The following is a 52,737-nucleotide window of genomic DNA, read 5'->3' on the forward strand; positions in this document are numbered from 1 at the left end:
TTCGACAGTCGCTATCGATTGGCCGGACAACGCCGCGGACAACTGCTGCCTCGGAACGGAACCGGCTGATCACGGCCACGCTGATTCAAGTCACGATCACGCAGATCACAACCATGCGCCGTATAGTCATGGTCACGAGGATCATAAACATTGAGCAAGGCAGCAATTCCATCGCAGCTCGATACGACGATCCTCGCAGAGACGTTTCGGCTGCTTGGCGATCCGACGCGGCTGCGCATCCTGTTCTTCTGCCTCGACGAGCCGAGATCAGTCGGTGATATAGCGACGAGCCTCGATCTGTCGCAATCGCTGGTAAGCCACCATTTGCGCCTGTTGCGCGGTGCACGGCTGGTACGCGGCAACCGGCAGGCCAAGCAGATTTTCTATGAGCTCGCCGACAAGCATGTCAGCGACATGCTTGTCGATATGGCGCATCACGTTTGTGAAGAGAGCGGCGAGGATTGACGCTGCTCTTTTGGGCGCTTCTACTCATATACCCAGCGTAGTTGCCGTGCTCAGAACCCGGACAGAACAATCTTGCCCTTGGCGCGGCCGCTTTCTATGAATGCATGTGCTCTCTTGAGATTGGTGGCGTTGATCTTGCCGAAGTCATCGGCGAGAGTTGTTTTGATCGTCCCTTCGTCAACGAGTTCCGACACCTTGTTCAAAATTCGATGCTGAGCATCCATATCAGGGGTCTTGAACAGCGCCCGTGTAAACATCAGCTCCCAATGCAGCGATATGCTCTTGCGCTTCAACAACATGACATCGAGTGTCTTCGGATCATCAATCAGTGCGAACCGGCCCTGCGGCGCGATCAGCGTGGCGACTTCGGCAAGATGCGCGTCGGAGTTGGTGGTTGAGAACACGAATCCCGGAGCGTCTATACCCAGCGCTTCTACTTGTGCTGCGATAGGCCTTGAATGATCAATGACGTGATGAGCACCAAGCTCCTTGACCCAGGTCTTCGTCTCGGGACGCGATGCAGTGGCGACAACAGTGAGATTCGTCAGCTTCCTTGCAAGCTGAATGGCGATTGAACCTACACCTCCTGCCCCGCCGATAATGACAATGGCATTGGCAGCGCCGAGCACCGGCTTCTCGACATCCAATCGGTCGAACAGGGTTTCCCACGCGGTAATCGATGTCAGCGGTAAGGCGGCCGCGGCGCTGAAGCTCAGCGATGATGGTTTTTTGCCGACGATACGCTCATCGACGAGGTGAAATTCTGAGTTCGTGCCGGGACGATCGATCACTCCAGCGTAGAACACTTCATCACCCGGCTTGAAGAATTGTGCCTCGGGACCCACTGCGGCTACAACGCCTGACGCATCCCAGCCAAGTACCTGGGGCGTTCCCCCTTCCGGTTTTACCCTGACCCGGACCTTGGTGTCGACGGGATTGACAGATATCGCCCTCACCTCAACCAACAGGTCTCTGCCACTTGCTTCGGGCTTCGGCAGGTTGATATCGACCAATGAAGTTTCAGCGGTGATGGGTTGTGATTCGAAATAGGCGACAGCGCGCATGGGCTTTCTCCAAATAAGTTGATCTGGGTCAGATGCGCCTTATGCTATGTAAGTGCAAGAATGCACATATATTGTATATAGTGTCAAAAAGGATACCGTGATGCCCCGCGTGCGCCACAAGACGTTTGATTGCTCCGCTGGCTGCCCGGTCGAAGGTGTTCTCAACTTGATCGATGGCAAGTGGAAAGGCGTGATCCTTTACCATCTCATGTCAGGTACGCTGCGGTTCAATGAAATTCGCCGCAAGCTAGTCAATGTCACGCAGCGCATGCTGACCAACCAGCTGCGCGAATTGGAAGCTGATGGGCTGATCATACGCAAGGTTTATGCCGAGGTGCCGCCCAAGGTCGAGTATTCGCTTTCGGAGCGCGGCCGTAGTCTGGAGCCGGTTATCAACGCCTTGAAGGCATGGGGTGATGCCAATCTCGCTGTCGACAAGGAAGCAGCCTGACTCTTCGTTTCATCAATACATCACATTTATATGGAATAAAGGCTTGGCTGCAGTACTTGCGCGTGCCTTGCGATTGCCGATTTTGAGTTCACCGCAGAAAAGATTCATCGCAGCTTTCCCTTGACTCTTCAGTGTCATCCCACTATCTCCGGCCGCAGTTAGCACTCACCTCTGTCGAGTGCTAATAACGCGGATGGCGCAGCTGTTCGCGACATCGTTTTGACACCAACATCAAGGGTTCTAACCATGGCCAAGACCAAGTTCCGCCCGCTTCACGACCGCGTCGTAGTACGCCGCGTCGAATCCGAAGCAAAGACTGCAGGCGGCATCATCATTCCGGATACTGCCAAGGAAAAGCCACAGGAAGGCGAAATCGTCTCCGTAGGCACTGGCGCTCGTGACGAAGCAGGCAAGCTCGTACCACTCGATGTCAAGGCAGGCGATCTTATCCTGTTCGGCAAGTGGTCCGGCACGGAAGTCAAGATTGGCGGCGAAGACCTGCTGATCATGAAGGAATCCGACATTCTGGGTATCCTCGGCTAATCACCGACCTTTCAACAAAACTTCGATCAAACCGGGTTCAATCCCAGGAGAGATAAAATGGCTTCCAAAGAAGTAAAATTCGGCCGCGACGCGCGTGAGCGCATGCTGCGCGGCGTCAACATCCTTGCAGACGCTGTCAAGGTAACACTTGGCCCGAAAGGCCGTAACGTTGTTATCGACAAGTCCTTTGGCGCTCCGCGCATCACCAAGGACGGCGTAACCGTTGCCAAGGAAATCGAACTCGAAGACAAGTTCGAAAACATGGGCGCACAGATGGTGCGTGAAGTCGCTTCGAAGACGAACGACATTGCTGGCGACGGCACCACGACCGCTACTGTTCTTGCCCAGGCTATCGTTCAGGAAGGTGGCAAGGCTGTTGCTGCCGGTATGAACCCGATGGATCTGAAGCGCGGCATCGATCTTGCTGTTGCTGAAGTTGTCAAGCAGCTCGGCAAGAGCGCCAAGAAGATCAAGACTTCGGAAGAAGTTGCGCAGGTCGGCACGATCTCTGCCAATGGCGAAACTGAAATCGGCGAAATGATCGCCAAGGCGATGCAGAAGGTCGGCAACGAGGGTGTTATCACCGTTGAAGAAGCCAAGACCGCTGACACCGAGCTCGAAGTCGTCGAAGGCATGCAGTTCGACCGCGGCTACCTGTCGCCATACTTCGTCACCAACCCTGAAAAGATGGTTGCTGATCTCGAAGACGCCTACATTCTTCTCCACGAGAAGAAGCTCTCGAACCTCCAGGCTCTTCTGCCGGTTCTTGAAGCTGTTGTTCAGACCTCCAAGCCACTCGTCATCATCTCTGAAGACGTCGAAGGCGAAGCTCTTGCTACGCTCGTCGTCAACAAGCTGCGTGGCGGCCTGAAGATTGCTGCCGTCAAGGCTCCTGGCTTCGGCGATCGCCGCAAGGCAATGCTGGAAGACATCGCGATCCTCACCGGTGGTCAGGTTATTTCCGAAGATCTCGGCATCAAGCTCGAAAGCGTTACGCTCGACATGCTCGGCCGCGCCAAGAAGGTGTCGATCACCAAGGAAAACACCACGATCGTTGACGGTCATGGCAAGAAGGGCGAAATCAACGCTCGCGTCGGCCAGATCAAGCAGCAGATCGACGAAACCACTTCCGACTACGACCGTGAGAAGCTGCAGGAACGCCTTGCCAAGCTCGCTGGCGGTGTTGCCGTTATCCGCGTTGGCGGTGCAACGGAAGTAGAAGTGAAGGAAAAGAAGGACCGCGTTGACGACGCTCTCAACGCAACCCGTGCGGCTGTTGAAGAAGGCATCGTTGCTGGCGGTGGCGTTGCTCTCCTTCGCGCTTCGGCTGGTCTTACCCTCAAGGGTGCAAATGCCGATCAGGATGCTGGCATCAACATCGTTCGTCGCGCTTTGCAGGCTCCGGCTCGCCAGATCGCAACGAACGCGGGCGATGAAGCTTCGATCGTTGTTGGCAAGATCCTTGAGAACAAGAAGGACACCTACGGCTACAACGCGGCTAATGGCGAGTACGGCGATCTGATCGCTCTCGGCATCGTCGATCCGGTCAAGGTTGTCCGTACTGCTCTGCAGGATGCGGCGTCGGTTGCTGGCCTTCTCGTCACCACCGAAGCCATGATCGCCGAAGCTCCGAAGAAGGACAACGGCGGCGCTCCCCAGATGCCAGGCGGCGGAATGGGCGGCATGGGCGGTATGGACTTCTAAGAAGTCCTCATCCAGGCAAATACGGAAAAGGCGGGTTTCGACCCGCCTTTTTTGTTATCACAGCCGTTTAACGTACTCTTGCACAGGCTTGGCAAGATTCCCTATTCTGCCGCGTCAGCAAATCCCGGCTGTACCTCGGCATTCCCGTGGGCTGCGTCGAAACGGGCACGGGCCTCGCTGACACGTTGCTCGTTCTTGATCGCCCAGTCGCCAAGGCCCCGCACGGGCACCAGCAGATCACGCCCGAGATCAGTCAGCTCGTAGTCCACACGTGGCGGAATGGTCGGATAGACCGTTCGCGTGACGAAACCGTCGCGCTCAAGGCTACGTAATGTGCTCGTCAGCATCTTTTGCGAGATACCATTGATCGCCCGTTTCAACTCGTTGAATCGCATTGAGCGATTGCCGAGGTAACTGACGACCAGCACCGTCCATTTATCGCCGACCCGCGCCAGAATGTGATGAACCGCGCTACACGCGGAGGTTACTTCAAAGTGATCCGGTTTCAAAAAAGTGCCTCCTTGCGGTCGTTTCGAACAGGCACTTATATAGCGCCGGTCACAAATAGTTACCATCCCAAGACAAAGGATTTCTCAATATGGCTAAAGCAAAAATCGGCATCATCGTTGGCAGCACGCGGATCGGCCGTTTCGCCGAATTTCCGGCCAAGTGGATCGCCGAAATAGCCGGCAAACGTGACGATATCGAAGTCGAAATCCTCGATTTGCTCGACTATCCTATGCACTTCTTCGGTGAAGAGCGCACGTCGACCGCCCAAACCGAGACGGCAGAGCGCTGGAAAAAGAAACTGCGTGAGTTCGACGGTTTTGTTGTCACCGTTGCGGAATACAACCACGGCCCGACCGCAGTTCTGAAGAATGCTATCGATCTTGGTGAGTTCATTCACAAGCCGGTTGGATTTGTCGGCTATGGCGGCGTTGGCGGCGCCCGCGCAATCGAGCATCTTCGACTGGTTTTCGTGGAAATGAGTGCCGCGTCAGTCAAAACCGGTATCCACATCTCCTTCCCCGAATATCTCACTGTGGTCAAGGGCGAGAAGAAGCTTGCCGACTATGAACACCTCAATGAAGCGGCCAACAACCAGCTCGACCAGCTTGTCCTGTGGGCAAACGCCCTTAAAACAGCCCGCGCAGCTTGACCATTGAAGAGCGGCCGCGCAAGTGGCCGCTCATTTGTCGGACCAGACCGCCAATTCGTAACCCTCCGGATCGGTGAAGTGAAAGCGGCGCCCGCCGGGGAAATTGAAGATCGGCTTGACGATCTTGCCGCCCCCCTTTTCAACCCGCTTCAATGTATCCGCAAGATCGTCGGCGAAGAAGATGACCAAGGGACCGCCACCCGGTTTGACGTCGCCGGCATTGGCAAATCCGCCTTTGAGATTACCATCGGAAAACTCGCAGTAATCGGCACCGTAGTCGGTGAACGTCCAGCCGAATATACTGCCATAGAAACTGCGAGCCCGCGCAATGTCCTTCACGTTGAATTCGATATAGTCGATACGCTTGTCCCTGCCTGAATTCGCCATTTTTCACCTCACGCCACAAGTTGTGCTTCGAGCACGTCCTTGAGTTTCTGCAGGTCACGCATCACCCAGGCCGCGTCTGCAGTGAATTTTTCGTCGTCCATTCCCGGCAGCCGGAATAAAGTGAATGTCACCTCCGAATTTTCTCCGTTGGCGACAACCCGCAATGGAATATAAACCTCCTCGCCAGTTTCGGTGATGACCCAGTGATCGAGAACGCCGAGCTGGTTTGGCGGTGCAAAACGTAGCCTGAGCTTACCGGCAGGACTGTCCGCCAGCCATTCCTCGCCCGACTTTTGCAAAGCAGAAGTTAGCCCGGAGGCCCATTCCGGCAGGTTTTCCGGGATGCTTGCGTAGTCATAGACGTCGCGCCAAGATCGCTGAATGGAAATTTGAAGGGTTCGCGCTTCATGCGTCGCCATGCCCTGTCCTCCCTGCATGCTCTAATCGATTTTAACTTAGCATGGCATAGTTTTCCGGCCAACATTTGCCGCTCGAACCTTGCCTACCGTCGAGCTTCGCAGTAGTGATCTGCCAACTCCCATCAGGAAAAGTGCATGATGAGCTCTACGCGTACCGAAACAGATACTTTTGGCCCGATCGAAGTTGCCTCGGACAAATATTGGGGCGCACAAACCGAACGCTCACTGCACAATTTCAAAATCGGCGGCGAAAGAATGCCGATCCCGCTTGTACGTGCTCTCGGTATAGCGAAGCGCGCCGCCGCGGAAACCAACATGGCACTTGGCAAGCTCGACGAAGTAATTGGCCGCGCCATCACCGTCGCTGCCGAAGAAGTCATCGAGGGCAAGCTGGATGAACATTTCCCGCTCGTCGTCTGGCAGACGGGATCGGGCACGCAGTCGAACATGAATGCCAATGAGGTGATCTCCAATCGCGCCATCGAGATGCTGGGTGGAACAAAGGGCTCGAAAAAGCCGGTTCATCCCAATGATCACGTCAATATGAGCCAATCGTCGAACGATACGTTTCCGACTGCAATCCACATTGCCACAGCTGTGGAAGCGACAGAGCGTCTCTTTCCAGCACTGAACCATTTGACGGCGGCGCTGGCCAAAAAAGAAGAGGCCTTTGCAGACATAATCAAGATCGGCCGCACACATACGCAAGATGCAACCCCAGTCACGCTTGGTCAGGAATTCTCGGGCTACCGGGCTGCGCTGGAATACGCGCACAAGCGCATCGAACAAAGCTTGGCCGACGTGTTCCTGTTGGCACAGGGCGGCACCGCCGTCGGTACCGGCCTCAATGCGCCAATTGGCTTCGACACCGGATTTGCCGAGGCCGTATCCGATATTACCGGCCTGCCCTTCAAAACGGCCCCGAACAAGTTCGAGGCACTGGCCAGCCACGGTGCACTCACAAACTTCCACGGCAGCCTCAATGCGCTTGCCACCGATCTGTTCAAGATTGCCAATGACATCCGTTTTCTCGGCTCCGGTCCTCGCTCCGGTCTCGGTGAGTTGAAGCTGCCCGAAAACGAACCGGGCTCATCAATCATGCCTGGCAAGGTCAATCCGACCCAAGCCGAAGCACTGACCATGGTGGCCACACAGGTGTTCGGCAACAACGCTACCGTGACCGTCGCAGCCAGCCAGGGCCATTTCGAGCTCAATGTATTCAAGCCTGTGGTTGCATTGAACGTGCTTCAGTCAGTCCGCATTCTCTCCGATGCGATGATCTCCTTTGCCGATAATTGTGTCGAAGGTATTGAGGCGGATGAAGTCCGTATCAAGGACCTGCTTGAGCGTTCATTGATGCTTGTCACGGCCTTGGCTCCGGCTATCGGCTATGACAATGCTGCCAAGATAGCCAAGACAGCCCACAAAAATGGTACGACACTGAGGGAAGAAGCCCTAGCAAGTGGTCACGTCTCAGCCGAAGACTATGATCGCCTCGTTCGCCCGGAACGTATGATTGCGCCAGAGTGAGATTGGAAAACCGTTCTCTTGTGAACAATGTGTAGAGAAAATAATGGCTTTGTTTGACAATCGGATTTAGCTATTGGGGGGTCAACGCCAAACCCGGAGAGATTTCTTATGTCTAACAATGCCCTAGTTACACTAATCAGTCGTATTCTACTTTCGATTCTGTTCATTCCTGCTGGCTTCGGCAAGCTGTCTAATATCGGGGGTACGGCAGGATTTTTTGCAGGATTGGGCCTGCCAGTGCCAACTGTTACAGCTGTGGTTGTAGGTTTGATCGAACTGCTGGGCGGACTAGCTATACTTATTGGTTTCAAAACTCGATATGCGGCTATTTTGCTCGGTATTTTCGCGATTGCTAGCGCATTAGTCGCGCATCTGGTGCCATGGGACCAAGCGAACCAGATCAACTTCTTCAAGAACCTTGCCATAGCCGGTGGCTTCTTCGTTCTCGCCCAGTACGGGGCAGGCGCTCTTTCAGTAGACGCCAAGCGCGGCTGATCCCATTTGACCGAATGTAAAAAAGGCCGCTCATTGCGGCCTTTTTTCTATCGAACCAGCGGGATTCAGTTCGAAGCTTTCACTTCGCTGACCAATACGGGCTTGTCGCGGTAGTCCTGCGGGAACAGTTTGCTCAGGTTTTCGATTTTTGGCAAATCGTAATAGGCGATATAGGGCTGTGTCGGATTGATCGTGGCGTAGTCCTGATGATAGGCCTCGGCCGGATAAAACTTTTCAAGCGACGAGACTTTGGTAACGATCGGGTCAGAATAGACCTTCGCCTTATCAAGCTGGGCGATGTAAGCCTTGGCTACCTTTTCCTGATCGGCACTGGTTGTGAAAATCGCCGAGCGATACTGCGTCCCCGAATCCGGCCCCTGACGATTGAGTTCCGTCGGATTGTGAACCACCGAGAAATAAACCTGCAGGATTTTGCCAAGGCTGACAGCCTTGGGGTCAAAAGTCACCTCGACCGATTCAGCATGCCCGGTGTCGCCGCCGCTGACAATCTCATAGCTCGCCGTTTCCTTCTTGCCGCCGGAGTAGCCAGAAACGGCGCTGGATACACCCTTCATGTGCTGGTAAACGCCTTGGACGCCCCAGAAGCAGCCGCCGGCGAGGACGATGGTCTCGTTTTTGGCGGGCATAGTTTGGTCGAGCGCGGGCGGTGGCACCATGGTGACATCCTCCCCGGCAAGAGCAAATCCGGGAGCCAATAGAACCGCCGTGGCGAGCAGAATTTGACGAAGTTTCATAGGTTTTGTCCTTCTAGCGCTTACGCAGCGACAGGTTTGAATTTCAACGCAACGCCATTCATGCAATAGCGCAGGCCCGTCGGTTTTGGGCCATCATCGAAAACATGCCCAAGGTGACCGCCGCAGCGATGGCACGAGACCGCGGTGCGCGCCATGCCAAACGACCGATCCGTCTCCTCATTGACGGCGCCCTTCATCGGCATCCAAAAACTTGGCCAGCCAGTGCCGCTATCGAACTTCGTATCTGAATCGAAGAGCGGTAAATCGCAACCGGCACATGCAAACGTGCCTTTGCGTTTCTCATGATCCAACGGGCTCGAAAAGGGACGCTCTGTGCCCTCCTGCCGCAACACATCGTACTGCTCCGGCGTCAGCAGCTTTTTCCATTCCGCATCGGAATGCTCAACTTCGAAAGAGCCGGCTGCATGGGCGGCGGGTCCGCTCGCAAAGCGCGTGGCCACGAACGCACCAAGCCCTGCTATAGCACCGCCAAAAAGCGTTCGACGTGTCATCATGGCTGAACTCCCTGTGCCAATGTACCGATAATAACCGGTTTCTGCAGGGAGATACGTAAGGACGGCCGGAAAGGTTACACAACCAGCCTGGAATCACGGAAAGTTGATGAAAATCAGCCTTTGTTCAAAGCGGCCTCGATGCGCCGCGACAGTTTTTCGACTGCGCTAGCCTCGGCTGTACCACGTGACGAAACCAGACAGGCTTCCGATTGGAGGATTATTCCGTCGTCAAGAACCTTGAGATGATTGGCTTGCAGCGTCGATCCTGTCGATGTGATGTCGACGATAATATCAGCCGAGCCCGAAGCCGGGGCGCCCTCGGTGGCGCCAAGACTCTCGACGATGCGATAGACCTGAATGCCATGCATCTGCGAAAAGAACTGCTGTGTGAGACGCCAATATTTAGTGGCAATGCGCAGACGCCGGCCATGGCGCTGGCGGAAATCAGCGGCAACGTCATCAAGATCGGCCATGCTCGATACGTCGTACCAGACCTCTGGCACCGCGACCACAACGTCCGCTTGGCCGAAACCGAGCCGGGCTTCGATCTGAACACGCTCATCGGCGGACGACAAAGTCTCGCGGATCAGATCTTCACCTGTTATGCCCAGATCTACACTGCCATAGCCAAGCTCGCGTGCAATTTCGGATGCGGAGAGAAACAGTATATCGATCTGGCTTTCGCCTTTGACCTGCGCCCGGTAGTTGCGTTGGTCCTTGGGGAGGATCACGCTGAGACCGGCGCTTTCAAGCACACCAAGCGCCTGATCCTTGAGACGGCCTTTGGATGGAAGGGCCAAGGTAACCGTCATTTTTCTTCTCCCGCGATCTGTTCAAGCCTGTCGAGCCAGATCGAGAATCCGACACCTGGAATGGAGCCAACGGCTCCCAGCATTGTCAGCAACCGGTCATAACGGCCGCCACCCACGATCGCGCCGAGGTCAATATGCTTCAGCGCGCGCGTTTCATAGACCAGACCGGTATAGTAATCGAGCGGGCGTCCGAACGCGGCGTCATAGATAATCGTCTCATCTCCGATGCCCGCTTCGACGACCGAGGCCGCCCGCGCTTCGAATTGTTCCAGTGCAGGCCCAAGATCAAACTCGTTGGCGCGCGCGAAACTGAGCAATTCACCGGCGGCCGATCGCAGTGGCACGCGGATCGCAAGAAAGCTCTCCAAAGCAGAGAAGGCCTTGGCGGGCAGCCGTACCGAAGCAAGCGCTGCCTTTTCGATCAAGCGGCGCGCGATTTCGACAGGTGCGCGACCGGCGGCCGGCGAAATACCAGCAACCCGCATATCCTTTTCGAGTGCAGCAGCAAGTACAGCTTCATCGCCTTTTTCGACCAGTGCCGCGAGATGATCTGGTAGCGCATCGCTTTGCCGGTCCGACGATAGGTCCTTGAGCAAACCCTTCAATTGACCGGGATTACCAAAGGCGCGCGCGAGCTTTTTTTGCCAGCCTCGCGGCAGGCCGAGCGCCGCCAGCACCGACTCGAAAATCGCCTGGTCGCCGAGCAGGGTTTCGAGTTGTGCATCGGGAGCAATAACGCGGATCGCGGCAATAGCATCGGCTAGCGAACGTGCATCAGCACGAGCCCGGTTGGCATCACCGAGATCCTCTATGCCGGCCTGGAAAAACTCGTTACCGCCCTCGCGGCGCTGGCGGAACACCTCGCCCAGATAGGCATAGCGTTTTGGCGTCGCGGCGTTACGTTCGATATGATTGCGGCAAACGGGAATCGTGAATTCCGGTCGGAGACACAGGCTCTCGCCGTTTTCGTTTTCCGTCAAAAAGATGCGGCGGCGCAAGTCTTCGCCCGCCATGTCGAGGAACTGGTCGGCAGGCTGAATAACGGGAATATCAACGAGCTCAGCATCCCGCCCCGAAATCAACGCGGCGAGTTCATCGGAAAAAGCTGGGGCTCTGGAGGCGACCATCCGAATTCAAACGGCCTTCGCCGCATTGGCGCGATCTTCCGCCTGCGCCTCAAGGATCTTGCGCACCTCGGTGACCAGATCGCTTTCCTTGGCTGTGATCTGTGCGGGACGGCCCTCACGCCACGTGACATTGTCCTCGATTTCCGCCGAAAGACGCGCGCCCTCGATCAGGTCCTTGATCTGCACCTCGCCATTGTCGCGCTCCTGCGACCCCTGAATGATCACGCAAGGTGCACCGCGGCGATCGGCATATTTCATCTGCGGCTTCATGCCGGACCCGCCAAGATACATTTCAGCGCGAATGCCGGCCTGGCGAAGGTCCGACACCATCTTCTGATAGCGGCCAAGGCTAGCCGTATCCCTGTCCATGACGAGCACGACGATCGGGCCAATATTATCCGACGTATCGAGCTTGCCGAGATTTCTTAAAGCAGTCATGAGGCGCGAAACGCCGATGGAGATGCCGGTTGCGGGAACCGGCTCGCTGCGGAAGCGGGAGACAAGCCCGTCATAACGGCCACCGCCGCCGACGGAGCCGAAAACCACCTTTTCGCCTTTTTCGTTGGTGACGTCGAAGGTCAGTTCTGCCTCGAATACGGGACCGGTGTAATATTCCAGACCGCGCACGACGGAGGGATCAATCTTGACACGGCCTTCATAGCCCGCTGCCGAGCAAAGCGCTTCAATTGTTGTAAGTTCTACAACCCCCTCTACGCCCTTATCATTGCCGGTAACAACACGTTCAAGGTTGGCAATCGTCTCGCCGCCCGTTGCGCCACCTGCGGAGGTGAAATCGATTACCTTGGCAATAGCCGCCTCGTCTAGACCTGCGCCCTTGGTGTAATCACCGCTTTCATCGAGACGGCCTTTGCCCAGCAATTCGCGCACACCATCGGGACCGAATTTGTCCAGTTTGTCGATTGCGCGCAATACGACCAAACGCTTGCCGCTGTTCTCGTCACCATCCAGGCCGATCGCGTCGAGCACGCCGTCCAAAACTTTGCGGTTGTTGACCCGGATGACATAGTCACCGCGCTTGATGCCCAGCGCTTCCATGACATCGGCCATCATCATGCACATTTCCGCATCCGCCGAGACGGATGGTGCGCCGACCGTATCGGCATCGAACTGCATGAACTGGCGGAAGCGGCCCGGACCCGGCTTCTCGTTGCGGAATACCCAGCCGGCGCGATAGCTGCGATAGGGTTTGGGAATGCTCTCGAAATTTTCGGCGACGTAACGCGCCAGCGGCGCAGTCAGATCGTAGCGCAGCGACAGCCATTGCTCATCGTCGTCCTGAAACGAAAACACGCCTTCGTTGGGACGATCCTGATCCGGCAAGAACTTGCCCAGCGCATCGGTGTATTCGATGAGCGGCGTTTCAACGGGCTCGAAGCCGTAGAGTTCGTAGACCTTGCGAATTTCCGCCATCATCTTTTCGGCAGCGCGCAGATCCTCCGGCACACGATCCACGAATCCTCGTGGCAGCCGTGCCTTAACTCTATCTGCTTTCGTTGCCATGATGGAACCTTGAAATTTCTTGATTGCTGAAGCGGGTTTGCTCTAGCCGATCAGTGCATCAAGGGCAAGGATTGATGAAGCCGCAGCGATTTGAGAGCTACGAGGACGGGACGGGTCGCTTGAAATCTTTACGCAGCTTTTCTATTTCCTGACGGCATTTGCAGCCTTCTATATGATCGTTGACGAGGCCCATGGCCTGCATATGCGCATACATCGTCGTCGGGCCGACGAAACTCCAGCCAAGCTTCTTCAAATCCTTGGACAAGCGGATCGAAGTCGGCGAGGTGGGGTTTGCAACAAGCGTCGGATAGTCGACCACCTTGGGACGCTCGTCTGCCGGAGGCTCGAAGGTCCAGAAATAGGCAGCAAGCGATCCCGTCTCTTTAACGAGTTCAATCGCGCGATTGGCATTGTTGATTGCGGAATTGATCTTGCCGCGATGGCGAATAATACCTGCATTGGCGAGCAGCCGGTCGACATCCTTCTCGCCATAGCGGGCGATGCGGCGATAGTCGAAACCGTCGAACGCCTCGCGAAAATTCTCTCGTTTGCGTAATATGGTCAGCCAGGAAAGACCCGACTGGAAGCCTTCGAGACATATTTTCTCGAACAAGCGCGTATCATCCGTAACCGGCCTGCCCCACTCGTGATCGTGATAGTGAACATATTCCGGAAGAGTGCCCGGCCAGAAGCAACGGGTGACGCCATCCTCGCCTGTCATCAGACCAGTCTTGACCGGGACATCATCTTGCATATTGCCTACCCTTCGAATGTTTCACTGGACGTTAACCAGTTCTGAAAACCAGCTGGTAACCACACCAAATAGTTTCGACAAAAAATCGCATTTTATCGATAGCGATTCACTTTTTTCTACCCCGGCGCGGGCAAACTCAACCCGAAAGCTGACAAATCCTGTCAGCAGAGTTTTTGAGAACAATCAAAATGAAAACTGCCTTGCTGCTTCTGACATCCTGCCTGGTCGTGGCCAATGTGCCCGGTGCGATAGCCAGCGAGCGTTACGCAACAAGGCCGCCTGTGGTCATGAGCCCCGACCTTACGGCGCCCTGGGTGATGCAACTGCGCCAAAGGCCAGTCGGCGCGCCGGTCAATCCTCGCGGCTATGTGGTCTTCAGTGATCCACCGGTACGCGCAGTAAAGCAACGGGACCGCCGCGCGGTTCGCCGAGACGTCGGCGCAAATCCGGCCGTTCGTGAAGTTTCGTTTCAACGGCCTGAACAGCCGGCTGCCGACACCCCGCCGAAACAGCGGGGCATGGATCCGAAATTCCTGCCGCAAACGGTTGCCTATGACGGGCCGGAAAAGCCTGGCACCATCGTGATCGATACATCGCAACGGTTTCTGTATCTGGTCGAGGCGGGTGGAACCGCGCAGCGTTATGGCGTCGGCGTCGGCAAGGAAGGTTTTGGCTGGTCGGGCACCAATGCGATCAGCCGCAAGGCTGAATGGCCCGACTGGTATCCGCCTGCGCAGATGATCGAACGCGAGCGACTAAAGGGACGCATCATCCCGGCGCACATGGAGGGCGGCGTTGCCAATCCGCTCGGAGCACGCGCGCTCTATCTCGGCTCGACGCTTTACCGCATTCATGGCACCAATGCGCCCTGGACAATCGGTCATTCCGTTTCTAGCGGTTGCATCCGCATGCGCAACGAAGACGTCACCGATCTCTATGAACGGGTGAACGTCGGTACCAAGGTCATTGTGAGATAAACAGTTATGGGGGCCGGCACCGGGGGCGGTGCCGGGAATTGGGCAGGGGTTCGCTTGAATCCCTGCCCTCTTTATTTATTCTGCTGCTTGCAGGAAAGATTTTGGCGCCGGCACACCTTCAGGTCGGGGTCCGCCGTAGGCCCAGTCCAGCAACTCAACAGTGTGGACGATAGGCAATTTCGAACCGCTGGCAATCTGGGTGATGCACCCGATGTTTCCGGTTGCGATGAGGCTGGCGCCGGTCGCTTCAATGTTCTTCACCTTGCGGTCTCGCAGGGTGCGAGCGATCTCCGGCTGCATGATATTGTAGGTCCCGGCCGAGCCACAGCAAAGATGCCCTTCGGCCGGATCCTTGACAATGAAGCCAGCTGTCTTCAGCAAGTCCTTGGGTTGGCGCGTGATCTTTTGCCCGTGCTGCATGGAACAAGCGGAATGATACGCAACGTTAAGACCAGTAGGCTCTTTCGGTGCAGGCAGGGTCAAGACCGCCAGATATTCGGTGATGTCCTTTGCCAAGGCGGAGACACGGGCAGCCTTGTCCTTGTAGTCGGGATCTAGGCGCAGCATGTAGCCATAGTCCTTGATCGTCGTGCCGCAACCGGACGCGGTAATCACGATGGCATCAAGGCCACCCGTATCAAGCTCGCGGATCCAGACATCAACATTACGACGTGCATCCTCAAGTGCCTCCTCTTCGCGGCCCATGTGGTGCACGAGCGAGCCGCAGCACCTTTCGCCTTTTGGCACCACGACTTCGATACCAAGCCGGGTCAAAAGCCGGATTGTCGCCTCGTTTATACCGGGCCTCAGCACTGGCTGAGCGCAGCCAGTAAGTATAGCAACCCTGCCCTTTTTCGATGTCTCAGGTATATGCGAACCGGGCTCGGCAAAGCGCGATTTCGCTGGGACAGATTTGGGGGCGAGTTCGAGCATCGCGGCCATTGGCTTCAACGCGGCGACCGATCTGAAGAGCGGCGCAAGTGGACGGCCCAGCTTAGCTGCGGTGAGAGCAAGGCGAAAGCGTCCCGGATAAGGCAAGACTAACGCCAGGAGAGCACGCGTCAGCCTGTTCATCATCGGGCGTTTATAGGTCTTCTCGATATGCGCGCGGGCGTTATCGACCAGATGCATGTAATTCACGCCGGAGGGGCAGGTTGTCATGCAGGAAAGGCATGACAGGCAGCGATCGATGTGCTTCACAACCTGCTCATCAGCCGCACGGCCGTTTTCCAGCATGTCCTTGATCAAGTAGATGCGCCCGCGCGGGCTGTCGAGTTCGTTGCCGAGGGTCACATAAGTCGGGCAAGTCGCGGTGCAGAAGCCACAATGCACACATTTGCGCAGGATCTTCTCGGATTCTTTGACACCGGGATCCAGCAACTGCTCGGGAGTGAAATTTGTCTGCACGTTTATACTCCTGCGACCATGCGGCCCGGGTTTAGTATTCCGCTCGGATCGAATTGCTGCTTGAGCCGCTTCGACAACGCTGCCAAGGGCACGGGTTGCGGTTCGAACACCGGCAATGCCGCGCGCACGCTCGTCGATGCGCGAACAAGCGTTGCATGACCTCCGCCATATTTCTTGATGAGAGCACGCACGGCCTCCGCTTCCGGTTCGCCTTCCATGCGCAACCACACAAGCCCGCCCTGCCAGTCATAGAAGGCATCGACAGCGGCGCCCATGCGCAAGGATGCGACGAGTTTGTAAGCCTCCATCGGCACCATCGACACGCGCCATACAGGTTGCTCCGTGCCGTCCGCAAAGGGGATGACATCACGGACCTCCTGCCAGAGTTTACGCGAAGTATCGCCTGAAATGTCCACAATCGTGCCGGCCGACACCAATAGACCTTTGAGCATAGCTGCGCGATCGTTGACCGAGGGCGCAAAACCTTCAAGCCGCAGCAACGTCGATGCGTCACCCTTGAGATCACCGTCTATAACGCGTCCGGATACATTGAGAGGAAGATGTGCTGCTGAAGCCACCTCGCCGCTCGATCCCATGGCAATCGCCATGGCGCGCGCCGCTTCATCATCGGCAAGACCACGCACCACCAGCGTGGTTTCGGTTTCCGGAGCGGGCAGGACCTTGAAGGTTATTTCAGTGGCGATGCCGAGCGTACCCCACGAATTGGCCATGCCTTTCGACAAATCATAACCGGTCACGTTCTTGACAACCCGGCCGCCAGATTTGAACAGTTCGCCGCGCCCCGAAACGACGCGCACGCCCAAAACATGATCGCGTGCCGAGCCCGATTTCAGACGGCGCGGCCCGCATAGATTGGTGGCAAGCAGGCCTCCAAAGGTGCCCTGTCCCGCGGCTTGCCCAAGAAGCGGCCCATAGTCCATTGGTTCGAACTGAAACGCCTGGCCGTTCTCCTCAAGCAGCGTCTCAAGTTCGGCGACGGACGTACCTGCTTTTGCACTCAGCACAAGTTCGTCCGGCTCATAGAGCGTCACGCCGGAATACTCCGATAGCGCGATGGTGTGCTCCGTCTGCAACGGACGGCCAAGATTGCGTTTGGAGCCATGGCCGACGATTTCCACCGGCGCGTTCTCAGAAAGCGCCCATTGGACAGCCTCGACGATTTCGTCCTCGGTCTTGGGAGTAAATATGGTCACTCAGAATCTCGGAATTTCGGGGAATGGCACCTGCCCGCGATGCACATGCATGCGGCCAAGTTCGGCACAGCGATGCAACTGCGGAAACACTTTGCCGGGATTGAGCAGGTGCTTGTCATCAAAAGCACATTTGACCCTGATCTGCTGGTTGAGATCGATTTCGTTGAACATTTCCGGCATCAGTTCACGCTTTTCTACACCGACGCCATGTTCGCCCGTCAGCACGCCGCCAACTTTGACACAGAGCCGCAGGATATCGGCGCCGAAGTCTTCTGCCTTATGCAATTCTTCCGGAATATTCGCATCGTAAAGAATGAGCGGATGCAGATTGCCGTCTCCAGCATGAAAGACGTTGGCAACGCGAAGGCCGTATTTTTCCGAAAGTTCGCGCATACCGGCCAGCACTTTCGGCAGCTCCTTACGCGGGATCGTGCCGTCCATGCAGAGATAATCCGGCGAAATGCGCCCAACCGCAGGGAACGCCGCCTTGCGGCCGGCCCAGAACGCCATGCGTTCCTCTTCGCTTTGCGAAATCACGCACGTCGACGCACCGTTTTTGTAAGCAATGGCCTCTACCATGCTGATCAGGTGATCGACCTCTACCACCGGGCCATCGAGTTCGATAATCAGCAGCGCCTCCACATCAAGCGGATAACCGGCATGGACGAAGTCTTCGGCCGCGTGAATCGCCGGACGGTCCATCATTTCCATACCACCCGGAATGATCCCACCAGCGATGATGTCAGCGACGCATTTGCCAGCTTGCTCGCTTGTAGGAAAGCCTACCATCAACGCGCGCGCTGTCGCTGGCTTCTGCAATATACGCACGGTGACTTCAGTGACGACGCCAAGCAATCCCTCCGAGCCGGTCATCAGACCAAGAAGATCATAACCCTCCGAATCGAGATGCTTGCCGCCAAGCCGGACGACTTCGCCGGTGATCAGCACCATTTCGAGGCCAAGGACGTTGTTCGCGGTTAGCCCGTATTTCAGGCAGTGCACTCCACCTGAGTTTTCGGCAACATTGCCGCCGATCGAGCAGGCTATTTGCGACGAAGGGTCTGGCGCATAGTAGAAGCCCTCGTGTTCGACCGCCTTGGTGATGCCGAGATTGGTTACACCGGGCTGTACGACAGCGACGCGATTGGGATAGTCGATTTCCAATATCTGATTGAAGCGCGACATGACCAGCAGTACCGCGTCTTCGAGCGGCAGAGCGCCCCCAGACAGTGACGTTCCGGAGCCGCGTGGCACGACCTTTACATTGTTCTCATGGCAATATTTGAGGACGCGCGAAACCTGTGCCACGGTTTGCGGCAGGACCACCACCAGCGGTAGTTGGCGATAGGCGGTCAGAGCATCCGACTCAAATACGCGCATCGCATTGGTGGCGTCGACGACACCCTCGCCCGGAACTATTGCCCGCAGCGCCGTCACGATGTCCGAACGGCGCGACATGGTTGCGTCGTCGGCTTTCGGCATCAGTAGTCCGGACATGAACTTTCCCTTGTTACAGCTATTCCAGCATGTCTCGCTATGACATTATCCGCTTGGACGAGATATCGCACAACTACGACGCGAAAGACAATTGCACAATGAAAACAGTTGATTTCAAACACGCACGGGGACCCGATAGGCTGCGTGTCTATGCCATTGGCGATGTACATGGCCGGCTCGATCTTCTGCAGGAAATGCATCGGCGCATTCAGCAGGAGAACGAGAAATCACCGCCTTTCGATTGGGTGATTGTTCATCTTGGCGACTACGTCGATCGCGGTCCCGATTCAAAAGGGGTGCTTGATCTTTTGGTCAGTGCACAGAAGAAGACGCACCGAATGCTGGCTATCGCAGGAAATCACGATATCGGCTTTTTGGAGTTTCTGGCGACTGGCGCTCCCAATGGAATGTTCGCGCATAATGGCGGTCGCCAGACTGCGCTTTCCTATGGCGTTTCCATCGATTTCAACGATCTTGGGTCTGTAGCGGCCGGACGGAACGCGCTGCTAGACGCCGTTCCCTCGGGGCACATAGAATTTCTTCGCGGCCTGAAGCGCTCGATGATTTTTGGCGATTTTTTCCTTTGCCATGCTGGCATACGTCCGGGAATTGAGCTCGAAAGTCAGGATCCGGAAGATCTTGTCTGGATCAGGGAGCAATTCCTTGGCGAGCCACGGCTCTATCCAAAAGTCATCATCCATGGCCATACGCCAGTCACAGACGTGGAAATCAGACCAAACCGCATCAACCTCGATACCGGGGCGGTGTTCAGCGGTCGTCTCAGCGCGATCGCAATCGACGCCGAGAACAAGTTTTTACTGGAGGCCGTGTGAAAGACTCTGGCTATCAGCGGGAAGAGGTGCTCACGCCGTAACCGTCGCTGGAAACGGTATGACTACCGGCATCCACCGAGAACAGACCTGCGCCCATGAAGAGGATGGCTGAGAGCATCACGGCAGTTAAAAGTGCAGCACTCTTGGTGGTCATTTCGGGCGTTTCCATCGGTTTCTATCGGTCTGGCTTCATGCCAGTTAACCAGTGTGGCCAATAAAGGACGCAATTATTACCAACTAGTGAATTGGAGACACGCTTCACCTGAATCCCGACATCCAATCGGATTCGGAATTAGGCTGTTGCCAAGTTGCAACGAAATCGCGATGTAGGCCTAAATCAGTGCCACCCAAGCGCGAGCGAGCGCCAGGCCGGCCGCATCTGCTTCAGCCCCGTCACGCTCCAGATAGGTGCGGTAATTGACGAGCCAATCAGGATCCATATTTTTGATCTGGTCATGGAAAACACGTCTCCATTCGTCAACGAGCTTGGTATCGGCCTCGAAATGAAACTGGATGCCATAGACAGCACGACCGATACGAAATGCCTGGTTCCGGGTCATATGACTTGAGGCAAGATGCAAGGCGCCCTCGGGAAGCGCAAAGGTATCGCTGTGCCAGTGAAAGATCGGAAACTTTTGCGGAACAGCAGAAAGAACGGGATCAGACTTCGCTTCAACAGTTCGGGTCACCTCGTGCCAACCGAATTCGGCCGGACGTCCCAGGAGGTTCTCTCCACCATAGCCACGCGCAACGAGCTGACTGCCTAAGCAAATTCCAAGAACCGCCTTGTCGGCATCACCGAAACGTTTAATGAGCCGTGCCAGTTCGGGAAGATAAGGATAAGCGTCATCATCGAGCGCGCTCTGGTCACCACCGAGTACGACCAGCGCATCGTGATCCAAATCGTCGTCTGGCAAGATTTGATCAAGATAGGGCTGACGCAGATCGATTTCGGCGCCTGCTTCCTCCAATGCGCGTCCGACTTGGCCAAGGCCTGTATTCTGATAATTCTGAACGACGAGAACGCGCATACAGGTCTGCCTAATGGTCGAAATAACGGGAGTTCTCGGATAGCATGCACTCTCGAGAGTCGAAAGCCGTCAAATGACCCTGCAAAACCGCGTCACACCTTTTGGCGATATTGTCGCTGCGCCATATCGTGGCGCGCTGATGGGAAACCGCGGCATCATCCACGATCCCGCGACGCGCACTTTGCTCAAGCGTCGATGGACGACACGGGCCTGGATCATCTGCGTCTGCGAATTCAAAGGTGTGCGGCGCAAGGTCATGGCGCGGCGAAGCTGGACTGAATTGTTCTTTTTAGACGAAGCGACTGCGCTCGCAGCGGGACACAGGCCATGTTTCTATTGCCAGCGGCAACGGGCGAAAGCCTTTCAGGCGGCGTGGGCTGATGGGAATAAAACATCGATTCAGCCTGCGCCTGCAATGGACGCGGCCCTGCACAAGGAGCGCCTCAATCCGCAGGGGAGTAAACGGCTACATCCCATCGAAGGTCAAATAAAGGATTTACCGAATGGGACGGTGATTGCCAGTGACGAAGATGCATATGTTGTCAAAGAAGGAGTGACGTACCTCTGGTCCTGGCAGGGGTACAAACCATCTGATCCGCCCAGCCGCGATGTTATGCTCCTCACACCGCCTTCAACCGTCCTGGCACTAAGAGCGGGCTATGACCCGCTCATTCGCTTGGGCATCATACCTTGACGCTCACCGGAACCGACCTGCGGAATGTCCAGCCGAGGCTTGTGCCCGCGGCAGCGATCAAAATAGCAGCGGACCCGACCAATTGGCTTGGCTGCAAGGCGTGTCCGAAGGCAATATAGTCCACCAAGATCGCAGCAATCGGATAGATGAAGGAAAGCGAGCCCGTAATGTGCGTCGGCAGCTTCTGAATGGCGCTATAGAGGAGGATGTACATCAGCCCGGTGTGAACCACGCCAATCGTTACGAGACTGCTCCATTCGCCCGTGCTTTGCGGCAAGTGATCAAAATCGGCGAATGGTGCAAGCATCAGGACGCCAACGCAGACCTGAATGAGGGCGATGAGGTGTGACGGAATGCCTTTCAGGCGTTTGGCCACTATGGCGGCGATTGCATAGAGAAAGGCTGCACCGAGCGACAGGGCAATGCCTTCCATATAGTCGGAGCCGTTATAAGCGCCTCCAGGTTTCGCCTGGACGATCAACAGCATTCCCGCAAAGGCGAAACCCAGCCAGAAAAGCTTGGTAGCGGTGAGTTTTTCCTTGAAAATCAACGCGCCCAGACCAACCAGCATGAACGGTTGGACGTTATACACCGTGGTGGCGATGGCAATGGATGCTCGTGAGTAAGCGGCAAAGAGCAGAACCCAGTTCAACACGATAGCTACTCCGCCAATAACGGCGAGCCCGAAGAGTTTCAGCGAAATGGCATCTCGTCGCAGCAGCCCGAGTGCCCCGCAGACAGCGAGCAACGTCACAGCACCAATGGCGCAACGCCAGAACACCACCGACAGAACCGGTTGGCCTGACATCAATACAAACCAGCCGATTGTCCCTGAAATGAGCATGGCGGCAGTCATTTCAGCGCTGCCCCTCAACACATCTTTTTCCATGTCGAACACCTTTTGTTGATTTGCCAAGGGTATGCGTCAAGTGACGAATTTGATATATGTCACAAAAGGCAAAACTTGCGCTTTACCTTCTTATTTGAGGCAAAACAAACGAGTGGCCTTAGGAGGAAATTATGCTTGATGATCTTGACCGAACTATCATCGAGATTCTTGTTCATGATGCGCGTATATCGCTAAAGGAGCTTAGCAATCAGGTGGGCCTGTCTTCGCCCAGCGTTTCCGAGCGATTGCGCCGCCTTGAAGAGAAAAAAGTGATCCGCTCTTTTACGATCGACATCGATCCCGTCGCTCTCGGCTACAGCCTCTCAGCCATTGTACGCGTCAGGCCATTGCCCGGCATGCTGCACATCGTCGAAAAGTTGATACAGGAAACGCCGGAAATAACTGAATGCGACAAAGTCACAGGTGACGATTGCTTCGTTGGTAAATTACAATTCCGGACGATGGAACAACTCGACATGATACTCGACCGTTTATCGGAAAGGGCCGAGACAAACACTTCCATTGTCAAGTCGTCGCCGGTCAAGCGCCGCCTGCCTCCGCTCAGCTAAATCCAACCTTCGGTTATTCAATGCGCGCAAATTACAAAATGCAGCGGCTCTACGTCACCGACAGTCTTGCCGCCGGGAACCGCGCAGAGATGGGTCCGGAGGCCGTCAACTATCTGTCCAATGTGTTGCGGATGAAGGACGGGGATGAAATCCTCGTCTTCAACGGGCGTGATGGCGAATGGCGTGCGACATTGCGATATGAAAGCAGGAAAAAGCTGTTCCTTGAGCCGCTGGAACAGGTTCGCCAACAGCCAGCCGCGCCCGATCTCCTCTATTGCTTCGCACTGTTGAAACAGGGCCGGCTCGACTATCTGGTCCAGAAGGCGGTGGAGATGGGCGCAGGCGTTCTGCAGCCGGTGATCACCCAGCATACGCAAGTTTCCCGCATCGGGACCGAGCGAATCGAGGCCAACGTGATCGAAGCAGCGGAACAATGCGGCGTGCTGGCCATCCCGCAAACGCGTGAGCCTGCAAAGCTTGAAAAGCTGCTTGAGGGCTGGGATAATCAGCGTCGTCTCATCTTCTGCGATGAGGGACATGACACACACAATCCCCTGCCGCTGCTGCAATCGCTCCCGCGCGGCCCGCTTGGCGTTCTCATCGGCCCGGAAGGAGGCTTTTCCGACCAGGAACGCGAAACCTTGCGAAAGCTGCCTTTTGTCACCGCTATTCCACTGGGTCCGCGCATCCTGCGCGCAGATACAGCCGCCGTTGCGGCCCTCGCCTTGATTCAGGCGACGATAGGCGATTGGTGAGTTACAAATACTCTTGATGAGACCATAAGCGAAATTTGCTTGCGCTCCTGCACGAAAACGGTCAATCACGCGCGACAATCTCATCATCTCGGAAAGCACCATCCATGGCGCGCGATACGACAGACGAAACACCGATCACCGGCACCGAAGAACTGGCTACCTATCTTGCTCAGGGATCGAGGCCGGAGTCCGACTGGCGCATCGGCACGGAGCATGAGAAGTTCCCATTTTACACGGAAGACAACAGCCCGGTTCCCTATGAAGGACCCCGCGGAATTCGTGCCATCCTGGAAGGCATGAAGTCCAAGCTCGGCTGGGAGCCGATCATCGACGAAGGCAATATCATTGGCCTCGTCGAGCCAACTGGTCAAGGCGCGATCTCGCTGGAGCCGGGCGGGCAATTCGAGCTTTCCGGTGCGCCGCTTCTCACCATTCATCAGACCTGCCGCGAATCCAACGCGCATCTGGCGCAGGTGCGCGAAATCGCAGAGCCGCTTGGCATTCGTTTCCTTGGTCTTGGCGGTAGCCCCAAATGGACGCTCGCCGAAACGCCGCGCATGCCGAAATCGCGCTACAACATCATGTCCAACTATATGCCGAAAGTCGGCAAGGACGGCCTGAACATGATGTATCGCACCTGCACGATCCAGGTGAACCTCGACTTCTCGTCCGAAACGGATATGCGCCGCAAGATGCAGGTTTCGGTGAAGTTGCAATCCATCGCGACGGCCCTGTTCGCCATGTCGCCTTTCACCGAGGGCAGGCCGAACGGTCTTCTGTCTTGGCGCTCCAACATCTGGCGCGACACGGACAACAATCGCTCTGGCGTTCTGCCATTCATCTTCAATGAGAATTTCGGCTTTGCCGACTACGTCGAATGGGCACTCGATGTGCCCATGTATTTTGTCATGCGCCATGGCCGCTACCATGATTGTACCCACGTGACATTCCGTCAATTCATGAACGGCGCTCTGAAGGATTCCATCCCGGAAGGCATACCGAACATGGGCGACTGGACAAATCATTTGTCGACCCTGTTTCCGGAAGTGCGACTGAAGCGCTTCCTCGAAATGCGTGGCGCCGATGGCGGACCTTGGCGGCGCATTTGCGCGCTCCCGGCCTTCTGGGTTGGGCTGCTCTACGATGCCGAGGCGTTGGATGCAGCAGAGGCCATGACCTATGACTGGACCTACCCGGAAGTACAGGCGCTGCGCGACGAGGTTCCGGCGAAAGGCCTGCGCGCCACGCTGCGCAATCGGTCGGTGCATGAAATATCACGTGACGTGCTGGCGATTTCGCGTCTCGGCCTGAAGAACCGGGCAAAGCTCAACAGCGAAGGCTTCGACGAAACACACTATCTCTCATCGCTGGAGGAAGTTGTCGCGCGTGGAACAACATCGGCCGAACAGATGCTGTCGCAGTATAATACTGCTTGGGGCAGTTCCGTTGAGCCGGCATTTCTGGAATATGCTTATTAGTCAACGCGAGGATCGGCCATGACCAAAACCATTCTGATTACCGGCGCCAGCCGCGGCATCGGCCGCTCATCGGCAATTCTTGCAGGTCAGAGGGGCTGGTCGGTGGGCGTCAATTATGTGGGCAATAAAGCAGCTGCCGACGAAGTGGTTGAGGCCATCATAGCAGCGGGCGGCAAGGCAAAAGCCATTCAAGGCGATGTTGCTGTCGAATCCGATGTCATCTCCATGTTCGAACAGGCGGCCGAACTCGGCCCGCTTGACGGTGTCGTGGTTAATGCGGGCATTGTTGCTCCTGGCTCGCGACTGATGGATATGGACATTGAACGTATGCGCCGCATCTTCGACGTGAACGTGCTTGGCGCCTATGTCTGCGCACGTGAGGGCGTACGCCACCTCGCCCGCTCACGTGGTGGCAATGGCGGTTCGATCGTTCTTTTGTCCTCTGCTGCCGCACGGCTCGGCGGGCCAGGCGAATATGTTGATTATGCCGGATCGAAAGGTGCCATGGATACGCTGACGATCGGCCTGTCCAAGGAAGTCGGAGCGGAGGGTATCCGCGTCAACGCTATCCGGCCGGGACTGATCGAGACCGATATTCACGCCAGCGGCGGCCAACCGGACCGGGCGCAGCGTCTTGGGGCTACCGCTCCACTCGGTCGTGCTGGTACTGCCAATGAAGTCGGCCAATCCATTGTGTGGCTCTTGAGTGACGAGTCATCCTATGTGACTGGGGCCATCCTTGACGTAACTGGCGGACGTTGAGCCAAGCATTACAATTGTGACTCCCGCTGCCCATTATCTGTGTTATGCGGGAGCTACATCATTCATGCGGATTTCTAAACCATGCCAAAATACAAAGCGCTGTCCGAAGCCTATATTCCAGAATTGCCGAACTACTACAAAGGCAAGGTTCGAGAGAATTACGATCTGCCGGATGGAAGGCGCATTATCATCGCCACAGACCGTATCAGCGCGTTTGACCGCATTCTTGCGTCCATACCACTGAAGGGTCAGGTGCTGACGCAAACGGCGCGTTTCCAGTTTGAACAGACGCAGGATATTTGCCCCAATCACGTCATCGAGTATCCAGATCCCAACGTATTGGTTTGCCGCAAGCTGACCATCCTGCCGGTCGAAATCGTCGTGCGCAGTTATCTTGCCGGAACAACCGGAACGTCGATACTGACGCTCTATAAGGCAGGTAAGCGTGAAATGTACGGCTTCACCCTTCCCGATGGGATGCAGGACAATGAAAAGCTGCCAGCGCCGATCATCACACCGACCTCAAAGGCCTTCGATGGCGGCCACGATGAACCGCTGACCGCTGGGGATATCCTGAAACAACAGCTTCTCACCGAGGAGCAGTGGGAAACGATTACTGGCTACGCGCTGAAGCTTTTCGCGCGGGGTCAGGAGATCGCCGCAAGCCGCGGTTTGATCCTTGCTGACACGAAATATGAATTCGGCACTGACGATGAAGGTAAAATAGTGCTGGCCGATGAAATCCATACACCGGATTCCAGCCGCTATTGGTTTGCCGACAGCCACGCACCCGGTAAGCGGCCGGTCAGTTTCGACAAGGATTTCGTGCGTAACTGGGTGGTAGAACGTTGCGATCCCTACAAGGACGATATCCCGGAGATACCGGAAGACGTGATCGACGCGACGACGCAGGTCTATATTCAGGCCTATGAAAAGATCACCGACCGGAAATTTGCGGCTGGTGATCCGGCAGTCGATCCGCTGCAGCGTATTCGCAACAATCTGGCGAAATATTTCTAACGAGAGAAAAGTATTGAAGTCCTCATTACTACGGCGCTAATCTTCCTTCGCGCATCAGCCCGGAGGAGGATCGGCGCCATGAATCTCGTAGACATGTTTTTGAAGGCACAGGGCGGACAAACAGTCGATGCCCTTTCAAACCAGTTCAATCTCTCCCAGCAGCAAACCGTTGCCGCCCTCGAGGCATTGATGCCCGCATTTTCCCAGGGATTGCAGAGAAATGCTGCCGATCCAATGGGCTTTGGCGGCTTCGTCCAATCGCTGTCTTCGGGTCGCCAGGTCAATTATTTTGATAATCCGCAAGCAGCTTTCGACCCCATGGGCATTGCCAACGGCAAGAATGTTCTCGATCAGCTCTTCGGGTCGAAAGACCTGTCGCGAGCCGTTGCCGATCATGCTTCGGCAGTCTCCGGGGTTGGCGCGGATACACTAAAACAGATGCTGCCGGTGGTCGCCTCCATGATGATGGGTGGTCTGTACAAGAAATCGACCGGCCAGTTTGCTGCGGCCGGGCTTGGCGGTGGCAATGTTATCGGCGACCTCATCGAGCAGATGATGCGCCAGAGCGGCGGTCAACCGTCCGCCCCTCAGCAGAGTGCACCTGGCGCAGGCGGCAACCCATGGGGACAGATATTGGAAAGCATGCTCGGCGGAGGTGCTGGAGGACAGGCGCAGCCGCAAGGCCAGGGCAATCCAATGGGAAACAATCCGCTCGGCAAAATATTCGAAGAGATGATGAAGGGTGCTGGCGGCGCGGCGCAGCAAGCTCCGGCACCGCGTGGCAGAGTTCCCCAAGACGCAGCACCTCAGGATACGGCCCAGGGACAAAACCCGTTCGGTGATAATCCGCTGGGGAAAATATTCGAGGAAATGATGAAAGGCGCTGGTGGGTCCGCAGCGCCGCAAACACCCACGCCGCGTGGCATGCCCCAGGGCAATGCACCTCAAGAGACAGCGCAAGGGCAAAATCCGTTTGGCGACAACCCCTTGGGCCAGATTTTCGGAGAGATATTCGGTGGCGGTGCGCAGCAGCGTCCAGCACCTCAATCACCTCAGCCACAGCCGCAGGCGCAGCAAAGAACGGCGCCCTCAACCCCGTCGGACAATCCTCTGAAAGACATCCTCGGCCAGATGTTCGATACGGGCAAACAGACGAACGATCAGTATCAGAAAGGTCTGGAATCCATCTTCGACCAATATAAACGCGGTATGGATCGCTACCGCTGAAGAACCGGCAAGAAAAAGCCCGGCCACTTGCATATGCAATGTGGGCCGGGCAGGAGGCAGGCGAGACGCCGGGAGGGGATTCCGGCGTGAATGGGCGCCTGCTAAACAGTCAAATCGTCAGCCTTAGATGATCGAGCGGGCAGCGCGAACACGCGACCTTACATCGGCCAAGGCGCCCAATCGTTCACTCGGATCGTCAAGAAGCGAGGTGCCAATAGCAGAATGAAGATCGGCACGGGTAACGCCGATATCATGCAGCATTTCGTCATTCCACTCGCCGAGGCTCATAATCGTTTTGCGATTACGACGTGCGACGATTACTTGCCTGACAAAGTTGGCAGCCTGCGACGCAAAGGTTGCGATCGTGCGGGTGAAACCGTTTACTTCAGTCATTCTCGTTGTCGTCGTCATCGCCGTTACTCCTTTTGAAGGGCGATCAAGAAAGTTAAACCGCGCGAAAACCATTTTCCGCGCACCACGCCGCGTTATCCCTTGAACCACTCGTAGGACACCGACGCTTCCTGAACATTTGCAGAATGATGCATAATAATTGATTATTCAAACGAATGTTTTTAATGTAAACCTTCAATAATAATGATGGATCAACCATTCCGGGAACATTGCCATGAACGCACCGCTTGATCTCGACCAGTTGCAGACATTCACGGCTATTGCCGACCTAGGTAGTTTTACGAGAGCTGCCGACAAGGTGAACAAGACCCAATCCGCCGTTTCCATGCAGATGCGCCGGCTGGAAGAGCGCGTGTCCAAATCGCTTTTCGAGCGCGATGGCCGCACCAATCGATTGACGGAAGATGGCGAGCGCCTGCTGGCCTATGCACGGCGGATGCTGCAACTCAACAACGAAACCATCGCCGCTTTTGATGATACGCAGCTGCAGGGACACATACGCATCGGCACACCAGACGATTATGCCGACCGTTTTCTGCCGGAAATCATGGCGCGATTTTCCCGTTCCAATCCCCGCGTCGAGCTATCGGTTGTCTGCGAGCCCACCGTCAATCTCGACGAGATGATCCGCAAGGGGCAACTGGATATTGCACTCGTAACCCAGTGCGACGAGCAACGGCGCTCAGAAGTTGTGCGTAGCGAACAGCTGCTTTGGGTTACCTCAGCCCACCATAATGTGCATGAAGAACAAGTACTTCCGCTGGCAGTCGGTCGCCCGACCTGTATCTGGCGCGCTGCCGCAGTGGATGTTCTGGACAGCATGCACCATGACTATCGCATTCTCTTCACAAGCTGGTCGGCTACCGTCTTGGCGGCGGCAGTGCTGGCGGGCCTTGCTGTCTCAATCCTGCCGGAGTGCGCCTTGCGTCCGGGAATGCGTGTTTTGACGGAGGCCGATGGTTTTGGCCGCTTGCCGGAATTCGGTATCGGCATCATGCGCGGTCACACCAAGCCCTCCGCGATCGTCGATGCGCTGGCACAGCACATTGTCGAAAGTCTCGACAATCTGTCGATGCCCTCTCCCGTCAGCGTGAGCCAGGCTTCGGCGCCGCTCATGGCAAATCAGCGTTTGCGCCAAGTCCGTGCAGCGGAGCTCGTTCCTGGCTGGTGATCACATTCCCCCCTGCCATGCCTTCACTGCGTCCAGGGGATAGAGCAACATGACGATGTTCAGGGTTAGGTTGTCGCGTATGACCCAGCCAGCCAGCAGCTCGAAGAAGATCGCCAGCACGATCGTCAGCCAGAGCGGGGCTCTGGCTGCGAAGAAGAAGCCTAGTACCATGAACAATATATCGCTGACGGAATTCAGAACACTATCGCCGGTATAGCCGAGCGCGATCGTGGCTTCGCGGTAACGATTGATGACCATGTCGGTGTTTTCAAAAATCTCCCATGCGGCCTCGACGACGATAGCCATCAGCAGACGCTGACCGATGGGCAATCTACGGGCGACAAGCCAGAAAATACCGTAAAACAGGAAGCCATGGATAATATGCGAGAGCGTGTACCAATCGGCGATATGCTGTGAATTATCTGATGAATTCGTCTCACCAACCCACAACTTTATTGTGCCGCAAGTACATATCGGGTTGCGGCCCATCCAGAGCAAGATCGCTGCAGCGGCAGCAATCATAAGAGCCCCTATCAGCAGATAATGACGTAATTTCAAACCTTTAGAAGTAGCGGCGACATCTGCTGGCATGTGGATTTCCCCTTTTTCCAACTCTTGCGGATAGGCGATATTCCTGAGGCTTGCAATGGTGCAATCAAGGATTGCCGAGGCTTGACCCTGACGGCAGGGGGACTAGGAATAACGCATGAGCGAAAAGCCCGAATCTGCGTCGAATGTTGCCGAATATACCGTCTCTGAAATATCCGGCGCGTTGAAGCGCACGGTCGAGGATACCTTTGGGCACGTAAGGGTCCGCGGCGAGATTTCCGGGTATCGCGGCCCGCATTCGTCTGGCCATGCCTATTTCTCGCTGAAAGACGATAAGGCACGCATCGAGGCGGTAATCTGGCGCGGTTCCATGAGCCGTTTGCGCTTCCAGCCGGAAGAGGGCATGGAAGTCATCGCCACGGGCAAATTGACGACTTATCCGGGCTCTTCCAAATACCAGATCGTCATCGAGCAGATGGAACCGGCCGGCGCCGGAGCGCTGATGGCACTGTTGGAGGAACGCAAGCGCAAGCTTGGTGGAGAGGGGTTGTTCGATCCCGCGGCCAAGCGGCGGCTGCCCTTCATGCCGCGCATTATCGGCGTTGTCACATCGCCGACCGGCGCTGTCATCCGCGACATCATCCACCGCATCACCGACCGTTTCCCGCTGCATGTTCTGGTCTGGCCGGTACGTGTACAGGGCGAGACTTGCGGCGCTGAAGTCGCCAATGCGATCAATGGTTTCAATGGGTTAGAACGAGGTGGCGTTCTTCTTCGCCCCGATGTTCTGATCGTGGCGCGTGGCGGTGGCAGCCTTGAAGACCTTTGGGGATTCAACGATGAAGCCGTCGTGCGCGCTGTCGCCGCATCGCAAATTCCCATCATTTCTGCGGTCGGTCACGAGACCGACTGGACGCTGATCGACCTTGCCGCCGACGTTCGCGCACCAACGCCAACCGGTGCTGCAGAGATGGCTGTGCCGGTCAAGGCAGACCTTAAGGCACAGATCGCGACGCTTGGCGCCCGGCTTGCCTCGGGCATGTCGCGCTATCTCGATCGCCGTCGTCAGGCGCAGCGGGCGCTTGCCCGCGCCCTGCCCTCAGCTGACCAGCTGCTTGCACTTCCGCGCCGACACTTCGACGAAACCGCAGGCCGTTTGGGCCGTGCCTTACAGGCGAATACGCAGAAGAAACGCGGCGAGTTCGACGGCTGCGCCAGGCAATTATCGCCGCGCCTTCTTGAACAGAAGATCCGCGAAAAGCGAATTGAAATCAAGCGCTTGGACAGCCAACTGCCGCGTTGTCTTGCAGCTTTTCTGCACCAGCGGCGCGCAGTTTTCGACCGGCAAGCCGCACGGCTTTCGATTGAACCTGCCGCACGGCTGGCACAGAAAGACCGCCAGGATCTGCAACAGCTGGACCGGCGTCAGGTCCAAGCCGTCAATCTGCTGATCGACGGCGCGAAACGGCGCAGTGGCGAACTCGAGCGCCTGCTCAAAACCCTGTCATATCAAGGGGTTCTGGAACGCGGCTTCGCCGTTGTCCTCGACCCCTCAGGCATGCCGATCAAGCGAGCGGGCGCTGTTACAAGCGGCGATGACCTTACTCTCAAGTTCCAGGACGGTGACGTACACGCTGTCGCAAAAGATGGCGACGAACGTCGATCGCAGCCGAAAACAGAGCGTCCCGCTCCTGCCAAAAAGCCCCCTGTTCCGGCTGGTTCGCAAGGCTCGCTCTTTTAATTGTTCGCGTCGCCACAACCATTTTTCTCGCCGGAGTTGAAAATTTCGTTCCAGATTCGATGATTCATGCGTCAGAATCGGGGCTTCTTATGTGAGAATTGAATATTCTTGCAGAGAAATTGTCCCGGTATTGCGATCCGCCGTCCAAGATCGGGTTTGCTATTCTCGCGTCCAGGCGGGACTGTTCAATTCAATCAGAGATTGCGACCAATCCTCGATGAAACGTTGGCGTTGTGCCCTGTCCTGCACCGCGAGCAGAGCCGGGCCGATGCGGATCGGCTGGGCAACTCCGGACTCTTTCAAATTTTGCGGACCGTCGACGCCGGGCGGCAGTTCACCACTTTCCGTGAAATAGAACGCATTGGTTCGCGCCACGGATTGGCCGCGCTCCGACAGGAGGTAATCGAGGAACCGTGCGCCGAGATCTGCTCGCTGTGCACCTTTCGGGATAAGCGCACCACGGCTCAAGACGAGCGTATAATCGCGCGGCACCACCACGCCCAATTCCGGATGGCGCTGCGCCGCGTCATAAGCATAGGAACCGAGCATATTGTAACCGATGTAGAGATTGCCCTTGGCGACCTCCTCGAGGATTTCGCCCGTGCAGCAACGGGCGACAGCGGAGGCGCGCGCCATGCTTTCCAGCAGGCGGCCGAAGACAGTCGTGGTTTGCCGCGCATCATTGAAGGCGAGAAGATAACCTATCCCGGACAGGCGAATATCATAGGTGCCGACACGGCCGCGATAATAGTCGAGCCGCTCACGCAAGAGGTCTGCGAGTTCGACATGGGTACGGGGGACTTCGGCGGGCGGAACCTTGCTCCTGTTATAGACGAAAACCGCCGGCTCATAGGTGAAGCCGAAGACCTCGTCGCGCCAATTGGCCCAGTCTGCAACGCGAAGGGTTTCGGGCGACGTATGCGCCGCGGCGCAGCCATCATTGGCGAGCTTGAGCAATTGGTCGACCGATGACGACAAGAGCAGATCGCCGAGCGGTTCCTGCTTGCGGCAGGCTTCGCTGGCCAGGGCATTCAGTTCGTTGGTCAGATATTCATTATAGTCGATCGACACATCCGGCGACGATTTCTGAAAATCCTCAATCAGCGGCTTTATCGCGGCCAGGTCTGTCGTCGAGTAGATCGTCAGCGTGCCTGCGTCCGGCTGGACGGCTGGAAACAGCGTTTTGTTGCTTTCAGCAGCCAACGCTTGTGCCGCGGTCAAACCAACCATCAAGAGCGCGAAACTCACCCGGATCATTTCGCCACTCCTTTGTACAGCGGCAGGGTCAGAACCACGGTAAAACCCTTTTCGTCGCGCGCGCGAAAGCTCAAGGTGCCGCCATGAGCATTTGCCACTTCCTGGGCAATGGCGAAGCCAAGACCGGAGCTGCCTTCATGCGATTTCGACGTGGCAAAGCGCTGCGTCGCCTTCTCCCAGCTTTCAGGCGGGATGCCGGGACCATCATCCTCGACCTCGACAAAGGCTTGCGTGCCGGTGGCGCGTACCCGCACCTCCAGCCGTTGATCCGTACCATGCCGCAAAGCGTTGTCGATGACGTTGACAATGGCTTCGCGCAGGCTGACTGCGTCGCCGAGAACGAAAGGCCGGTCATCCGGCGCTTCGAAAGAAATGACGATATCCGGATCGACCGTGACCGGAATAGCGACCCGATAGGCGCGCCTCGCCACATCGACAAGGCTGATCGGCTCCTGCTGAACGGAATCGGCGCGATGAATCACCATCGCATGGCTGAGCAACTGGTTGGTCAGCCGGGAGAGTTCGCTTGTCCTTTCCTTGACCCGATTAAAATGCTGGCGGCCCGCCTTGTCGAGTTTGCCGGTCCCCAGAAGATCGATCTGCGCCGTCAGCGCAGTCAATGGCGTGCGTATCTGATGTGCGGCATCGGCAATGAAACGCTGCAACAGATCGACGCGTTCATTAAGCCTTCCCATGAAATGGTTGATCGAGCTGACAAAGGGATCAAGCTCACGCGGCACGTCGACTGTAACCGGCGTCAGATCATGCGGATCACGGCCACGGACTTCCGTCCCCAACTGTTCCACCGGCTGCAGCGCATAGCGGATCGCCAGCATGGCACCAGCGAAAGCCAACAGACTCATGATGAAGACGAGGATCGTCGCGCGCAGCGTGAGCTCGCGGGTCAAAGCCAACCGCGCCTCATTCGTCTGGGCTACGATGACATAGGCACGACCAGAGACTGCAGGATCGGCGAGGATCCGGGTCGCATGGGCGATGCGCACAGGCTCATCCTTGTAGACGCCCTCTTCCACGCTCAGAGGATCTTGCGCACGCTCCAGTGGCGTCGGTGTCTTGAGATCGTCATACCCGGTCAAGGTCTGGCCATGCGTATCGATGACGCGGTAGAAAATCCGGTCGCGATCCGCCAGGCCGAGCAGTTCGAACGCAGAGGTCGGCAGACGCGCAGTCAATATTCCATCCTCGACCGAAAGACTTTCCGCCATCTGCAACGCCGCGCCAACGAGCAGGCGATCATAGGCCTTGTTCGCCGCAGTTTCGGCATAGTACCAGGCGGCGGTGACGAGCAGCGCAGCTCCAATGAAAAGGACAAACGAAATGCGCCGGGCAAGACGCCCGAACAAAGACGGGCCGTGTTGGAGCGGTTCAGGGCGCATCGCCAGGTACCAGCTGATAACCGAGCCCGCGCACGGTGACGATGTGCGCTTTGGCACCCTCCAGCTTCTTGCGCAAACGGCCTATATAAAGTTCGATCGCATTGGCGTTCGCCGCTTCGTCGAAACCGAAAATCTGATCGAGCAGTTCATCCTTGCTGAAGACGCGACCCGGCCGTGCAACGAGAACTTCGAGCAGGGTCAGTTCACGCCGCTTGAGCTGTACTTCGCGCTTGCCGATGTGCACGGATCGCGTTCCGCGATCGACGGCGATATCACCGCATTTGATCAGATTGGTGGCCTCGCCTCCGGTGTGGCGGCGCATCAGAACGCGCGCCCTCGCCTCCAATTCACGGAAGTCAAACGGCTTTACCAGATAGTCGTCTGCTCCAAGATCAAGCGCTCCAACCCGGTCGTCAATCTCAGAACGCGCGGTCAGGATAAGGACGGGAACCGCATTGCCCGATTTGCGGATGCGTTTGAGGATTTCAAAGCCATCCATGCCTGGCAACATGACATCGAGAATGATCAGTGCATATTCGGTGAAATCGATGATTTCGGCTGCAGCCCGCCCATTGGTTTCCCAGTCCACGGCATGCCCTGTCGCCTCGAAACGCCTGGCGATTGCCTCCCCCACATCATGCGTGTCTTCTACGAGCAATATGCGCATGGCGTTTCATTCGCATGAAACATCAAGGGCCGCAAACAGTAAAAGCGGAACATCGCCAGCCGCTGTGCAACCGCGCAACCGATTGTTTGCGAAACGTTTCAACCGGACGTTCGTGGCGCCGATGCCTCAACCAAGCGATGAAGTGAGAGCATTTCAGTTTGGAGGCAGAAGCAGTCTGCACCGAGCCAGCCGGTGCATCGAAGGCGATTGGCCACTTCGACCGCGGCAACGGCCTTGCTTCCAACTTGGAGGTAAAGCGATGTGGTTCACACCATGTAGCGTTACCCTCATCATAAAAAGAACCCGGACAGGCTGGTCAATGTCTTTCCGGGTTCACTTTATGAAATGAGGAATGGGGGCGAACGAAAGTTCGTCCCCGCTCCAAGCTCGAACATAGCAGTTCTGCGGATTTTTCCAAGTTTCAAATGCCCTGTGTTTCTGGCTCTTTCGTTGAACGCAGAAGGACAACCGTGCAACCGATTGTTTGCAAAGCGTTTCAACCCGGCGTTCGTTGCCTTGGCTCATGAAGCAAGCGATGAATCGACGTGAATTCAGTTTGGGAGCAGACGCAGTCTGCACCGAGCCAGCCGGTGCATCGAAGGCGATTGGCCACTTCGACCGCGGCAACGGCCTTGCTTCCAACTTGGAGGTAAAGCGATGTGGTTCACACCATGTAGCGTTACCCTCATCATAAAAAGAACCCGGACAGGCTGGCAAGTCTCGTTCCGGGTTCATTTTATGAAATGAGGAATGGGGGCGGACGAAAGTTCGTCCCCGCTCCAAGACGAACATAGCAGTTTTGCGGATTTTTCCAAGGATCAAATACGCTAAACAGGGGTGGACGGCGCGCAACAGAAGATTATCCTGCGGCCAACTTTGTTGAGGCTGGCGGGACATTGGGGCGATGATAGTTAGTGATGCTTTTCCAAATGGCTTCCACAAAGGCGAAAAGCTCCGCTCATGTATGCCGCTTCGGCAACGTCGTCTCAATACGCAGCGCCTCTCCCGGCTCTCCAACGGTTCCCAATGAATGTTCCTGAATGGATCGGCCGCATCCTTGGCGGCGGATTGAGCAGTCGCGGCATTGGGTTGCAGTGGGCGATTTTGCTCGGATTGTCGATCCTGTTCTTCTTGCTTCTCCACGCGACTCATCTGCCGGCGGCGCTGCTGCTTGGGCCGATGGCTGCAGCCATTGCCGTGGCTGCAGCGGGCGGTTCGATCCGACTGCCGATGCGTCCTTTCATTGTCGCTCAAGGCGTGATCGGCTGCCTGATCGCGCTCAGTATTCGGCCCGCAGCGCTTGCCGAGATGCTGCACGACTGGCCCCTCTTCCTGGTGGTCATCGGGTCGGTTCTTATGGCAAGCAACGCGCTCGGCTGGTTGCTGACACGCTGGCAGGTCTTGCCCGGTACGACCGCCATCTGGGGCTCATCTCCCGGCGCAGCTTCGGCGATGACGCTGATGGCCGAGGCTTTTGGTGCAGACATCCGCCTGGTAGCATTCATGCAATATCTACGCGTGGTCTTTGTGGCAATCGTCGCCTCGGCCGTGTCGAGTATATGGGTCACAGCTCCAGCGGCTCGGGTGCCGGAAATCGTCTGGTTCCCGTCCGTTCCCTGGCTTGGTCTTGCACAAACCTTGATACTCATAGTGCTTGGAAGTTTACTTGCCGTGCGACTGCGCATCCCTGCTGGGCCGCTTCTGGTGCCGCTTGTCGTGGGTGTGGTTCTGCAAAACACAGGTATGATGGAGATCGTATTGCCGCCCTGGCTGCTTGCTGCGAGCTACGCGCTCGTCGGCTGGAATATTGGCTCGCGCTTCACACGACCCATTCTTGTTCATGCAGCGCGTGCCCTGCCACGCGTCGTCGCCTCTATCCTGACCTTGATTGCGATTTGCGGAGGAATTGCCGCCATTCTCGTATGGGTGGCCGACGTGGACCCGCTGACGGCTTATCTGGCGACCAGTCCCGGCGGTGCTGATTCCGTTGCGATCATTGCGGCGTCCAGCGATGTCGACGTGGCATTCGTCATGGCGATGCAAACATCGCGTTTCATCGTCGTACTTTTGACAGGCCCTGCGATTGCGCGTTTCATCGCGAAACGAACAGGCCATGGAAGCTAGAGCAAATTGGACGGGAATTACTACTGAAAAATGGTACGGACGGGTGGGCTCGAACCACCGACCTCAGGAGCCACAATCCTGCGCTCTAACCAACTGAGCTACGACCGCATACCGTCATATTTTTGACAGGCGTCACATACGAAGGATTGACGCTTTTTGCAAGTGTTCGATGCAACAAAGACAGGAACAAACCAAAAAAAGAAAAAGGCCGGGGGAGGATCCGGCCTTTTTCCATCAGTGCAAGACCAGGCGGGAGGAGCCATGAAGTCTTGCTTCCCCTACGGCCGGGAGGAGGAGTGCCGTCGGGGTATTTCTTGCGTCAAGTCGCTGACTAAGCGACCTTGACGTCCTTGATTGCCTTCTCGACAGCCGACTTGACCGGTGCGGAGATTTCTTCAACGGCCTTCGAAGCAACAGCCTGGAATTCCTTGGCCTGACCGGAGATGGCTTCAGCCTGCTTGCGAACGAATGCGCTCTGCAGTTCGATCACTTCGCCAAAGGACTTCACGCCGATCAGCGCTTCGATGTGAGCGAAGCCGGCTTCGGTGTTGGCGCGGAATGCAGCCAATGCCTTGAGCGAAAGAGCGGCACCATTCGACTGGGCAGTTTCAAAAGTGGTTTCAAGCGTCTTCTGAGCAGCTTCGGCCTGATCCTTGATCTTGGCATAAGCTTCCTTGGACTGAGCAACGCCCTTTTCGGTGAATTCGCGAACCTGGTCGGTTACAGCGGTTGCATCGAAAGTAGGGATCGAGAACGCATCGGCAGTCTGTTTGGTGGTCTTGCTCATAACAGGTTCCTTCCTTGGTGCAGATGGTCATTCGTCTCTGCAGCTGATTTCATGACCCCTATATAATTCAAAATATGGTGCGTTGCAACATTTATTTTGCAGTGCACAATCGAGCGCCTGTTTCTAAATCGAAATTATTATGTGGACGGTTGTATTGGCGTGACGGAAGTTAACTAAACCAAGAGAAAGACATGTAAGATAGAGGGCTGCGAGTGGACGAGTGACGGCTGGATCATTATTAACAAAGTCTTAAGAACATCGCGAGGATGCGACTGTTCGATCGGAGCATGCTGGTCAACATATGGCGTCTGGAACTTATCCATTCATCGACATCGCCGTCCTCGACGAGATCCGCGAGCATTTTGCCAATGGCGATGCGCTCGTCGTGATATCGCAGGATCTGCAGAACGTCATCTGGGCCAATGGCCAAGGTGCGTCGATGCTTGGCTATGCGTCGATCGACGAGATACTGGGTGGCGGAGCAGTGCTCGGCATACAGGCACGGCGACAACTCATGGCGCTGGATGGTTTTCCGGCCATCGGTCATGGACGCACGGTTTCGTTGCGCGTTGCCTTTGGGCTTTCCAGCAGCATCCTGACATTCCAGGCGAGCGATCTGAAACTGCCGCGCGGCGAACAGGCCATCCTTCTCTCCATCGCCAATGCTGATCGGGCAAGCTCCGGAAAGCAGATCGCAGCATTGGCAATCAAGGGCTTTGGCGACCGGACAACGCATGCGGCGATGATCGACGCCAATGGCGGCGTGATCGCCGCATCGCAGCAGTTTGCCAGGCTCGGATTCAATGACAAGATCCTCGGCGATCTCGTACGGGAGGTGCGGCTCGAGCGCGACCGCCTGGTCAAGCGCCCGGTACAAACAGTGAGCGGCGCTGTACCCACCGGGATTGCGAGACTGACGGACAGTCCCGCAATGCATCTGCTGTTTGCGATCGAGCCGGAGATTGTGGACGTGCAGACAAGCGAGATTGACCACCCGCAGCCTGAACTTGACGTTGTGCCCGAGGCGCCCATTGCCGATGCGCAGATAGATCATGCAGCGGCAGAGCCTCAGACCTCCCTTGCACTCGAGCCATCATTTAATGACACGGCAACACCCTCGGGCGTATTCCAGTACGCACCATCCGAGGCGCCTGTACGCTTTGTCTGGAAGGTCGACGCGCAGGCGAATTTCAGCGAGATATCACCAGAATTCTCGGCCGCTGTCGGACCGCAATCGGCGTCGATCATCGGCAGATCTTTCCGGGCGGTGGCGGCGAGCCATGGGTTCGACGACAACGAGGAAATCGCCGCGCTTCTTGAGCGTCGCGACACTTGGTCGGGACGGACGGTGCTATGGCCTATCCAAGGCACCGACCTGCGCGTGCCGATCGAGCTTGCTGCGCTGCCGATCTATTCGCGTGAGCGGGCGTTCCTGGGTTTCCGGGGGTTTGGCGTGGCCCGCATGGGCGATGTCACAGCCGATCCGAAAGCAGCAGGCAAGATATTGAACGACGTACAGTCCGCCGTAGATGTGTTCAACGGGGAAAAACCCGCGCTGGAAATCACACCGGATGCGACAGGCAACATCATTCCGCTCAAGACGCAACGGCCCTCACGCGACGACGGACGGCTGAACGATGCCGAACGCAATGCATTTCGCGAAATTGCCGAAAGGCTGCGCCGCGAAGTGCTTGGCGACGGCCCGAAGAGCAGTAGCGACGCAGAACCCGGGCCTGCTGCAACGCCGGCTTCAACGATGAAGCCCAAGGTTCCGGATGCGGAAGTGGTCGGTCCGGGCTATGCCGTTGCGGAAAGCGATAGCAAGAACGAACTCGCCCGGCCCGAGGATTTTGCGGTCAACATTCGCGAACAGGCGCGGCAGGGTGTCGACACGTCCATTCTCGCCGCCCTGCCCTTGCCGGTCCTGATCCACCGCCAGGGCCAGATACTTTATGCAAATCCCGCGCTGCTGGAGAGCATATTGTATGCGTCTGCCGAAGCGATCAACGATGCGGGCGGCTTGAGCATCCTCTTCGCCGATGAAACTGGCGATAGCGGCGATGACGACGAAGCTGGCATGAACCTTCGCCGCAGCGATGGCTCGGTGACGCGGGTTCAGGCGCATCTGCAGGCGGTCCGCTGGGACGAAGCAACCGAGAATGGCGAGCGCGCGCTACTGCTCGCATTGTCGCCGCAAGCCCCGACTGCCGATCATTTCGAGATGAGCGAACGCCAGCTTCTGCAGACGCGCATCGATGAGCTCAGCGCCATTCTCGATACGGCGACCGACGGCGTGATCCTGCTCGATTCAGCCGGTTCGATCCGCTCCGTCAACCATTCCGCCGCTGCGCTCTTCGGCTACGAGCCGGAGGAGTTGACCGGTAAAGCCTTCTCCATGCTCTTCGCCATCGAAAGCCAGCGCGCGGCGATGGATTATCTGAACAGTCTTTCGGAAAATGGCGTCGCCAGTCTGCTCAATGACGGGCGCGAGGTGATCGGCCGTGAAGCCCAAGGCCGCTTCATCCCGCTGTTCATGACGATCGGCAAACTGGACGCCTCCAAGGGATACTGTGTTGTCCTGCGTGACATCACCCATTGGAAGCGCGCCGAGGAAGAGCTGGTCAGCGCCCGACGCGAGGCCGAACGCACGTCTGCCCAGAAAAGCGAGTTTCTGGCACGCATCAGCCATGAAATCCGCACACCGCTCAATGCCATAATCGGCTTTTCCGAATTGATGGCGGACGAGAAGTTCGGCCCTATCGGCAGCGAACGCTACCGCGATTATCTGAACGATATCAGCCGCTCCGGCAATCATGTCCTGTCGCTGGTCAACGATCTTCTCGATATTTCAAAGATCGAGGCAGGAGCCGTCGAGATGGATTTCGAGGCGGTTTCGCTCAACGAAGCGCTGACGGAAGCCGTCGCGATCATGCAGCCACAGGCGAACCGCGAGCGTGTCATCATCCGCTCCAGCCTGACATCGCGGCTGCCCGACATTGTCGCAGACCATCGTTCGATCACCCAGATCGCCTTGAACCTATTGTCCAATGCCATCCGGTTCACCGGGCCCGGCGGCCAGGTCATTGTCTCCACAAGCTATGAGGCGAGCGGCGATGTGCTTTTGCGCGTGCGGGACACGGGCATCGGCATGACGCGGCAAGAGGTCGAGCAAGCTCTGCGACCCTACAAGCAGATCACCACGCCGAAGCATTCTCGCAGCGATGGTACCGGCCTTGGCCTGCCGTTGACCAAGGCGATGGCCGAAGCCAACCGCGCCAATTTCACGATCGACTCCAATCCCGGTCGCGGGACAATGGTCGAGATAACATTTCCGTCCACGCGTGTTCTTGCAGAATAGACGGCCAATTCACAAACGGGTCATTTCCAACAAATCGATCGTAAAAGGTCTATACCGGCTTGAATTGCCCTGCATGATCGCTAAACCGTGGAAGGCAATGCAAAAATCCTTACAGCACGCAGCTGAAGGGACTGAAATCGGAAACGCTCATGTCCTGGTACAGGCCAAGGAACCTTCTCGCCACGGTCTTGATGTTGGCTCTCGTTGCCGTGGGAGTTCTGGCGGCCCTGCCCTACCTTGTCAGCACGGATCTGATCCGGGCGAGGCTCATTCAGGAAATCAGCAACTGGACCGGCTATAGCGTCGAGTCGCGGCAGTCGCCGCAGATATCGTTTTTTCCCATATTCGCCGCCTCACTGGCTGACGTGACCATCCGCAATCCGTGGCAGAGTGAAGGCGCACCATTCATGCAGGCGGAGCGCATCGAAGTCGACCTGTCGTTACTTTCCGCGCTGATGGGCAATATCGAATTCACCGAAACCAAAATCGTGCGGCCAAAATTCGTCATCGACGAACCGATCAAAAGCCTGTCGGAGATCGGCGAAGCCCTTGCCAAGAGTGATGGCCGGATCGGCGATGTCGTCCGGGAAGCGCGTGTTGCTGTTGAAGCCAATCCCGCCAAGCCGGATATGAGCACGGTATCGTCGCAACCGTTCGGGCGTGTGCGGCTCGAAGACGCGACGGTCACCTTCAAGCGGCCAATCAACGGCGCCGAAGAACAGATTTCGAGCATCAGCGGCGTTTTCGACTGGCCGCAGACTTCGGGTGTTGCCAGTTTCCAGGGCAAGGCCATCTGGCACGGCGAAGAAACGGAAATCGACAGTTCTGCGACGCGGGCGTTGTTGCTTCTGGCTGGCGGCACCAGTCCTCTACAGGTCAATCTCAGCTCGACACCCTTGACGCTATCATTCAACGGATCGGCCAATGTCTCCAAGGGCCAGTTTTACGAAGGCACGCTTTCACTGACCTCGCCATCTCTAAGACGCACGCTTGAATGGTCGAGAATGGCGACAATTCCTGGCGCCCCCATCGGCAGCTTCGCACTGGATGCATCCGTCTCCGGATCCGCTACGCGCATGAAACTGGACGGGCTGACCGCAACACTGAACGACAATCCCGCGAAGGGCGTGATCGAGGTCGTGCTCAATCAGGGAACACCCAGCGTTACCGGTACGCTTGCCTTCGAAACGCTCGACATTCATTCGGTGTTCTCAGGTTTCATGCCCTTGCCGGATGGTACCACGAACGCTGACGCGGTTATCGACAGTGGTTTCCTGAAGCTGCTCAATCTCGATCTGCGCGTCTCCACACAGAAAGCGACCATCGGGACGATCGATCTCTCGAAGGTCGCGGCAACGGCACAAATCCGCAATGGGCGCGCCATGTTCGATATCGGCGAGGCCTCGGCGTTCGGTGGTTCGGTTGCCGCCAGTTTCCAGCTTGCGGATGAGGGGGATGGCGCAACGACCGGTGAATTGCGCCTCAACGGCACGGATGTGAACAGTGCTTCGATCGCCTCCCTGCTTGGATTTGGTGATCGCTTTCAATTAGGCAAAGGGACGATGTCCCTTGTCTTGAAGGGTCCGATATCACGTTGGTCAACAGCGCTCGGCAACGCCAAGGGAACACTGTCCATGCGCTTCGGCAGTGGGCAAATCCGCAGCCTGGATTTCAACGGCCTCCTGAGCAAAGCCAAGACGGACCGTTTCTTCAGCCTCAACGAAAAGACGGATGCCTGGCTGGCCTTCGACAAATTCGAGGCCAAGGCGAACATCATGGATGGGGTGGCGGCACTGGAGACGGCGCAAATCCAGACCAAGTCCGGCACGCTGAGTTTTGCCGGCATCGTGACGTTGATCGGTAAAAGCCTGGCGCTCACAGGTGACTTCGCGGCCCCGGTTCCCGCTGCGGCCCCGGCAGCAGGCGCTGCACCGGACGCACCCAAGCCGGAACCGACGGTCAATCACACACGCTTTTTCATAGGCGGTTCCTGGGACAATCCGTTTATCTCGCCAATCATTGCGCAGTAGACGAAAGTCGGCAGCGACCGCTCTTGGAAACCCGCGAGAAGATGCTATAGTCTTGGAGCAGAGGATGAGCTTTCGCTCACCCTCCGTTCCTTATCTAAAGACATGAACCCGGACGGTCACTGACCAGGTCGTCCGGGTTTTCTTGACGATAAGGGTTAGACTAAACGGTAGATACCGCATAGTTTCACCTCCAAGTTTGAGGCAAGGCTGTTGCCGCAGTCGGGGGAGCCTATCTTCCTCGATACACCGCTGGTCCGGTGCTGTTGCTTCGCCATCAAACCGTTAGCGCGTTAGCGCCATTTCTCATCTATTGCTTGGTTTGATGTGGGCAACAACGAACGTAGAGTTGCATTCGACCTGTTATCTCAGGCTCTGAAGTTGTCTTGAGTTGTCAGTTCCGTGCAGCGGCCTGTTCGTCGCGAGCCTTCTGAACCTCGCGGCGCTTGTTGGCGATCGACGCAATGATCACTCCGACTGCTACGATGGCAATCAGGATGGTACAAGCGGCGTTGATTTCCGGCGTCACGCCAAGCCGTACCTGCGAGTAAATGCGCATGGGCAGCGTGGTCGCGCCCGGCCCCGAGGTGAAGCTGGAAATGACCAGATCGTCCAGCGAAAGCGTGAAGGCAAGCATCCAGCCAGAGACCACTGCCGGCAGGATCACCGGCAGTGTTACCCTGAAGAACGTCGTGACCGGCGTTGCTCCAAGGTCCATTGCCGCTTCTTCCAGCGAGCGGTCGAATGTCACCAGTCGCGACTGAACGACAACGGCGACAAAGCACATGGAGAAGGTGATGTGTGCGAGGATCATGGTCCACAGTCCGCGGTCGAACCCGATGGCAACAAACAGCAGCAGCATCGACAATCCTGTGATGACTTCCGGCATGACCAACGGCGCGTAGATCATTGCCGAAAACAACAAGCGCCCGCGAAAGCGCGTATAGCGGGTCATAGCCAAGGCACCGAGTGTTCCAAGAATTGTCGCGACAGTCGCCGACACGAGACCGACGCGGATGGTTACCCAAGCCGCATCGATAAAGCTCTGGTTGCGGAAGAGAGAGACGTACCATTTTGTCGAAAACCCGGCCCACACGGTAACGAGCCGGGATTCGTTGAACGAAAAGACGACCAGAAGGACGATCGGCAGATAAAGGAAGGCGAAACCGAAAACCAGGGAGGCAATGTTGAAGCGGGACCAGGTGGTGTTCATCTTATTTCTCGCTTTCCTGCGCCCGCGCTTCCGCACGCTGGAACAGCACGATCGGCACGACCAGCAACAGCAGAAGGATAACAGCGACGGCGGAGGAAACCGGCCAATCGCGGTTGGAGAAGAACTCGTTCCACAGCGTTTTGCCAATCATCAGGGTCTGCGATCCGCCGAGGAGGTCAGGAATGACGAATTCACCAACCGCAGGAATGAAAACCAGGAAACACCCGGCTATGACGCCCGGCATTGACAGGCGAAAGGTGATTTTCCAGAAGGCGAGTATGGGCGGACAGCCAAGATCCTCAGCTGCTTCGACCAGCGAGTAGTCCATCTTTTCCAGCGCCGAATAAATCGGCAGAACCAGAAATGGCAAGTAGGAATAGACGATACCTATAAAGACGGCTGTATTGGTATTGAGGATGTTGAGCGGTGTGTCGATCACATGCGCCCACATCAGGAACTGGTTGAGCAGACCTTCAGGCTTCAGAATACCTATCCACGCATAGACGCGGATCAGGAAGCTGGTCCAGAACGGCAGGATCACCAGCATCAGCAGCGTCGGCCGCACCGTCGCGGGCGCGCGCGCCATGCCATAGGCGATCGGGTAGCCGACGATCAGTGTCAGTATTGTCGAGACCCCAGCGATGATCACGCTGGAGATGTAGGCTTTGTAATAAAGCGGGTCCTCCAACAGCCAGATATAGTTGTCCCACGAGAGTTGGGAGAAATTATCGGCAAACGCTTGCCAGCCAGCCGACAGGTTGAACGCAGGCGTATAGGGCGGGATTGCCATCGCGACTTCAGACAGCGAAATCTTGAATACGATGACGAAGGGGATGAGAAAGAAGATCAGTAGCCACAGATAAGGAACGGCTATGACCAGCCGGCCTGCAACGGACGATATCAATTTCTGCATGACATCATCCCCCTCACGCGGTCAGCACGATACCGGCGTCGGTATCGAAGTTGACCCAGACCGTATCGTCATAGCCGAGCGGATCTTCGACCGTGCGCACCGCGTTGAGGCTCGCAGCCTTGATGATCCGGCCGCTTTCAAGCTTCACATGGAAGACCGTCATGTCACCGAAGTAGGCGATGTCATAAAGCTCCCCATGTGCGGAGTTGATTGACGGGTCGGCGGGCTGCTTGCGGCTGACGCGAATTTTCTCTGGCCTGATGGCAAACCCAACCGGCTGGCCGACAGTGCAGCTTCTCGAAGCGGCATCGGTGCGGATCGTCAGGTTTTCAGGTGCGACGGCAATGTCGATCTTGCCATTGGCGACTGCGGCAGCGGTACCTTCGAACATGTTCACATTGCCGATGAAATCGGCGACGAACTTCGAGTTTGGGGCTTCATAGACTTCCGCCGGCGTTGCCACCTGCATGACTTTGCCCTTGTCCATGACAGCGATACGGTCGGCCATGGTCATCGCCTCTTCCTGGTCGTGGGTGACCACCACGAAAGTCAGGCCGAGCTTCATCTGGAGGTCCATGAGTTCAAACTGGGTTTCCTCGCGCAGTTTCTTGTCGAGCGCCCCAAGCGGCTCGTCGAGCAGCAAAACCTTCGGACGCTTTGCAACGCAACGCGCAAGCGCCACGCGCTGGCGTTGACCGCCGGAGAGCTGGTGTGGCTTGCGCTTGGCGAACTGCTCGAGCTTCACCAGCTTGAGCATTTCGGCGACGCGCGCCTCGATATCGCCCTTGGCCATGCCCTCCTGCTTCAGGCCAAAAGCGATGTTACCTTCCACCGTCATGTGCGGAAAAAGGGCATAGGACTGGAACATCATGTTGACCGGGCGCTTATAGGGCGGAATGCCGCGCATATCCTGACCATCGATGAGAATGCGCCCGGCGGTCGGCTCTTCGAAGCCGGCAAGCATGCGCAGGAGAGTCGACTTGCCGCAGCCCGAAGCACCCAGCAGCGCAAAGAATTCGCGATTGTAGATGTTGAGGGACAAATCATTGACGGCCGCGAAATCACCGAACTTCTTGGTGACGTTTTCGATGGCGATAAAGGGCTTCGCTGCAGGATCGTTCCAAGGTGCGAATGTGCGGCGAAAACTTCCCAATGATTTCATGATTTGCCCCGGTCTTTTCTGTTCTTGATTTCAAAAGACCCCGGCATTGGCTGCCGGGGTCTCTTTAATTTATTGGCCTGTGACCACTTTCGTCCACAAGCGCGTGACGACGCGCTGGGTTTTTGTGTCATAGGGCGTGACCGTAAACAGCTTTGCCAGCACCTCCGGCGTTGGATAGACTGCGGGATTATCAAGAACCGACTTGTCAATCATAGCCTGAGAAGCCTTGTTGCCATTGGCATAGGACACGAAATCCGTTGCTTTGGCGGCAACTTCCGGCTTCAGCATGTAGTTGATGAACTCATGGGCTTCTGCGACGTGCGGCGCATCGGCCGGAATCGCCATGACGTCGAACCACATTTGTGCACCTTGCGCAGGGATGGCGTAGTCAAGTTTTACCCCGGCCTTTGCCTCTTCGGCACGGGTTTTGGCCTGCAAAATATCGCCAGAATAGCCAAGCGCCAGACAGATATCGCCATTGGCCAACGCGTTGATGTATTCGGACGAGTGGAACTTGCGGACATAAGGGCGTATCGATTCGAGTAGCGCTCCGGCCTTGGCCAGTTCATCCGGATCCTTGCTATCGGGATGGAGACCCAGATAGGCGAGCGCGGAGGGCATGACGTCGGACGCGGAATCGAGGATATGGATGCCGCAATCCTTGAACTTTGCCGCCATTTCCGGCTTGAACAGCACATCCCAACTCGGCTTTTCATCAGAGCCGGTGATTGCCTTCATCTTGTCGACATTATAACCGAGGCCAGTTGTTCCCCACATGTAGTCGACGGAATACTCGTTGCCCGGATCGTATGTGGCGATGCGCTCGTTGATCACGTCCCATGTATTGGAAAGGTTCGGAAGCTTGGATTTGTCGAGCTTCTGGAACACGCCCGCTGCAATCTGGCGCTGCAGGAAGGAGGCGGTCGGCACCACAACATCGTAGCCTGTACCGCCGGCGAGAAGCTTGGTTTCAAGAATCTCATTGGAGTCGAAGGTATCGTAGACGACCTTGATGCCGGTCTCCTTGGTGAATTCTTCAAGGATAGTCGGATCGATATAATCCGACCAGTTGTAGATATTGACGACGCGGTCCGCCGCCCAAGCGGAACTGGAAATTCCGAGCGCGAGAGTGGCCGTCAACAGAGCAGCTTTTATTCCCATTTATATCTCCATGATGCTGGCACTAATACTTTGATTGTGCCGGGGTTCCCGTGGTTAGCCCTACCTTTTTAGATTGCGAAGGGTTCGTCAACTGGCTTCAGGCAACACTTTCATTGAAAATTGCGCAAGTGCGAAATTTTCAATGATGCAGCGCAGTTGTTGTGCGGAAAATTGCGACTAGCGGACGACCGCCGCCACGCGCTTTTGACGCCTATATTCCCAGCCGAGATGCATGAGCAGTGCGCACAGGATGACGGCGCCGCCGATGATCGTGCGCAGAGCCGGGACCTCGTTGTGCAGGAGCCAGACCCAGACCGGGCCGAGCACTGGTTCGAGCGTGCTGATCAGCGCGGCCAGCGCCGAGGGAATGAGCCGGGCCCCGCTGACGAAGAACGCGAGGCCGAGACCGAGATTAACCGCGCCAAGTGCAAAGAGCAGGCCAAAATCCCGCACGCTCGTGCTGAACTGGCCGGCCATCGTCGAGGCCACGCAGGCGGCAATGACCACGCCGAGAAAAACCGCTGGCGTCATGCGCAGATGCGCCTTGCGGCGGGTGATGACGGTGGCGATGGCGAACGAGATGGCGATCAACAGCGCCAGCATATCGCCGACGGGCGAAACCTCCCCATCAAGCGAATCCGACACCATAATGGCGACGCCGGCAATGACCACGGCAATGGCGATCCATGTGGCAGAACTGATGCGCTCGCGGAACAATATCCACGAGATCAATGCCGCAAAGAGCGGCACGCCCGCCTGTAGCAGGAGCACATTGGCGACCGTCGTATAGGACAACGCGATAATGAAGCAGGATGAGGCGATGGCGAAGCAAATGGCGACGCCGAGGCCCGCCAGCCCCATATGCTGAAACAGCCGCCATGTGCCGCGCGGCCCATCGCGCACCAGCATGAAGCACAGGAGAAACAGCGCAGCGAAGACCGAGCGCCAGAAGACGATCGTCCAGTTGTCATTGGCTTCGACGAAGCGCGTGAGAGCGCCGCCGGTGCTCCACGCGATCGCGGCGCCAGCCACCAGCAAACAGCCGATCGCAGCCTCCGAAGAGGTCTTGGCAGGATCGGGCCCGGCGACGGGCGGCAGGGGCACGGCGGAGATACTCATGCACGCGACAATGCCAAGCTTGTGGCAAAGGTTAAGTCTGGAAAACGACTGTTGATTGTCGGTTTAACGGCACCGGCACAGGTGTTCAGCTCTAATAGTGCCTTTTCAGCGTCGGCTTTTTCATAGCGGGGAATTCCAGGTAGTTGTTCATAGTCGATCGACGCGATGTACGAGACTTGGCCATCAACTGCTGCGATGTTAGGGTGGCCGCGAATGTGTCGACTGGTTGGGGCAACAAATGATCAATGGAAAAGTTACGCGCCGGGGGCTGATGCTTGGCGGTCTGGCAATGATGACCTCTGGATGCGGTTCCGGCGTGCGCCAAGCGATGGCGCCGATTTCATCGGCCTTTGCCGTGCCACGCGGTATGGATCCCCGTTTGCGGCGGCAAGAGGTGGCGTATCAAGGGAGCGAGGCGCCCGGGACGCTCGTCATCAACACCTATGAACGTTTCCTCTATGCGGTCCAAGGGGACGGGTCGGCCACGCGCTATGGTATCGCCGTCGGCGAGGAGGGACTGACGCTCAAGGGCAGAGCGACGATCGAACGCAAAGAGGAATGGCCATCGTGGATGCCCACTGCAAGCATGATCAAGCGCAAGCCGCGACTTGCCCAATACGCAGGCGGGGTTCCCGGCGGGCCAAACAACCCGCTTGGTGCGCGTGCGCTCTACCTCTACCGCGGCGGACGTGACACCTATTTTCGTGTGCACGGTACAAATGAACCTTGGTTGATCGGACAAGCTGTGTCGAACGGGTGCATTCGCCTGACGAATGAGGACATCCTTTATCTCTACGACAACACGCCTCTGGGAACGCCGGTGTTGATCGTCTGAATATCCCGGCTGGACCGCCCTGTTGCAAACTAGACACACTTGTTGTGTGTTTACCATTCCAAGCTCTAGTCATCACTACCATTTGTGCTACTCTACCATTGGTAGTACTCTACCGTCGGTCACCTACTCGCCTTTGAGGGAAAGGAAATCTGATGAGCAGGATTCTATTCGCTGTAGTTTGCACTTTAACCGTAGCCAGCCTAAGCGCGTGTGGGACGATAGGTAAGGGGAAAGCTCCGCCGCCAGTCGCTGAAGAGCCCGCAGCAGCACCAGTTTATAAATAAGAAGTTTCGTCAAAAAAATGGAAGGGTCGCCCGACCCTTCCAGCATCATGTGATTCGCAAAATGCCGGCTTAACAGGCGGCTGTGCGGCCCCCCGGTGATTTTATAGCGGGTATGGCCGGGCTTGTGGATTGCGTTTTGATGAATTCTGGGATGGGATGACGCTCATGAGTGTTCGTCTGTTATCTGTGATCGCGCTTGGGCTCGCAGTGGCGGGATGCCAAACGAGCGATGGGAGCAATTCGGGTTATGTAGCCGGTGCCAGCGATAACGCTGCGGCCGTTCAAGTGACCTCTGCGACAGCAGCCCAGCCCGCGCAAAAAAACGGACGCTATTATATCGAGTTTCGCTCGCGCTATGCCCTTACCTACGGCCATACCTTTGTGATGTTCGGGCGTCTGGACAAGGCGGGCAATATAGTTGATCGCGAAGTTGCCGGCCTCCACCCGGCTACGAACAGCGTGGTTCCATACATTCTTGGCCATTACATACCCGTTCCAGCCGAGACCGGTGAGAGCGACGGTGATACGGACGACAAATACAGGTCGGCAACCTGGCGCGTCACCTTGAATGAAGCCGAGTACAATAAAGTCGTTGCCTATATACGCAAACTGCAAGCCAGATCGCGCTTCTGGCAAGCAACGACGTTCAACTGCAATGCCTTCGTGGGCGAGATCGCGCGGTCCATGGGATATAAAGCACCCGGCCACTTGCTGCGACCGCAACAATACATCGTCAAGCTTCGAGAGATGAACGGCGGGCCCAATGCCGTCGGGTATACCGGCCCTCCAGGCTAGGGTGTCTTGATATTCGCGCCATGACGGCCTGCAAATGGCACTTTTCTGCGCTCCGGTGCTCATGAACGAGAATGTTCACTGCGCTCCGTTGCTCGATAAGCGCCATTTTCGGCGCATCCTGACCCGAATCTCAAAACACCCTGGAGCGAATTTTGCTTCTTCAGAGCCGGCTTTGTTTCCGGATGGCGAAACTCGCCCTACTGAAAGTCGAACGCGCTAAGCCCCGTCACCATCTCGTCCAGTCCCACTGGCCGCGTCACGGGTGGTTCGGCTCGGGAGAGGCAGGCGGCGCGTTCGCACAGACGGCAGGCCGGGCCGACGGGCGTTGAGCCAACGAATTTTCCAAGTGGCGGGGCGCTGATGCTGTGGTTGCCGATGGCGCTGCCATAGACGATCTGGTCAGCAAATTCGATGTCGCAGCCAAGCAGGATGGCAGTTCGGCGCGGGCGTTCGTTGAAGGCGCCTTGCGGCCCTTCCAGCGTGCGCGCGATCGTCATGAACTCGGCGCCATCCGGCATTTCAACGGCCTCGACGAGGATCTGGCCGGGCTGGGCAAAAGCGGCATAGACAGGCAGCTTCGGGCACTCGCCGCCGAAACGGGACTGTGGAAACCCTTGCGCCCCCGCCCGGCGGAAACGGTTGCCGGCGTGGTCGACCTCCAGCATGAAGAACGGAATGTCCTGTCTGCCGGCGAGGGTCGCAAGGCGGTTGGCTGCCTGTTCAAACGAGACATGGAAGCGCGAACGAAGGACATCAATATCGTAGCGAGCGCGAACAGCGGCACTCTGGAAAGCCTGATGGGGCATCATGAGCGCATGCGCCGCGTAGCGGCCGAACTCGAAACGGGCAATGCGCCGCGCCTCGTCCGAGGAGAGTTTCAGATCCTGGATTTCGGCGGCAATGACCACCTGCATGCGCATGAGAGCAGCCTCCATCGCCACCTCGCGCAACTGGTCGAAGGGTGACAGCCGCTCGGAGATGAACAGCCGCTGCGAATGGCGGTCATAACGGCGGCGCCAGTTCGGCATCGTTGCAACGGGCAAGATGCGTACCGTCATGCCGTGTTCTGCCTTAAGCCAGGCCTTCAGGGCACCAAGCAGATCATCGCCGGGCTTGAGCAGACCGGTAAAGCTGTCGACCTCCCCCTCAATGCGGGGAAAATGATTGGCGCGGCGCTCCAGCGCTTCGCGTACCTCATTCAGCGGCATGCGTGTGGCGACAAGCGACGGCGCGCGGCCGTCCTTCGCCAGAAGTTGCGACAGATCAGAAAGGCGCTCGAGCGATTCCCTGTACGCGCGATAAAGCTTGATGACGCCGGTGGCGGCATTGGGCGCCGCATCGCTGATTTCGATCAGTTCCTGATCGCCCGGCAATTCGCCATTGAGCAGCGGATCGGAAAACACTTCCTTGAGCACGGCCATGGAGGAGCCCGTCTCCATCTGCAGCGTGTCGAGTTCGATCTTGTAGGTCGAGGAAAGCTTGAGCAGGAGCTGGACCGTGAGCGGCCGCTGGTTGCGCTCGATGAGATTGAGATAGGACGGCGAAATGCCCAGCGCCTCGGCCATGGAGGTCTGTGTCAGACCACGCTCGTTGCGAATGCGCCTGATACGCGGTCCGGCGAATATCTTGCCTTCAGCCATGGGAAAACCATTCCGCTCGGTGGGGACGGAATCCGCCCATAACCTCCCCCTCTCCGTCATCCTCGGGCTTGA

The 52,737-nt window shown here is 56.9% G+C and carries 54 protein-coding genes and 1 tRNA gene (1 of these 55 only partly in view); 25 read left to right on the forward strand and 30 right to left on the reverse strand.

Annotated features, from left to right (window positions below):
• On the forward strand, window positions 1–154 hold the end of the coding sequence (locus LB462_RS22085) for a cation diffusion facilitator family transporter (RefSeq protein WP_224512517.1). It extends 854 nt beyond the left edge of the window; only the last 154 of its 1,008 coding nucleotides appear in the window; its start codon lies off the left edge, out of view; the stop codon is at window positions 152–154.
• Window positions 151–465, forward strand: a complete 315-nt coding sequence (locus LB462_RS22090; RefSeq protein ID WP_224512519.1) for an ArsR/SmtB family transcription factor — start codon at window positions 151–153, stop codon at window positions 463–465. Before LB462_RS22085 ends, LB462_RS22090 begins: the two co-directional genes overlap by 4 nt.
• A 50-nt stretch (window positions 466–515) precedes the next feature.
• Here LB462_RS22090 and LB462_RS22095 read toward each other — a convergent pair whose 3' ends face one another.
• Window positions 516–1,529 (reverse strand): zinc-binding alcohol dehydrogenase family protein, encoded by a 1,014-nt coding sequence (locus tag LB462_RS22095; RefSeq protein WP_224512520.1) that lies wholly within the window; start codon window positions 1,527–1,529, stop codon window positions 516–518.
• 100 nt (window positions 1,530–1,629) lie between these two features.
• On the opposite strand from LB462_RS22095, the gene LB462_RS22100 reads away from it, so the two are divergent.
• Complete coding sequence (locus tag LB462_RS22100) at window positions 1,630–1,980, forward strand: winged helix-turn-helix transcriptional regulator (protein WP_224512522.1); 351 nt, start codon at window positions 1,630–1,632, stop codon at window positions 1,978–1,980.
• Between the two features lie 12 nt (window positions 1,981–1,992).
• Here LB462_RS22100 and LB462_RS31255 read toward each other — a convergent pair whose 3' ends face one another.
• Window positions 1,993–2,118, reverse strand: coding sequence for a hypothetical protein (locus tag LB462_RS31255; protein WP_255627196.1), 126 nt, complete (start codon window positions 2,116–2,118; stop codon window positions 1,993–1,995).
• Window positions 2,119–2,226: 108 nt separating this feature from the next.
• On the opposite strand from LB462_RS31255, the gene groES reads away from it, so the two are divergent.
• Together groES and groL are read left to right on the forward strand one after the other, a co-directional pair.
• The gene (gene groES / locus LB462_RS22105; RefSeq protein ID WP_106715529.1) at window positions 2,227–2,523 is read left to right on the forward strand and encodes a co-chaperone GroES; all 297 of its coding nucleotides are present in this window, start codon (window positions 2,227–2,229) and stop codon (window positions 2,521–2,523) included.
• Between the two features lie 57 nt (window positions 2,524–2,580).
• Window positions 2,581–4,227 carry a chaperonin GroEL gene (gene groL, locus LB462_RS22110; protein ID WP_106715528.1) on the forward strand — a complete coding sequence of 549 codons (1,647 nt, stop codon included), beginning with the start codon at window positions 2,581–2,583 and terminating at the stop codon, window positions 4,225–4,227.
• 101 nt (window positions 4,228–4,328) lie between these two features.
• Here the strand turns inward: groL and LB462_RS22115 are convergent, their stop codons facing one another.
• Window positions 4,329–4,736, reverse strand: a complete 408-nt coding sequence (locus LB462_RS22115; protein WP_224512524.1) for a winged helix-turn-helix transcriptional regulator — start codon at window positions 4,734–4,736, stop codon at window positions 4,329–4,331.
• Between the two features lie 89 nt (window positions 4,737–4,825).
• Here LB462_RS22115 and LB462_RS22120 point away from each other — a divergent pair, with 89 nt between their 5' ends.
• On the forward strand, window positions 4,826–5,386 hold the full coding sequence (locus tag LB462_RS22120; RefSeq protein ID WP_224512526.1) for an NADPH-dependent FMN reductase: 561 nt from the start codon (window positions 4,826–4,828) through the stop codon (window positions 5,384–5,386).
• 30 nt (window positions 5,387–5,416) lie between these two features.
• On the opposite strand, the gene LB462_RS22125 is transcribed toward LB462_RS22120, so the two are convergent.
• Window positions 5,417–5,773, reverse strand: a complete 357-nt coding sequence (locus tag LB462_RS22125) for a VOC family protein (RefSeq protein ID WP_224512528.1) — start codon at window positions 5,771–5,773, stop codon at window positions 5,417–5,419.
• An 8-nt stretch (window positions 5,774–5,781) separates the two neighbouring features.
• On the reverse strand, window positions 5,782–6,192 hold the full coding sequence (locus tag LB462_RS22130) for an SRPBCC family protein (RefSeq protein WP_224512530.1): 411 nt from the start codon (window positions 6,190–6,192) through the stop codon (window positions 5,782–5,784).
• Window positions 6,193–6,330: 138 nt separating this feature from the next.
• Between LB462_RS22130 and fumC the strand changes: the two genes are divergently transcribed.
• Both fumC and LB462_RS22140 read left to right on the forward strand, forming a co-directional pair.
• Window positions 6,331–7,722, forward strand: coding sequence for a class II fumarate hydratase (gene fumC, locus LB462_RS22135; protein ID WP_224512638.1), 1,392 nt, complete (start codon window positions 6,331–6,333; stop codon window positions 7,720–7,722).
• Window positions 7,723–7,830: 108 nt separating this feature from the next.
• Window positions 7,831–8,217, forward strand: coding sequence for a DoxX family protein (locus tag LB462_RS22140; protein WP_224512532.1), 387 nt, complete (start codon window positions 7,831–7,833; stop codon window positions 8,215–8,217).
• A gap of 65 nt (window positions 8,218–8,282) precedes the next feature.
• Here LB462_RS22140 and msrA read toward each other — a convergent pair whose 3' ends face one another.
• The 6 genes from msrA to LB462_RS22170 all read right to left on the reverse strand — a co-directional run bounded on the left by msrA (window position 8,283) and on the right by LB462_RS22170 (window position 13,701).
• Window positions 8,283–8,972 (reverse strand): peptide-methionine (S)-S-oxide reductase MsrA, encoded by a 690-nt coding sequence (gene msrA, locus LB462_RS22145; RefSeq protein WP_224512534.1) that lies wholly within the window; start codon window positions 8,970–8,972, stop codon window positions 8,283–8,285.
• Window positions 8,973–8,992: 20 nt separating this feature from the next.
• Entirely contained in the window at window positions 8,993–9,487 is a 495-nt protein-coding gene (msrB, locus tag LB462_RS22150) for a peptide-methionine (R)-S-oxide reductase MsrB (protein WP_224512536.1), read from the reverse strand.
• 113 nt (window positions 9,488–9,600) lie between these two features.
• The gene (hisG, locus tag LB462_RS22155; protein ID WP_224512538.1) at window positions 9,601–10,299 is read right to left on the reverse strand and encodes an ATP phosphoribosyltransferase; all 699 of its coding nucleotides are present in this window, start codon (window positions 10,297–10,299) and stop codon (window positions 9,601–9,603) included.
• The gene (locus LB462_RS22160) at window positions 10,296–11,426 is read right to left on the reverse strand and encodes an ATP phosphoribosyltransferase regulatory subunit (protein ID WP_224512540.1); all 1,131 of its coding nucleotides are present in this window, start codon (window positions 11,424–11,426) and stop codon (window positions 10,296–10,298) included. Before LB462_RS22160 ends, hisG begins: the two co-directional genes overlap by 4 nt.
• A gap of 6 nt (window positions 11,427–11,432) precedes the next feature.
• The gene (gene hisS / locus LB462_RS22165; RefSeq protein ID WP_224512541.1) at window positions 11,433–12,947 is read right to left on the reverse strand and encodes a histidine--tRNA ligase; all 1,515 of its coding nucleotides are present in this window, start codon (window positions 12,945–12,947) and stop codon (window positions 11,433–11,435) included.
• Window positions 12,948–13,044: 97 nt separating this feature from the next.
• Window positions 13,045–13,701: a DNA-3-methyladenine glycosylase I gene (locus LB462_RS22170; protein ID WP_224512543.1), complete on the reverse strand. Its 657-nt coding sequence runs from the start codon at window positions 13,699–13,701 to the stop codon at window positions 13,045–13,047.
• 188 nt (window positions 13,702–13,889) lie between these two features.
• Here LB462_RS22170 and LB462_RS22175 point away from each other — a divergent pair, with 188 nt between their 5' ends.
• Entirely contained in the window at window positions 13,890–14,678 is a 789-nt protein-coding gene (locus tag LB462_RS22175) for a L,D-transpeptidase (protein ID WP_224512545.1), read from the forward strand.
• 75 nt (window positions 14,679–14,753) lie between these two features.
• Here the strand turns inward: LB462_RS22175 and glcF are convergent, their stop codons facing one another.
• From glcF to LB462_RS22190, 3 genes are read right to left on the reverse strand one after another with little or no spacing between them, the layout of a single operon-like run.
• Window positions 14,754–16,085, reverse strand: a complete 1,332-nt coding sequence (gene glcF / locus LB462_RS22180) for a glycolate oxidase subunit GlcF (RefSeq protein WP_224512548.1) — start codon at window positions 16,083–16,085, stop codon at window positions 14,754–14,756.
• A 2-nt stretch (window positions 16,086–16,087) separates the two neighbouring features.
• Window positions 16,088–17,299: a glycolate oxidase subunit GlcE gene (gene glcE / locus LB462_RS22185; protein WP_224512551.1), complete on the reverse strand. Its 1,212-nt coding sequence runs from the start codon at window positions 17,297–17,299 to the stop codon at window positions 16,088–16,090.
• Window positions 17,300–18,796 (reverse strand): FAD-linked oxidase C-terminal domain-containing protein, encoded by a 1,497-nt coding sequence (locus tag LB462_RS22190; protein WP_224512552.1) that lies wholly within the window; start codon window positions 18,794–18,796, stop codon window positions 17,300–17,302. It abuts the gene before it with no gap.
• A 98-nt stretch (window positions 18,797–18,894) separates the two neighbouring features.
• Between LB462_RS22190 and LB462_RS22195 the strand changes: the two genes are divergently transcribed.
• Window positions 18,895–19,629, forward strand: a complete 735-nt coding sequence (locus tag LB462_RS22195) for a metallophosphoesterase family protein (RefSeq protein WP_224512554.1) — start codon at window positions 18,895–18,897, stop codon at window positions 19,627–19,629.
• Window positions 19,630–19,642: 13 nt separating this feature from the next.
• Here the strand turns inward: LB462_RS22195 and LB462_RS22200 are convergent, their stop codons facing one another.
• Both LB462_RS22200 and LB462_RS22205 read right to left on the reverse strand, forming a co-directional pair.
• The gene (locus LB462_RS22200) at window positions 19,643–19,783 is read right to left on the reverse strand and encodes a hypothetical protein (protein WP_183663811.1); all 141 of its coding nucleotides are present in this window, start codon (window positions 19,781–19,783) and stop codon (window positions 19,643–19,645) included.
• Between the two features lie 178 nt (window positions 19,784–19,961).
• Window positions 19,962–20,660 carry a type 1 glutamine amidotransferase gene (locus LB462_RS22205; RefSeq protein WP_224512556.1) on the reverse strand — a complete coding sequence of 233 codons (699 nt, stop codon included), beginning with the start codon at window positions 20,658–20,660 and terminating at the stop codon, window positions 19,962–19,964.
• A gap of 73 nt (window positions 20,661–20,733) precedes the next feature.
• On the opposite strand from LB462_RS22205, the gene LB462_RS22210 reads away from it, so the two are divergent.
• Window positions 20,734–21,354: a hypothetical protein gene (locus tag LB462_RS22210; protein WP_224512558.1), complete on the forward strand. Its 621-nt coding sequence runs from the start codon at window positions 20,734–20,736 to the stop codon at window positions 21,352–21,354.
• Here the strand turns inward: LB462_RS22210 and LB462_RS22215 are convergent.
• Complete coding sequence (locus LB462_RS22215) at window positions 21,344–22,243, reverse strand: DMT family transporter (RefSeq protein ID WP_224512560.1); 900 nt, start codon at window positions 22,241–22,243, stop codon at window positions 21,344–21,346. The genes LB462_RS22210 and LB462_RS22215 overlap by 11 nt on opposite strands.
• A 131-nt stretch (window positions 22,244–22,374) precedes the next feature.
• Here LB462_RS22215 and LB462_RS22220 point away from each other — a divergent pair, with 131 nt between their 5' ends.
• The 6 genes from LB462_RS22220 (at window position 22,375) to LB462_RS22245 (ending at window position 28,054) form a co-directional block, all read left to right on the forward strand.
• On the forward strand, window positions 22,375–22,812 hold the full coding sequence (locus LB462_RS22220; RefSeq protein WP_114428303.1) for an Lrp/AsnC family transcriptional regulator: 438 nt from the start codon (window positions 22,375–22,377) through the stop codon (window positions 22,810–22,812).
• A gap of 20 nt (window positions 22,813–22,832) precedes the next feature.
• Window positions 22,833–23,567 (forward strand): 16S rRNA (uracil(1498)-N(3))-methyltransferase, encoded by a 735-nt coding sequence (locus LB462_RS22225; protein ID WP_224512563.1) that lies wholly within the window; start codon window positions 22,833–22,835, stop codon window positions 23,565–23,567.
• A 104-nt stretch (window positions 23,568–23,671) separates the two neighbouring features.
• Complete coding sequence (locus LB462_RS22230) at window positions 23,672–25,045, forward strand: glutamate--cysteine ligase (protein WP_224512565.1); 1,374 nt, start codon at window positions 23,672–23,674, stop codon at window positions 25,043–25,045.
• Between the two features lie 18 nt (window positions 25,046–25,063).
• Window positions 25,064–25,807: an SDR family oxidoreductase gene (locus LB462_RS22235; RefSeq protein WP_224512566.1), complete on the forward strand. Its 744-nt coding sequence runs from the start codon at window positions 25,064–25,066 to the stop codon at window positions 25,805–25,807.
• A gap of 81 nt (window positions 25,808–25,888) precedes the next feature.
• Window positions 25,889–26,827, forward strand: coding sequence for a phosphoribosylaminoimidazolesuccinocarboxamide synthase (locus LB462_RS22240; RefSeq protein ID WP_224512568.1), 939 nt, complete (start codon window positions 25,889–25,891; stop codon window positions 26,825–26,827).
• A 78-nt stretch (window positions 26,828–26,905) separates the two neighbouring features.
• Window positions 26,906–28,054, forward strand: a complete 1,149-nt coding sequence (locus LB462_RS22245; RefSeq protein WP_224512570.1) for a DUF937 domain-containing protein — start codon at window positions 26,906–26,908, stop codon at window positions 28,052–28,054.
• 123 nt (window positions 28,055–28,177) lie between these two features.
• Here the strand turns inward: LB462_RS22245 and LB462_RS22250 are convergent, their stop codons facing one another.
• A complete protein-coding gene (locus LB462_RS22250; protein ID WP_181872324.1) occupies window positions 28,178–28,465 on the reverse strand; it encodes a DUF1127 domain-containing protein in 288 nt (95 codons plus the stop codon).
• A gap of 214 nt (window positions 28,466–28,679) precedes the next feature.
• On the opposite strand from LB462_RS22250, the gene LB462_RS22255 reads away from it, so the two are divergent.
• A complete protein-coding gene (locus tag LB462_RS22255; protein WP_112551467.1) occupies window positions 28,680–29,636 on the forward strand; it encodes a LysR substrate-binding domain-containing protein in 957 nt (318 codons plus the stop codon).
• Here the strand turns inward: LB462_RS22255 and LB462_RS22260 are convergent, their stop codons facing one another.
• The gene (locus tag LB462_RS22260; protein WP_224512572.1) at window positions 29,637–30,227 is read right to left on the reverse strand and encodes a DUF2585 domain-containing protein; all 591 of its coding nucleotides are present in this window, start codon (window positions 30,225–30,227) and stop codon (window positions 29,637–29,639) included. It lies immediately after the preceding gene.
• Between the two features lie 115 nt (window positions 30,228–30,342).
• On the opposite strand from LB462_RS22260, the gene xseA reads away from it, so the two are divergent.
• The gene (gene xseA, locus LB462_RS22265) at window positions 30,343–31,926 is read left to right on the forward strand and encodes an exodeoxyribonuclease VII large subunit (RefSeq protein ID WP_224512579.1); all 1,584 of its coding nucleotides are present in this window, start codon (window positions 30,343–30,345) and stop codon (window positions 31,924–31,926) included.
• Between the two features lie 159 nt (window positions 31,927–32,085).
• Here the strand turns inward: xseA and LB462_RS22270 are convergent, their stop codons facing one another.
• Genes LB462_RS22270 through LB462_RS22280 form a run of 3 tightly spaced genes read right to left on the reverse strand, consistent with a single transcriptional unit; the run spans window position 32,086 to window position 35,247 of the window.
• Window positions 32,086–33,183 (reverse strand): ABC transporter substrate-binding protein, encoded by a 1,098-nt coding sequence (locus tag LB462_RS22270; protein WP_224512580.1) that lies wholly within the window; start codon window positions 33,181–33,183, stop codon window positions 32,086–32,088.
• The gene (locus LB462_RS22275) at window positions 33,180–34,580 is read right to left on the reverse strand and encodes a sensor histidine kinase (protein WP_224512581.1); all 1,401 of its coding nucleotides are present in this window, start codon (window positions 34,578–34,580) and stop codon (window positions 33,180–33,182) included. Before LB462_RS22275 ends, LB462_RS22270 begins: the two co-directional genes overlap by 4 nt.
• Window positions 34,570–35,247 (reverse strand): response regulator transcription factor, encoded by a 678-nt coding sequence (locus LB462_RS22280; RefSeq protein ID WP_224512582.1) that lies wholly within the window; start codon window positions 35,245–35,247, stop codon window positions 34,570–34,572. Before LB462_RS22280 ends, LB462_RS22275 begins: the two co-directional genes overlap by 11 nt.
• A 1,026-nt stretch (window positions 35,248–36,273) precedes the next feature.
• On the opposite strand from LB462_RS22280, the gene LB462_RS22285 reads away from it, so the two are divergent.
• Entirely contained in the window at window positions 36,274–37,371 is a 1,098-nt protein-coding gene (locus LB462_RS22285; RefSeq protein ID WP_224512585.1) for an AbrB family transcriptional regulator, read from the forward strand.
• A 31-nt stretch (window positions 37,372–37,402) separates the two neighbouring features.
• Here the strand turns inward: LB462_RS22285 and LB462_RS22290 are convergent.
• Together LB462_RS22290 and LB462_RS22295 are read right to left on the reverse strand one after the other, a co-directional pair.
• Window positions 37,403–37,479 (reverse strand) — tRNA-His (locus LB462_RS22290).
• 223 nt (window positions 37,480–37,702) lie between these two features.
• On the reverse strand, window positions 37,703–38,158 hold the full coding sequence (locus tag LB462_RS22295; RefSeq protein WP_112526051.1) for a phasin: 456 nt from the start codon (window positions 38,156–38,158) through the stop codon (window positions 37,703–37,705).
• Window positions 38,159–38,459: 301 nt separating this feature from the next.
• Between LB462_RS22295 and LB462_RS22300 the strand changes: the two genes are divergently transcribed.
• Both LB462_RS22300 and LB462_RS22305 read left to right on the forward strand, forming a co-directional pair.
• Window positions 38,460–41,516, forward strand: coding sequence for a PAS domain S-box protein (locus LB462_RS22300; protein WP_224512587.1), 3,057 nt, complete (start codon window positions 38,460–38,462; stop codon window positions 41,514–41,516).
• A gap of 149 nt (window positions 41,517–41,665) precedes the next feature.
• Window positions 41,666–43,546, forward strand: a complete 1,881-nt coding sequence (locus LB462_RS22305; protein ID WP_224512596.1) for an AsmA family protein — start codon at window positions 41,666–41,668, stop codon at window positions 43,544–43,546.
• Window positions 43,547–43,937: 391 nt separating this feature from the next.
• Here the strand turns inward: LB462_RS22305 and LB462_RS22310 are convergent, their stop codons facing one another.
• The 5 genes from LB462_RS22310 to LB462_RS22330 all read right to left on the reverse strand — a co-directional run bounded on the left by LB462_RS22310 (window position 43,938) and on the right by LB462_RS22330 (window position 49,111).
• Complete coding sequence (locus tag LB462_RS22310; RefSeq protein ID WP_224512599.1) at window positions 43,938–44,756, reverse strand: ABC transporter permease; 819 nt, start codon at window positions 44,754–44,756, stop codon at window positions 43,938–43,940.
• 1 nt (window position 44,757) lies between these two features.
• Window positions 44,758–45,669 (reverse strand): ABC transporter permease subunit, encoded by a 912-nt coding sequence (locus LB462_RS22315; RefSeq protein WP_112526063.1) that lies wholly within the window; start codon window positions 45,667–45,669, stop codon window positions 44,758–44,760.
• A 13-nt stretch (window positions 45,670–45,682) separates the two neighbouring features.
• The gene (locus LB462_RS22320) at window positions 45,683–46,831 is read right to left on the reverse strand and encodes an ABC transporter ATP-binding protein (RefSeq protein WP_224512602.1); all 1,149 of its coding nucleotides are present in this window, start codon (window positions 46,829–46,831) and stop codon (window positions 45,683–45,685) included.
• 69 nt (window positions 46,832–46,900) lie between these two features.
• The gene (locus LB462_RS22325) at window positions 46,901–47,992 is read right to left on the reverse strand and encodes a polyamine ABC transporter substrate-binding protein (protein ID WP_224512603.1); all 1,092 of its coding nucleotides are present in this window, start codon (window positions 47,990–47,992) and stop codon (window positions 46,901–46,903) included.
• A 177-nt stretch (window positions 47,993–48,169) separates the two neighbouring features.
• Window positions 48,170–49,111 (reverse strand): DMT family transporter, encoded by a 942-nt coding sequence (locus tag LB462_RS22330; RefSeq protein ID WP_224512606.1) that lies wholly within the window; start codon window positions 49,109–49,111, stop codon window positions 48,170–48,172.
• Between the two features lie 238 nt (window positions 49,112–49,349).
• Here LB462_RS22330 and LB462_RS22335 point away from each other — a divergent pair, with 238 nt between their 5' ends.
• From LB462_RS22335 to LB462_RS22345, 3 genes are all read left to right on the forward strand, one after another.
• Window positions 49,350–49,946: a L,D-transpeptidase gene (locus LB462_RS22335; RefSeq protein ID WP_224512608.1), complete on the forward strand. Its 597-nt coding sequence runs from the start codon at window positions 49,350–49,352 to the stop codon at window positions 49,944–49,946.
• 152 nt (window positions 49,947–50,098) lie between these two features.
• Window positions 50,099–50,230 carry an ABC transporter gene (locus tag LB462_RS22340; protein WP_224512610.1) on the forward strand — a complete coding sequence of 44 codons (132 nt, stop codon included), beginning with the start codon at window positions 50,099–50,101 and terminating at the stop codon, window positions 50,228–50,230.
• A 156-nt stretch (window positions 50,231–50,386) separates the two neighbouring features.
• Complete coding sequence (locus LB462_RS22345; protein ID WP_224512612.1) at window positions 50,387–51,025, forward strand: hypothetical protein; 639 nt, start codon at window positions 50,387–50,389, stop codon at window positions 51,023–51,025.
• 197 nt (window positions 51,026–51,222) lie between these two features.
• Here the strand turns inward: LB462_RS22345 and LB462_RS22350 are convergent, their stop codons facing one another.
• Window positions 51,223–52,665 carry a helix-turn-helix domain-containing protein gene (locus LB462_RS22350; protein WP_224512639.1) on the reverse strand — a complete coding sequence of 481 codons (1,443 nt, stop codon included), beginning with the start codon at window positions 52,663–52,665 and terminating at the stop codon, window positions 51,223–51,225.
• Between the last annotated feature and the right edge of the window lie 72 nt (window positions 52,666–52,737).

The organism is Phyllobacterium chamaecytisi, from assembly GCF_020164455.1.
Lineage (GTDB): Bacteria > Pseudomonadota > Alphaproteobacteria > Rhizobiales > Rhizobiaceae > Phyllobacterium > Phyllobacterium chamaecytisi.

Coding starts and splice junctions, on each gene's coding strand:
- LB462_RS22095 (WP_224512520.1), bottom strand. CDS start 1,529: ATGCGCGCTGTCGCCTATTTCGAATCACAACCCATCACCGCTGAAACT.
- LB462_RS22100 (WP_224512522.1), top strand. CDS start 1,630: ATGCCCCGCGTGCGCCACAAGACGTTTGATTGCTCCGCTGGCTGCCCG.
- LB462_RS31255 (WP_255627196.1), bottom strand. CDS start 2,118: ATGACACTGAAGAGTCAAGGGAAAGCTGCGATGAATCTTTTCTGCGGT.
- groES (WP_106715529.1), top strand. CDS start 2,227: ATGGCCAAGACCAAGTTCCGCCCGCTTCACGACCGCGTCGTAGTACGC.
- groL (WP_106715528.1), top strand. CDS start 2,581: ATGGCTTCCAAAGAAGTAAAATTCGGCCGCGACGCGCGTGAGCGCATG.
- LB462_RS22120 (WP_224512526.1), top strand. CDS start 4,826: ATGGCTAAAGCAAAAATCGGCATCATCGTTGGCAGCACGCGGATCGGC.
- LB462_RS22125 (WP_224512528.1), bottom strand. CDS start 5,773: ATGGCGAATTCAGGCAGGGACAAGCGTATCGACTATATCGAATTCAAC.
- LB462_RS22130 (WP_224512530.1), bottom strand. CDS start 6,192: ATGGCGACGCATGAAGCGCGAACCCTTCAAATTTCCATTCAGCGATCT.
- fumC (WP_224512638.1), top strand. CDS start 6,331: ATGAGCTCTACGCGTACCGAAACAGATACTTTTGGCCCGATCGAAGTT.
- LB462_RS22140 (WP_224512532.1), top strand. CDS start 7,831: ATGTCTAACAATGCCCTAGTTACACTAATCAGTCGTATTCTACTTTCG.
- msrA (WP_224512534.1), bottom strand. CDS start 8,972: ATGAAACTTCGTCAAATTCTGCTCGCCACGGCGGTTCTATTGGCTCCC.
- msrB (WP_224512536.1), bottom strand. CDS start 9,487: ATGATGACACGTCGAACGCTTTTTGGCGGTGCTATAGCAGGGCTTGGT.
- hisG (WP_224512538.1), bottom strand. CDS start 10,299: ATGACGGTTACCTTGGCCCTTCCATCCAAAGGCCGTCTCAAGGATCAG.
- LB462_RS22160 (WP_224512540.1), bottom strand. CDS start 11,426: ATGGTCGCCTCCAGAGCCCCAGCTTTTTCCGATGAACTCGCCGCGTTG.
- hisS (WP_224512541.1), bottom strand. CDS start 12,947: ATGGCAACGAAAGCAGATAGAGTTAAGGCACGGCTGCCACGAGGATTC.
- LB462_RS22170 (WP_224512543.1), bottom strand. CDS start 13,701: ATGCAAGATGATGTCCCGGTCAAGACTGGTCTGATGACAGGCGAGGAT.
- LB462_RS22175 (WP_224512545.1), top strand. CDS start 13,890: ATGAAAACTGCCTTGCTGCTTCTGACATCCTGCCTGGTCGTGGCCAAT.
- LB462_RS22190 (WP_224512552.1), bottom strand. CDS start 18,796: ATGTCCGGACTACTGATGCCGAAAGCCGACGACGCAACCATGTCGCGC.
- LB462_RS22195 (WP_224512554.1), top strand. CDS start 18,895: ATGAAAACAGTTGATTTCAAACACGCACGGGGACCCGATAGGCTGCGT.
- LB462_RS22200 (WP_183663811.1), bottom strand. CDS start 19,783: ATGACCACCAAGAGTGCTGCACTTTTAACTGCCGTGATGCTCTCAGCC.
- LB462_RS22205 (WP_224512556.1), bottom strand. CDS start 20,660: ATGCGCGTTCTCGTCGTTCAGAATTATCAGAATACAGGCCTTGGCCAA.
- LB462_RS22210 (WP_224512558.1), top strand. CDS start 20,734: ATGACCCTGCAAAACCGCGTCACACCTTTTGGCGATATTGTCGCTGCG.
- LB462_RS22215 (WP_224512560.1), bottom strand. CDS start 22,243: ATGGAAAAAGATGTGTTGAGGGGCAGCGCTGAAATGACTGCCGCCATG.
- LB462_RS22220 (WP_114428303.1), top strand. CDS start 22,375: ATGCTTGATGATCTTGACCGAACTATCATCGAGATTCTTGTTCATGAT.
- LB462_RS22225 (WP_224512563.1), top strand. CDS start 22,833: ATGCGCGCAAATTACAAAATGCAGCGGCTCTACGTCACCGACAGTCTT.
- LB462_RS22230 (WP_224512565.1), top strand. CDS start 23,672: ATGGCGCGCGATACGACAGACGAAACACCGATCACCGGCACCGAAGAA.
- LB462_RS22235 (WP_224512566.1), top strand. CDS start 25,064: ATGACCAAAACCATTCTGATTACCGGCGCCAGCCGCGGCATCGGCCGC.
- LB462_RS22240 (WP_224512568.1), top strand. CDS start 25,889: ATGCCAAAATACAAAGCGCTGTCCGAAGCCTATATTCCAGAATTGCCG.
- LB462_RS22245 (WP_224512570.1), top strand. CDS start 26,906: ATGAATCTCGTAGACATGTTTTTGAAGGCACAGGGCGGACAAACAGTC.
- LB462_RS22250 (WP_181872324.1), bottom strand. CDS start 28,465: ATGACGACGACAACGAGAATGACTGAAGTAAACGGTTTCACCCGCACG.
- LB462_RS22255 (WP_112551467.1), top strand. CDS start 28,680: ATGAACGCACCGCTTGATCTCGACCAGTTGCAGACATTCACGGCTATT.
- LB462_RS22260 (WP_224512572.1), bottom strand. CDS start 30,227: ATGCCAGCAGATGTCGCCGCTACTTCTAAAGGTTTGAAATTACGTCAT.
- xseA (WP_224512579.1), top strand. CDS start 30,343: ATGAGCGAAAAGCCCGAATCTGCGTCGAATGTTGCCGAATATACCGTC.
- LB462_RS22270 (WP_224512580.1), bottom strand. CDS start 33,183: ATGATCCGGGTGAGTTTCGCGCTCTTGATGGTTGGTTTGACCGCGGCA.
- LB462_RS22275 (WP_224512581.1), bottom strand. CDS start 34,580: ATGCGCCCTGAACCGCTCCAACACGGCCCGTCTTTGTTCGGGCGTCTT.
- LB462_RS22280 (WP_224512582.1), bottom strand. CDS start 35,247: ATGCGCATATTGCTCGTAGAAGACACGCATGATGTGGGGGAGGCAATC.
- LB462_RS22285 (WP_224512585.1), top strand. CDS start 36,274: ATGAATGTTCCTGAATGGATCGGCCGCATCCTTGGCGGCGGATTGAGC.
- LB462_RS22295 (WP_112526051.1), bottom strand. CDS start 38,158: ATGAGCAAGACCACCAAACAGACTGCCGATGCGTTCTCGATCCCTACT.
- LB462_RS22300 (WP_224512587.1), top strand. CDS start 38,460: ATGGCGTCTGGAACTTATCCATTCATCGACATCGCCGTCCTCGACGAG.
- LB462_RS22305 (WP_224512596.1), top strand. CDS start 41,666: ATGTCCTGGTACAGGCCAAGGAACCTTCTCGCCACGGTCTTGATGTTG.
- LB462_RS22310 (WP_224512599.1), bottom strand. CDS start 44,756: ATGAACACCACCTGGTCCCGCTTCAACATTGCCTCCCTGGTTTTCGGT.
- LB462_RS22315 (WP_112526063.1), bottom strand. CDS start 45,669: ATGCAGAAATTGATATCGTCCGTTGCAGGCCGGCTGGTCATAGCCGTT.
- LB462_RS22320 (WP_224512602.1), bottom strand. CDS start 46,831: ATGAAATCATTGGGAAGTTTTCGCCGCACATTCGCACCTTGGAACGAT.
- LB462_RS22325 (WP_224512603.1), bottom strand. CDS start 47,992: ATGGGAATAAAAGCTGCTCTGTTGACGGCCACTCTCGCGCTCGGAATT.
- LB462_RS22330 (WP_224512606.1), bottom strand. CDS start 49,111: ATGAGTATCTCCGCCGTGCCCCTGCCGCCCGTCGCCGGGCCCGATCCT.
- LB462_RS22335 (WP_224512608.1), top strand. CDS start 49,350: ATGATCAATGGAAAAGTTACGCGCCGGGGGCTGATGCTTGGCGGTCTG.
- LB462_RS22340 (WP_224512610.1), top strand. CDS start 50,099: ATGAGCAGGATTCTATTCGCTGTAGTTTGCACTTTAACCGTAGCCAGC.
- LB462_RS22345 (WP_224512612.1), top strand. CDS start 50,387: ATGACGCTCATGAGTGTTCGTCTGTTATCTGTGATCGCGCTTGGGCTC.
- LB462_RS22350 (WP_224512639.1), bottom strand. CDS start 52,665: ATGGCTGAAGGCAAGATATTCGCCGGACCGCGTATCAGGCGCATTCGC.